Annotated in this window: 47 protein-coding genes, 1 tRNA gene and 1 pseudogene; 28 read left to right on the top strand and 21 right to left on the bottom strand. The window is 65.7% G+C overall.

The window, feature by feature from the left end; all coding sequences use genetic code 11:
- The 9 genes and pseudogenes from AC1DKD_RS07855 to AC1DKD_RS07815 all read left to right on the top strand — a co-directional run.
- Positions 1 to 405 (top strand): annotated as a pseudogene (locus tag AC1DKD_RS07855) (phosphatase); the annotation flags it as partial.
- Positions 406 to 516: 111 nt separating this feature from the next.
- Entirely contained in the window at positions 517 to 1,140 is a 624-nt protein-coding gene (locus AC1DKD_RS07850) for an L-threonylcarbamoyladenylate synthase (protein ID WP_276289521.1), read from the top strand.
- Positions 1,141 to 1,217: 77 nt separating this feature from the next.
- A complete protein-coding gene (locus tag AC1DKD_RS07845; RefSeq protein ID WP_441630060.1) occupies positions 1,218 to 1,883 on the top strand; it encodes a site-2 protease family protein in 666 nt (221 codons plus the stop codon).
- Between the two features lie 75 nt (positions 1,884 to 1,958).
- A complete protein-coding gene (locus AC1DKD_RS07840; RefSeq protein WP_477143163.1) occupies positions 1,959 to 3,161 on the top strand; it encodes a tryptophan--tRNA ligase in 1,203 nt (400 codons plus the stop codon).
- 14 nt (positions 3,162 to 3,175) lie between these two features.
- The gene (locus AC1DKD_RS07835) at positions 3,176 to 3,757 is read left to right on the top strand and encodes a class I SAM-dependent methyltransferase (protein ID WP_441630063.1); all 582 of its coding nucleotides are present in this window, start codon (positions 3,176 to 3,178) and stop codon (positions 3,755 to 3,757) included.
- Positions 3,758 to 3,907: 150 nt separating this feature from the next.
- A complete protein-coding gene (gene dapA, locus AC1DKD_RS07830) occupies positions 3,908 to 4,792 on the top strand; it encodes a 4-hydroxy-tetrahydrodipicolinate synthase (RefSeq protein ID WP_045238036.1) in 885 nt (294 codons plus the stop codon).
- A gap of 46 nt (positions 4,793 to 4,838) precedes the next feature.
- Complete coding sequence (gene bamC, locus AC1DKD_RS07825; RefSeq protein ID WP_441630065.1) at positions 4,839 to 6,056, top strand: outer membrane protein assembly factor BamC; 1,218 nt, start codon at positions 4,839 to 4,841, stop codon at positions 6,054 to 6,056.
- A gap of 79 nt (positions 6,057 to 6,135) precedes the next feature.
- Positions 6,136 to 6,924, top strand: coding sequence for an MBL fold metallo-hydrolase (locus tag AC1DKD_RS07820; protein ID WP_477111062.1), 789 nt, complete (start codon positions 6,136 to 6,138; stop codon positions 6,922 to 6,924).
- A 58-nt stretch (positions 6,925 to 6,982) separates the two neighbouring features.
- Positions 6,983 to 7,342 (top strand): hypothetical protein, encoded by a 360-nt coding sequence (locus AC1DKD_RS07815; RefSeq protein WP_441630068.1) that lies wholly within the window; start codon positions 6,983 to 6,985, stop codon positions 7,340 to 7,342.
- Positions 7,343 to 7,486: 144 nt separating this feature from the next.
- Here AC1DKD_RS07815 and AC1DKD_RS07810 read toward each other — a convergent pair whose 3' ends face one another.
- A complete protein-coding gene (locus AC1DKD_RS07810) occupies positions 7,487 to 8,695 on the bottom strand; it encodes a ribosomal protein uL16 3-hydroxylase (protein WP_477143162.1) in 1,209 nt (402 codons plus the stop codon).
- Positions 8,696 to 8,706: 11 nt separating this feature from the next.
- On the opposite strand from AC1DKD_RS07810, the gene AC1DKD_RS07805 reads away from it, so the two are divergent.
- Positions 8,707 to 9,240, top strand: coding sequence for an FKBP-type peptidyl-prolyl cis-trans isomerase (locus AC1DKD_RS07805; protein ID WP_477143161.1), 534 nt, complete (start codon positions 8,707 to 8,709; stop codon positions 9,238 to 9,240).
- A 109-nt stretch (positions 9,241 to 9,349) separates the two neighbouring features.
- Here AC1DKD_RS07805 and AC1DKD_RS07800 read toward each other — a convergent pair whose 3' ends face one another.
- A complete protein-coding gene (locus AC1DKD_RS07800; protein WP_477143165.1) occupies positions 9,350 to 10,327 on the bottom strand; it encodes a hypothetical protein in 978 nt (325 codons plus the stop codon).
- Between the two features lie 113 nt (positions 10,328 to 10,440).
- Complete coding sequence (gene mutS / locus AC1DKD_RS07795) at positions 10,441 to 13,134, bottom strand: DNA mismatch repair protein MutS (protein ID WP_441630071.1); 2,694 nt, start codon at positions 13,132 to 13,134, stop codon at positions 10,441 to 10,443.
- A gap of 347 nt (positions 13,135 to 13,481) precedes the next feature.
- On the opposite strand from mutS, the gene AC1DKD_RS07790 reads away from it, so the two are divergent.
- Entirely contained in the window at positions 13,482 to 13,907 is a 426-nt protein-coding gene (locus AC1DKD_RS07790; RefSeq protein WP_477111061.1) for a universal stress protein, read from the top strand.
- 9 nt (positions 13,908 to 13,916) lie between these two features.
- Here AC1DKD_RS07790 and AC1DKD_RS07785 read toward each other — a convergent pair whose 3' ends face one another.
- Both AC1DKD_RS07785 and pdxR read right to left on the bottom strand, forming a co-directional pair.
- A complete protein-coding gene (locus AC1DKD_RS07785; RefSeq protein ID WP_441630089.1) occupies positions 13,917 to 14,081 on the bottom strand; it encodes a hypothetical protein in 165 nt (54 codons plus the stop codon).
- A gap of 324 nt (positions 14,082 to 14,405) precedes the next feature.
- Positions 14,406 to 15,881: a MocR-like pyridoxine biosynthesis transcription factor PdxR gene (pdxR, locus tag AC1DKD_RS07780; RefSeq protein WP_477143164.1), complete on the bottom strand. Its 1,476-nt coding sequence runs from the start codon at positions 15,879 to 15,881 to the stop codon at positions 14,406 to 14,408.
- A 143-nt stretch (positions 15,882 to 16,024) separates the two neighbouring features.
- Between pdxR and AC1DKD_RS07775 the strand changes: the two genes are divergently transcribed.
- Positions 16,025 to 16,684 carry a pyridoxamine 5'-phosphate oxidase family protein gene (locus tag AC1DKD_RS07775; RefSeq protein ID WP_441630075.1) on the top strand — a complete coding sequence of 220 codons (660 nt, stop codon included), beginning with the start codon at positions 16,025 to 16,027 and terminating at the stop codon, positions 16,682 to 16,684.
- A 186-nt stretch (positions 16,685 to 16,870) separates the two neighbouring features.
- Here the strand turns inward: AC1DKD_RS07775 and AC1DKD_RS07770 are convergent, their stop codons facing one another.
- Positions 16,871 to 17,689 carry an inositol monophosphatase family protein gene (locus AC1DKD_RS07770; RefSeq protein ID WP_477143160.1) on the bottom strand — a complete coding sequence of 273 codons (819 nt, stop codon included), beginning with the start codon at positions 17,687 to 17,689 and terminating at the stop codon, positions 16,871 to 16,873.
- Between the two features lie 137 nt (positions 17,690 to 17,826).
- On the opposite strand from AC1DKD_RS07770, the gene AC1DKD_RS07765 reads away from it, so the two are divergent.
- From AC1DKD_RS07765 to cysE, 3 genes are all read left to right on the top strand, one after another.
- Positions 17,827 to 18,798, top strand: a complete 972-nt coding sequence (locus AC1DKD_RS07765) for an RNA methyltransferase (protein ID WP_441630078.1) — start codon at positions 17,827 to 17,829, stop codon at positions 18,796 to 18,798.
- A gap of 4 nt (positions 18,799 to 18,802) precedes the next feature.
- Positions 18,803 to 19,924 carry a PrpF domain-containing protein gene (locus tag AC1DKD_RS07760; protein WP_477143159.1) on the top strand — a complete coding sequence of 374 codons (1,122 nt, stop codon included), beginning with the start codon at positions 18,803 to 18,805 and terminating at the stop codon, positions 19,922 to 19,924.
- Positions 19,925 to 20,142: 218 nt separating this feature from the next.
- Positions 20,143 to 20,886, top strand: coding sequence for a serine O-acetyltransferase (cysE, locus tag AC1DKD_RS07755; protein WP_045238026.1), 744 nt, complete (start codon positions 20,143 to 20,145; stop codon positions 20,884 to 20,886).
- A 37-nt stretch (positions 20,887 to 20,923) separates the two neighbouring features.
- On the opposite strand, the gene AC1DKD_RS07750 is transcribed toward cysE, so the two are convergent.
- The 4 genes from AC1DKD_RS07750 to AC1DKD_RS07735 form a co-directional block, all read right to left on the bottom strand.
- The gene (locus tag AC1DKD_RS07750) at positions 20,924 to 21,715 is read right to left on the bottom strand and encodes a UDP-2,3-diacylglucosamine diphosphatase (protein WP_477111059.1); all 792 of its coding nucleotides are present in this window, start codon (positions 21,713 to 21,715) and stop codon (positions 20,924 to 20,926) included.
- Between the two features lie 89 nt (positions 21,716 to 21,804).
- Positions 21,805 to 22,305, bottom strand: coding sequence for a peptidylprolyl isomerase (locus AC1DKD_RS07745; RefSeq protein WP_428177898.1), 501 nt, complete (start codon positions 22,303 to 22,305; stop codon positions 21,805 to 21,807).
- A gap of 28 nt (positions 22,306 to 22,333) precedes the next feature.
- A complete protein-coding gene (locus AC1DKD_RS07740; protein ID WP_045238023.1) occupies positions 22,334 to 22,918 on the bottom strand; it encodes a peptidylprolyl isomerase in 585 nt (194 codons plus the stop codon).
- Positions 22,919 to 22,988: 70 nt separating this feature from the next.
- On the bottom strand, positions 22,989 to 23,687 hold the full coding sequence (locus AC1DKD_RS07735; RefSeq protein WP_441636820.1) for a tetratricopeptide repeat protein: 699 nt from the start codon (positions 23,685 to 23,687) through the stop codon (positions 22,989 to 22,991).
- A 460-nt stretch (positions 23,688 to 24,147) separates the two neighbouring features.
- Between AC1DKD_RS07735 and cysS the strand changes: the two genes are divergently transcribed.
- From cysS to AC1DKD_RS07705, 6 genes are all read left to right on the top strand, one after another.
- The gene (cysS, locus tag AC1DKD_RS07730; RefSeq protein WP_477102780.1) at positions 24,148 to 25,536 is read left to right on the top strand and encodes a cysteine--tRNA ligase; all 1,389 of its coding nucleotides are present in this window, start codon (positions 24,148 to 24,150) and stop codon (positions 25,534 to 25,536) included.
- The gene (locus AC1DKD_RS07725; RefSeq protein WP_441636824.1) at positions 25,533 to 26,459 is read left to right on the top strand and encodes a DNA-3-methyladenine glycosylase family protein; all 927 of its coding nucleotides are present in this window, start codon (positions 25,533 to 25,535) and stop codon (positions 26,457 to 26,459) included. Before cysS ends, AC1DKD_RS07725 begins: the two co-directional genes overlap by 4 nt.
- A 125-nt stretch (positions 26,460 to 26,584) precedes the next feature.
- On the top strand, positions 26,585 to 27,556 hold the full coding sequence (locus AC1DKD_RS07720) for an acetyl-CoA carboxylase carboxyltransferase subunit alpha (RefSeq protein WP_183030977.1): 972 nt from the start codon (positions 26,585 to 26,587) through the stop codon (positions 27,554 to 27,556).
- Positions 27,522 to 28,955: a tRNA lysidine(34) synthetase TilS gene (gene tilS / locus AC1DKD_RS07715; RefSeq protein ID WP_477143158.1), complete on the top strand. Its 1,434-nt coding sequence runs from the start codon at positions 27,522 to 27,524 to the stop codon at positions 28,953 to 28,955. Before AC1DKD_RS07720 ends, tilS begins: the two co-directional genes overlap by 35 nt.
- Positions 28,956 to 29,135: 180 nt before the next feature.
- Complete coding sequence (locus AC1DKD_RS07710) at positions 29,136 to 30,386, top strand: aspartate kinase (protein ID WP_477102779.1); 1,251 nt, start codon at positions 29,136 to 29,138, stop codon at positions 30,384 to 30,386.
- Between the two features lie 161 nt (positions 30,387 to 30,547).
- A tRNA-Ser gene (locus tag AC1DKD_RS07705) sits at positions 30,548 to 30,641 on the top strand.
- Between the two features lie 453 nt (positions 30,642 to 31,094).
- Here the strand turns inward: AC1DKD_RS07705 and AC1DKD_RS07700 are convergent.
- Both AC1DKD_RS07700 and AC1DKD_RS07695 read right to left on the bottom strand, forming a co-directional pair.
- A complete protein-coding gene (locus AC1DKD_RS07700; RefSeq protein WP_477111057.1) occupies positions 31,095 to 31,928 on the bottom strand; it encodes a thioesterase family protein in 834 nt (277 codons plus the stop codon).
- 182 nt (positions 31,929 to 32,110) lie between these two features.
- Positions 32,111 to 32,587 (bottom strand): PaaI family thioesterase, encoded by a 477-nt coding sequence (locus tag AC1DKD_RS07695; RefSeq protein WP_441636834.1) that lies wholly within the window; start codon positions 32,585 to 32,587, stop codon positions 32,111 to 32,113.
- 62 nt (positions 32,588 to 32,649) lie between these two features.
- On the opposite strand from AC1DKD_RS07695, the gene AC1DKD_RS07690 reads away from it, so the two are divergent.
- Complete coding sequence (locus AC1DKD_RS07690; protein ID WP_477111056.1) at positions 32,650 to 33,108, top strand: MarR family winged helix-turn-helix transcriptional regulator; 459 nt, start codon at positions 32,650 to 32,652, stop codon at positions 33,106 to 33,108.
- 95 nt (positions 33,109 to 33,203) lie between these two features.
- Here the strand turns inward: AC1DKD_RS07690 and AC1DKD_RS07685 are convergent, their stop codons facing one another.
- The 8 genes from AC1DKD_RS07685 to AC1DKD_RS07650 form a co-directional block, all read right to left on the bottom strand.
- The gene (locus AC1DKD_RS07685) at positions 33,204 to 33,458 is read right to left on the bottom strand and encodes an RNA-binding protein (RefSeq protein ID WP_477111055.1); all 255 of its coding nucleotides are present in this window, start codon (positions 33,456 to 33,458) and stop codon (positions 33,204 to 33,206) included.
- A gap of 36 nt (positions 33,459 to 33,494) precedes the next feature.
- A complete protein-coding gene (locus AC1DKD_RS07680; RefSeq protein ID WP_441627407.1) occupies positions 33,495 to 35,201 on the bottom strand; it encodes a SulP family inorganic anion transporter in 1,707 nt (568 codons plus the stop codon).
- A gap of 38 nt (positions 35,202 to 35,239) precedes the next feature.
- Positions 35,240 to 36,070: a polyphosphate kinase 2 gene (gene ppk2, locus AC1DKD_RS07675; protein WP_477143157.1), complete on the bottom strand. Its 831-nt coding sequence runs from the start codon at positions 36,068 to 36,070 to the stop codon at positions 35,240 to 35,242.
- 261 nt (positions 36,071 to 36,331) lie between these two features.
- On the bottom strand, positions 36,332 to 37,171 hold the full coding sequence (locus AC1DKD_RS07670) for a class II glutamine amidotransferase (RefSeq protein WP_441627403.1): 840 nt from the start codon (positions 37,169 to 37,171) through the stop codon (positions 36,332 to 36,334).
- A 305-nt stretch (positions 37,172 to 37,476) separates the two neighbouring features.
- Complete coding sequence (locus tag AC1DKD_RS07665; protein WP_477111054.1) at positions 37,477 to 38,970, bottom strand: MdtP family multidrug efflux transporter outer membrane subunit; 1,494 nt, start codon at positions 38,968 to 38,970, stop codon at positions 37,477 to 37,479.
- A complete protein-coding gene (locus AC1DKD_RS07660; RefSeq protein ID WP_477111053.1) occupies positions 38,957 to 41,065 on the bottom strand; it encodes an FUSC family protein in 2,109 nt (702 codons plus the stop codon). Before AC1DKD_RS07660 ends, AC1DKD_RS07665 begins: the two co-directional genes overlap by 14 nt.
- A 9-nt stretch (positions 41,066 to 41,074) precedes the next feature.
- Positions 41,075 to 42,124, bottom strand: coding sequence for a multidrug transporter subunit MdtN (gene mdtN / locus AC1DKD_RS07655; protein ID WP_441627397.1), 1,050 nt, complete (start codon positions 42,122 to 42,124; stop codon positions 41,075 to 41,077).
- Positions 42,125 to 42,143: 19 nt separating this feature from the next.
- Positions 42,144 to 42,401: a YtcA family lipoprotein gene (locus AC1DKD_RS07650; RefSeq protein ID WP_045239049.1), complete on the bottom strand. Its 258-nt coding sequence runs from the start codon at positions 42,399 to 42,401 to the stop codon at positions 42,144 to 42,146.
- Between the two features lie 410 nt (positions 42,402 to 42,811).
- Here AC1DKD_RS07650 and AC1DKD_RS07645 point away from each other — a divergent pair, with 410 nt between their 5' ends.
- From AC1DKD_RS07645 to AC1DKD_RS07620, 6 genes are all read left to right on the top strand, one after another.
- Entirely contained in the window at positions 42,812 to 44,464 is a 1,653-nt protein-coding gene (locus AC1DKD_RS07645; RefSeq protein ID WP_477111052.1) for a cbb3-type cytochrome c oxidase subunit I, read from the top strand.
- Entirely contained in the window at positions 44,461 to 45,069 is a 609-nt protein-coding gene (locus tag AC1DKD_RS07640) for a cbb3-type cytochrome c oxidase subunit II (protein WP_477111051.1), read from the top strand. The genes AC1DKD_RS07645 and AC1DKD_RS07640 overlap by 4 nt, the downstream gene beginning before the upstream one ends.
- A gap of 34 nt (positions 45,070 to 45,103) precedes the next feature.
- Positions 45,104 to 45,709, top strand: coding sequence for a c-type cytochrome (locus tag AC1DKD_RS07635; RefSeq protein ID WP_441627391.1), 606 nt, complete (start codon positions 45,104 to 45,106; stop codon positions 45,707 to 45,709).
- Between the two features lie 26 nt (positions 45,710 to 45,735).
- Positions 45,736 to 46,392, top strand: coding sequence for an SCO family protein (locus AC1DKD_RS07630; RefSeq protein ID WP_477143156.1), 657 nt, complete (start codon positions 45,736 to 45,738; stop codon positions 46,390 to 46,392).
- On the top strand, positions 46,389 to 47,036 hold the full coding sequence (locus AC1DKD_RS07625) for a hypothetical protein (RefSeq protein ID WP_477111050.1): 648 nt from the start codon (positions 46,389 to 46,391) through the stop codon (positions 47,034 to 47,036). Before AC1DKD_RS07630 ends, AC1DKD_RS07625 begins: the two co-directional genes overlap by 4 nt.
- A 231-nt stretch (positions 47,037 to 47,267) precedes the next feature.
- Positions 47,268 to 47,837 (top strand): BPSL1445 family SYLF domain-containing lipoprotein, encoded by a 570-nt coding sequence (locus AC1DKD_RS07620; RefSeq protein ID WP_441627385.1) that lies wholly within the window; start codon positions 47,268 to 47,270, stop codon positions 47,835 to 47,837.
- A gap of 88 nt (positions 47,838 to 47,925) precedes the next feature.
- Here AC1DKD_RS07620 and AC1DKD_RS07615 read toward each other — a convergent pair.
- The coding region (locus AC1DKD_RS07615) for a patatin-like phospholipase family protein (protein ID WP_477143155.1) at positions 47,926 to 49,840 on the bottom strand (1,915 nt) is incomplete at its 5' end.

The raw sequence follows: 49,840 nt of genomic DNA, 5'->3' as shown, positions 1-49,840 counted from the left end.
GAGCAGGGGCGGTGCAAGACCATCGGCGACGTGTTCAGCGATTACCTCGGCGAAGGCTGTCCGGGTTTTGTGGGGCACCGCTGGGCCAGGCTGGCCGATGCCGTGGGATGGATCCAGGCGGCAGGCGGCATTCCGGTGATGGCCCACCCGGGGCGCTACAACTACACGCAACTGCAGCATGATGCGCTGTTCGACGAGTTCAAGCAGCTCGGCGGGGCCGCGGTCGAGGTGGTCACTGGCAGCCATACGCCGGACCAGTACCGCCGCTACGTCGATGTCGCGCATCACTACGGCCTGCTGGCTTCCCGCGGCTCGGATTTCCATGGGCCGGGCGAAGGCCGGATCGAGCTGGGCTCGCTGCCGCCGCTGCCGTCCTCGGTCACGCCGGTCTGGCATGACTGGTAAGCCGCGCCGGCCCGTACCATGCGCCCCATTCGCTTCTCCCCATCGCAGAGCTGGCCCGGAGTGCGCGCGGTATTCGCCCCAGGCCCGCGACCGTTTTCCCCTGGCCCGCCTATGTCCCAATATTTTGAAATCCATCCGCTCAACCCGCAAGCCCGCCTGATCAAGCAGGCCGCGCAGATCATCGGGCAGGGCGGGCTGATTGCCTTGCCAACCGACTCCAGCTACGCGCTGGCCTGCCGGCTGGACGACAAGGCTGCGGTGGAGCGGCTGCGCCGCCTGCGCGGGATCGACGACAAACACCACCTGACGCTGATGTGCAGCGACTTGTCCGAACTGGGCAACTTCGCGCGCGTGGACAACCGGCAGTACCGCTGGCTCAAGGGCGCCACGCCCGGCCCCTATGTGTTTATCCTGGAAGCCACCAAGGAAGTGCCGCGCCGGCTCTCGCATCCCGCCCGCAAGACCATCGGCGTGCGCGTGCCCGAGCATGCCATCCCGCTGGCGCTGCTGGCCGAAGTGGGCGAACCACTGATCTCGGCCACCCTGCAACTGCCAGGCGACGAGGCCCCGCTCAATGAGCCGGAGGTGATTCGTGCCCGGCTGGAAAAGCTCCTGGAGCTGGTGATCTGCGGCGGCGCCGCACCGGCGCAGCCGACCACCGTGATCGACCTTACGGGCGGGGAGCCTGAACTGGTACGGCAGGGACGAGGCGACATCGAGCGTTTCGGCCTTTGATCCCGACTTGCCCTCGCCGCGCGGCGCCGCTTTGGCGGCGGGCGCACTTTCCCGCGTCCCCGGTACAATAGCGCCCCATGGATTCCTCCCTGATTCAGACCATTGCGGTCTATGCCCTGCCGGTCCTGTTCGCCATCACGTTGCACGAGGCCGCGCACGGCTATGTGGCCAAACTGTTCGGCGATAACACTGCCTATGCGATGGGCCGCGTCAGCATTAACCCGGCGCGCCATATCGATCCCATCGGTACCATCGCGGTGCCGCTGCTGCTCTATTTCATGACGAGCGGCCAATTTGTGTTCGGCTACGCCAAGCCGGTGCCGGTCGCCTTTGACCGCCTGCGCAACCCGCGCTGGCACGGCATGTGGGTGGCCCTGGCGGGTCCGGGCAGCAACGTGCTGCAGGCCTTCCTGTGGGCGCTGGTGGCGATCGGGCTGGTGCTGGGGCAGGTGCAGGAGCCGTTCTTCAGCCAGATGGCGCGGGCCGGCGTGCTGGTCAATCTGGTGATGGCGGCCTTCAACCTGTTCCCCGTGCCTCCGCTGGACGGCGGCCGCGTGCTGACCGCGCTGTTGCCGCGGCGGATTGCCCATGCCGTGTCGCGCATCGAGCCCTACGGCATCTTCGTGGTGCTGGCGCTGGTAGCCGCGGGCGTGATCACCAAGGTGTGGATGCAGCCGGTGATGGGGGCCCTGAGCGGGCTGGTGCAGCTGATGCTGCAGCCTGTCCTGGCACTGGTGCAGTAAGCCGGGCGGGCATCCGCGCCGGCGGCAAAACCGGATACGAGTACCAGTACCGATTCCCCATAAAAACAGACAGACATGTTCCCCGATCGCGTTCTTTCCGGCATGCGGCCCACCGGCGCGCTGCACCTGGGCCACTATCATGGCGTACTGAAAAACTGGGTCCAGCTGCAAGCCGAGTACCCCTGCTTTTTCTTTGTGGCAGACTGGCATGCGCTTACCACGCACTACGAGTCGCCCGAAGTGATTGGCGAATCGGCGTGGGAGATGCTGGTCGACTGGCTCGCCGCCGGGGTCGATCCCGAACGCGCCACGCTGTTTATCCAGAGCCGCGTGCCCGAGCATGCCGAGCTGTTCCTGCTGCTGTCGATGGGCACGCCGCTGGGCTGGCTGGAGCGGGTGCCAACCTACAAGGACCAGATCGAGAAGCTCAAGGAGAAGGATCTCTCCACCTACGGTTTCCTTGGCTATCCGCTGCTGCAGGCCGCCGATATCCTGATCTATCGCGCCGGCCGCGTGCCGGTGGGCGAAGACCAGGTGCCGCATGTGGAGATCACGCGCGAGATCGCGCGCCGCTTCAACTATCTCTATGGCCGCCAGCCGGGCTTCGAGGAGCGGGCGCAGGAAGCCGCCAGGAAGCTGGGCGGCAAGCGCGCCAAGGCCTTTCTCGAGCTGCGCCGTRCCTATCATGAACAAGGCAAGGAAGAGGCTCTGGCAGAAGGCGGCGCGCTGGTGGCCCAGTCCCAGAGCCTGTCCGCCGAGGATCGCGAATTGCTGCTGGGCTATCTGGGCGGTTCGCGCAAGACCATCCTGGTCGAGCCGCAGGCGCTGCTGACCGCGGCTTCGCGGATGCCGGGGCTGGACGGCCAGAAGATGTCGAAGTCCTACGGCAACACCATCCGCATGCGCGAGGACAAGGCTTCGGTGGAAAAAAAGGTGCGTACCATGCCGACCGATCCGGCCCGTGTGCGTCGCACCGATGCCGGCGAGCCGGCGCGTTGCCCGGTGTGGCAACTGCACCAGGTCTACTCGGATGTGCCCACGCGCGAGTGGGTGGAGCAGGGTTGCCGCAGCGCCGGCATCGGCTGTATCGAATGCAAGCAACCGGTGATCGAGGGCATCCTGCGCGAGCAGCAGCCCATGCTGGAACGGGCGCAAAAGTACATGGACGACCCCGCGCTGCTGCGTGATATCGTCGCGCACGGCTGCGACAAGGCCAGCCAGCTGGCGCGCGAGACCATGCGGGACGTGCGCTCGGCCATGGGCCTGGGGTACCGGTGAGCACGGCGGCGGGAGTGGCTTCACACGCGCCACTGGGCGTGCCGTCGCCGTGGGTGACGCGCTGGGCGCACCTGGTGCGCCCGGGCGGCCGGGTGCTCGACCTGGCCTGCGGCAGTGGTCGCCATGCCGTGTGGTTCGCCAACCGGGGTCATGCCGTGCTCGGCGTCGACCGCGATCCGGCCGTGCTGGCGGCGCTGGCCGCTTCCACGGGTGGAGTCGCCACCCGCATGGCCGACCTGGAGCAGGGCACCTGGCCGCTGGCCGATGCGGCGCCCTTTGACGCGATCGTGGTGACCAACTATCTGCACCGGCCGCTATGGCCCCATCTGCTCGATGCCCTGGCGCCGGGCGGCGTGCTGCTCTACGAAACCTTTGCCGCCGGCAACGAAACCGTGGGCAAGCCTTCCAACCCGGATTTCCTGCTGCGGCCGGGTGAATTGCTGGAGGCCGTGCGCGGCACGTTGCGCGTGGTCGGCTTCGAAGATGGTATCCTGCAAGTGCCTAAAACTGCCTTCGTGCAGCGGCTTTGCGCAGTCAGGGAGGATGGTGGAAATACGGGGGGCAATGCGCCGCCCCGTTATCCTTTGCCAGGCTGAAGTGCGGCCCGGGCTATTTGCCTGCCAGGTCGGCGAGACCTGGACTTCACGCGTTGAACTGCCTTGGGATTTGCCCGGTCGAAGGTGCGGTCGGAAGGCCTGAGGTATCCGGTACAATCGCGGTATTCGTTTCTCGAATTCTCAAACGTTATGACACAGATTAACGGCAGCATCGTCGCAATCGTGACGCCGATGCAGGAAGATGGCAGCCTGGATTTCCCGGCGCTGCGCGCCCTGGTCGACTGGCACGTCGCCGAGGGCACCGATGGCATTGTGATCGTCGGCACCACCGGCGAATCGCCCACGGTGAACGTGGATGAGCATTGCGAACTGATCCGCGTCGCCGTGGAGCAGGCCGACAAGCGCATCCCGATCATTGCAGGCACCGGCGGCAACTCGACCAAGGAAGCGATCGAGCTGACCGCGTTCGCCAAGCAGGTCGGCGCCGACGCGTCGCTGCAGGTCGTGCCCTACTACAACAAGCCGACGCAGGAAGGCATGTACCGCCATTTCCGCACCATCGCGGAAGCCGTGGACTTGCCTGTGGTGCTGTACAACGTGCCCGGCCGCACCGTGGCCGACATGCAGCATGACACCATCCTGCGCCTGGCGCAGGTGCCGGGCATCATCGGCGTGAAGGAAGCGACGGGCAATATCGACCGCGCCGCGCAACTGATCAAGGATGCGCCGGAAGGCTTCGCCATCTACAGTGGCGACGACCCCACCGCGATTGCCCTGATGCTGCTGGGTGGCCATGGCAATATTTCCGTCACGGCCAACGTGGCGCCGCGCAAGATGCATGAATTGTGCGTGGCAGCCCTGAAGGGCGATGCGATTACCGCGCGTCGCATCCATATGGAACTGGTTGAGCTGAACAAGGCGATGTTCGTCGAAGCCAACCCGATTCCCGTCAAGTGGGCGCTCCAGCAAATGGGCAGAATGCAGGGCGGTATCCGCCTCCCGCTCACGCCGCTGTCACCGGATTACCACGACGTGGTGCGCAAGGCGCTGTCGAATGCCGGCTTGCTCGGCTGATCGCACCGTGTTTTGCCGTCATCCCATCAACTAGGATTGCGTGTCAATGAAACTCAAGCTTAACCGCCACGGCGCAACGCAAGTTAGCCGTGCCGCCTTGGTCTTGCCCGTGCTGGTGGCGAGCGCGATGACCGGTTGCAGCAGCATCAACGATGCCATGGCGCCCGACAAGATCGACTACAAGTCCGCCGCCAAGCGCACTTCCACGCTGGACGTGCCCCCGGATCTGACCAAGATCGAAGGCGATCGCCGCTATTCGGTGCCGGACCAGAACGGCACCTCGACGCTCTCGACGTATAACCAGTCGAACAAGGTGGCGCAGCAGCAGTCAGGTACCGAAAACGTGCTGCCGTCGACGCAAGGCATCCGCATGGAGCGCGACGGCAACCAGCGCTGGCTGGTGATCAGCAATGGCATGCCGGCCGACAAGCTGTGGCAGTCCCTGCGTGAATTCTGGCAGGAGAGCGGTTTCCTGCTGGTGCAGGACTCGCCGGAGACCGGCATCATGGAAACCGACTGGGCCGAGAACCGCGCGAAGATCCCGCAGGATTTCATCCGCAATACCATCGGCAAGGTTTTCGATGGGCTGTACTCGACTTCCGAGCGCGACAAGTTCCGCACCCGCCTGGAGCGCGCGCAGAACGGCAATATGGAGGTCTTCATCAGCCACCGCGGCGCGCAGGAACAGCTGACCGGCATCGACAAGTCGAACACGATCTGGACGGCGCGTCCGTCCGATCCTGAGCTTGAAGCTGAATTCCTCTCGCGCTTCGCGCAGCGTCTGGGCGTGCAAAAAGAGCAGGCTGATCGCATGGCCAAGAGCGGTGCCGCCCCGGCGCCTGCCGCTGCTGCGGCCCCAGCCGCCGCCGCCGGTACCGCCAAGGCATCCAGCGCCAACGCCAACCTGACCCAGGTGAACGGCACCCAGGCGCTGCAGCTGGCCGAACCGTTCGACCGCGCCTGGCGCTCGGTCGGGCTGGCGCTGGACCGCGTCAATTTCACGGTGGAAGACCGTGACCGCGCCCAGGGCCTCTACTATGTGCGCTATGTCGACACGCGCGATACCGTGGACAACCGCGGCTTCTTCTCCAAGCTGTTCACCAAGACCGGCACCGAGGACAGCAAGAAGGCCAAGAAGTACCGCGTGGCGCTGAAGGGCGACGGCACCGGCACGACCGTGACGGTACAGAACGATGCGGGCCAGCCGGAAGGTACCGAAGTCGGCAAGCGCATTCTTACGCTGCTCGACGAGCAACTGCGCTGACCGGAGTGCAGGTCGCGCAAGACTACCCGCGGCGCCCGGCCGCGGGGTGGCCCCGCAAGTTGTCCGGGGAGGCTGGCGCATGATGCGCTTCGCCTTCCTCGGCAGCGGCAGCGAGGGCAATTCCCTGTTGATCGAATCGCAAGAGGGCACCACCACGACCCGGGTGTTGCTCGATTGCGGCTTTGGCATCCGCGAAACCGCGCGGCGGCTGGAGCGGCTCGGCGTCGCGCCGGACCAGCTCGATGCCGTGCTGGTCACCCACGAGCATGGCGATCATGTCGGCTCGGCGTATTCCTTCGCTGCGCGCCACGACGTGCCGGTGCACACGAGTCACGGCACCTGGCTGGCCACCTCGCATATGCGCGGGGCGGACAAGGCCGATGTACGCGTCTGCTGCGCCGACCATCCGCTGGTCGTCGGCGGCATCCACATCCTTCCGTACACGGTACCGCACGATGCGCGCGAGCCGCTGCAGTTCGTGCTGAGCGATGGCGATGCCCGGCTTGGCGTGCTGACCGATGCGGGCATGGAGACGCCCTATGTCACCGCCCGGCTGGCGGGCGTGCATGCGCTGGTGCTGGAGTGCAACCACGATCGCGAAATGTTGCGGAATTCGGCCTACCCGTATTCGCTCAAGCGCCGCATCGGTGGCGATTTCGGGCATCTGGCAAACGAAGTCGCTGCCAACATCCTGGCAAGCGTGGCACACCCGGGGCTGCAGCGCGTGGTCGCGGCGCACCTGAGCCAGCAAAACAATACAAGGGAGCTGGCCACCCAGGCGCTGGCAGCGGTGCTGGGCACATCCGCCGGCGAAATCCTGGTGGCGGACCAGCATGAAGGCCTTGATTGGCAACCGGTCAGGGCCTGAGGCGGGGTGGCGCGGATGGCCGGTCCGTCGTTGTGATGGCGACGCCCCTGGACGAAATATGGACGAAAAAAAGCCGACCCGAAGGTCGGCTTTTTTATCGGTGGAGACCGATTACTGCTTGGCAGCTGCGGCCGAAGCGTCAGCGGCTGCGCCGGAGGCTTCAGCGGCTGCGCCGGAGGCTTCAGCGGCTGCGCCGGTGGCTGCAGCAGCCGAGGTTGCTGCGCTGGAAGCAGCAGCCGTTGCGTCAGCAGCGGCAGCCGATGCTTCGGCAGCCGGTGCCGGAGCAGCGGCTTCTTCCTTCTTGCCGCAGGCGGCGAGAGCAACGGCGGCGAGCAGCGATGCGATCAGGAGAGACTTCTTCATTGTTCGTCCTTTAACTTTAATAACAGAAAAACAGGCGATGAATAATTACCGGTAATTATCGCTCTTGAACTGCAAAATAGAGGCTCTCCCGGGTGCCGACAAATGCAGTGGTACACAGTACTAGCCAGCCGACGATTATATCCGCGTTTTCCCGGCTTGTGTAGCGCTCTCTTTTGCTGTTTTTGCTTGTTACGGATTATTACAGGGCAGATGGTGCAAATTGCAGCCATCCTTCCAGCGTCCAGTGATGAAAAGTCTCCATCAGGTCCGGCAAATCCGCGCAGGCGGCCACTTCCGCGGCGCTCAGGCAGCGGTGGTCCGCCAGCTGCCGCAGCCAGCGCGCCAGCGCGCCGGGCGGTTCGTAGGCTTCCCCATTGATAAAGAAATGGGTGCGGTCATACAGGGCAATTGATCCCGGCGCAAGCACGATGCCGTGCGCCAGGGCGAGTTTGTTGTATTTCTTCAATGTGATTTCGGGTATTTCCGCAAACTCGACGCTCGGCTTGGGTTCGGAGAGATGCGCGCCCAGAAACTCCGAGACCATGCCACCCGACCAACGCAGGGCACTCAGCCGTTCGGTCACGGCACGCACCATCTGGGCCGGCAGTTGGGCTGGATGTGCCGTGGCCGCCTCACCCGGATCGGCATAGCGGCCGCCCAGATCCTCGTTGTCCTCGACCGTTTCCGACAGCCATGCCAGGAAGTGCCCTGCCAGCTCGCGGTAGGCRGGGGCSCGGAAGCCGATCGAGKMGGTCATGCACTCGCCCTCGGCGACGCCGTCGTGGGCATACTGSGGYGGCAGGTAMAGCATRTCGCCSGGYTCCAGCACCCATTCCTCTTCCGGGGTGAAGTCCGACAGGATCTTCAGGGGCAGGTCCGGGACGAGGTCGAGCTTGGCCTGGGACGAGATGCGCCAGCGGCGCCGGCCCGATACTTGCAGCAGGAATACGTCGTAGGAGTCGAAGTGCGGGCCCACGCCGCCGCCATCGGTGGCGTAGCTGATCATCAGATCGTCCAGGCGCGCATCGGGGGCGAAACGGAATTGTCCCAACAAAGCCGCGGCTGCACTATCGTGGAGGTTAACGCCCTGCACGAGCAAGGTCCATTGGCGGGCTTTGCGCGAGGGCAGGTTATCGGCGGCGAAGGGGCCTTGCTCAAGCTTCCAGCGGTTCCGGAAGTGCGATATCAGGCGCGACTCGACGTCGTCGCGGTCGGCTAGTTCGAAAAGCGACTCGCGCGATACCGGCGGCTCGATTCCCGGTACCGCTTGTCGGATCAGCAGGGGTTTGCGTTGCCAGATATCGCGCATGAAAGCGGCCGGCGTCATGCCTCCCAGCAAGGCGAGTGGCGCGTCGGGATCGACGGGGCCGGGGGGCAAGGCCTGCGCGTATAATGCGGAATCGTTCATGGAGTCAAGAATTGAAAATCGCTAAGAACACGGTGGTATCCGTGGTGTACAAGCTGTCGGATGCGCAGGGCAATCTGATCGAGGAGTCGGATGAGCCGATGGTTTACTTGCACGGCGGATATGATGGCACGTTCCCCAAGATCGAGGAAGCGCTGGAAGGCCATGAATCCGGCTTCGAAACCCAGTTGCAGCTCGAGCCCGAGGAAGCCTTCGGCGACTACGACGCCGACATGGTGAAGGTCGAGCCGCGCGACCGTTTCCCCGAGCCGCTGGAAATCGGCATGCAGTTCGAAGGCGTGCCGGAAGACGGCGATGACGAGGACTCGATCATCTACACGGTGACCGACGTCGCGGAAGACAAGGTGGTGCTGGACGGCAACCATCCGCTGGCGGGCATGGCACTGCGTTTCTGGCTGCAGGTGGCCGAAGTGCGCGAAGCTACGGCCGACGAAGTGCAGCACGGCCACGCGCATGGTGCCTCGGGCATCGAAGTCGTGGACGAGGATGAGGACGACGAAGGCGATARCAGCCGCACCCTGCACTGAGTGCGAGGCGCGCGCGAGACCTCGCGGCAGTACCCACGAATAAGCCGGCCTTGCCGGCTTTTTTGTTGGGCTCGCGGCATTGGATTTACCCGATGCGCCCGATGCGTCTTTACTCCGCTTCGGGGCCATCCTTGAGCGTGACTTCGAACAGAGACGGCGAACCAGGGGTGATCGCCAGTTCGGCGTACTGGCCGGGAGCGCCGCTGGGCAGGACCACGCGAGAGACGTTACGCAGTGTCTTGCCGCCGGCATCCTTGAGCGGCCTGTCGATGCCGAAGCCGCCGGCGCCGGTGTGCACCAGCAGGACCTGGCCCCGATAGCGGCCGGCCAGCTCCCGCAACTGCCGCTTGAACTCCAGGAAGCCGTCGCGCGCGCGGCGGCGCAGGAAGCCATCGAACAAGGAAGGGTTGCCGCGCTGTTCCCAGCCGTTGCCGAACTGCGGGTCGGCATGCGCCAGCACCACGATGCCGGGCAGGTTGCGCTGCTGCGCCAGCGAAAAAGCGCGCGCCAGCCACTGGCGGTTGGCCTCGCGGCGATCCTCGAACTCGCCGTTGCGACCGCCTTCCGAGCGGTAGTGATTATTGTCGCCAGGCAGGTTCAGGCCCACCAGCATCACATTGCCGGCGCTCCAGCGCACGTTTTCCCGATAGCTGCGGAAGGTGGCCTGGTCGGATTGCCGCGTCAGCGGCAGGACGCGCTGGCCAAGCGTGGTATCCGCCGGGTAGAACAGCTCACGCAGCCGGTTCAGCCGCTCCACGGCATCGAAGCGGCCGTTCGCGGCGCGTTGGCATTCCGCCCAGTCGGTTTCGCCGGGCAGGTAGACGAGCGGCAGGGGCGACTGGTCGAGCAAGCGCTGGCGAACGGTGAGCAAGGCATCGCCGCAGGATTCGGTGTCGCCCTTGATCCCGCCCAGATGGACGACGAAATCGAGACGGCGCGCGGCCACGAAATCAAGCAGGCGGGTGGTGCCCGTCTCGGCAGCCGGCCACTGCGGCTGATCGGCAATCAAGGCGAYGCGCACCATCTCGGCAGCCGGGCCGCGGGCGCGGTCAGCCAGCGCCTGGCTAGGCAGTGCCTGCAGCGCCATCAATATGCCCAGCGTGGCAATCCGCGCCGGGCCGCCAGGCGGCCGCGCATACGCAGCGGTTGGCCCGGATGTCCCCGATCGTTGCATGCGCTCGCGCACGAGCCGGATTGGCATCATGCGGTGGCTACTGCGCCCCTGGCGAGCGCCTGCAAGCGATAGAGCGCGTCGAGCGCGTCACGCGGGGTCAGGCTGTCCGGGTCCAGCTCGGCGACCGCGTCGAGCAGCGCAGCCTGCTGCGGCGAGATGGCGCTGGCCGGCGGCCCGCTGTCCCGCTCCGTGTAGTCGTCGTCATCGTCGTCCAGCGGCGACGGTGGTGCGGCAAACAGGTCGAGCTGGGGCGTGGGCGTGGCATCCGCCGATTGCTGCTCCAGCCACGCCAGATGCTTGCGCGCCGCGCGGATCACCGGCTGCGGCACACCTGCCAGCTGTGCGACCTGCAGGCCGTAGCTCTGGCTGGCAGGGCCATCCTGCACGGCGTGCAGGAACACGATGCCATCGCCATGCTCGACCGCCGACAAATGGACGTTGGCCGCCTGCGTGAATTCCTGCGGCAGTTGCGTCAGCTCGAAGTAATGCGTGGCGAACAGCGTATGGCTGCGGTTGTGCGCCAGCAGGTGGCGCGCGATCGCCCACGCCAGCGCGAGGCCGTCGAAGGTCGAAGTGCCGCGCCCGATCTCGTCCATCAGCACCAGGCTGGCCGGTGTGGCGTTGTGCAGGATGCCGGCGGCTTCGGTCATTTCCACCATGAAGGTGGAGCGCCCGCCCGCCAGGTCGTCGGCGGCGCCGATGCGCGTGAAGATGCGGTCGATCGGACCGATCACCGCGCGCCGTGCCGGCACGTAGGCGCCCACGCAGGCCAGCAGCACGATCAGCGCGGTCTGGCGCATGAAGGTCGACTTGCCGCCCATGTTCGGGCCGGTGATCAGCAGTAGTTTGCGCGCTTCGGTCAACTGGCAGTCGTTGGCGATGAACGGCACGGATTCCGCGGCGAGCTGGCCCTCCACCACCGGATGCCGGCCTTGCACGATGTCGATCACGTTTTCCTCGACGCGCTCGGGCTGGGTCCAGTCCAGCGTCTGCGCGCGCTCCGCCAGGGCGGCCAGCACGTCGAGCCGGGCCAGCGCGCCCGCCACGCGTTGCAACTCGCCGATATGAGGCAGCAACTGTTGCAGCAGCGCATCGTAGAGCAGCTTCTCCCGTGCCAGCGCGCGGTCCTGCGCCGACAGCGCCTTGTCTTCGAAGGCCTTGAGCTCGGGCGTGATGTAGCGCTCGGCGTTCTTCAGCGTCTGGCGGCGGCGATAGTCGTCGGGGACCTTGTCGGCCTGGCCGTTGGTCACTTCGATGTAGAAGCCATGCACGCGGTTGTACTCCACGCGCAGGTTGGCGATGCCGGTGCGGGTGCGCTCGCGCGCTTCCAGTTCCACCAGGAACTGGCCGCAGTTCTCGGAGATATCGCGCAGCTCGTCCAGCGTCGCATCGTAGCCGCGGGCGATCACGCCGCCATCGCGGATGACGGTGGCCGGTTCCGGCGCCACCGCGCTGACCAGCAGCGCATGGCATTCCCAGGGCACAGCCAGTTCGCTCACCGTCTGGTTCAGCAACGGCGCGGCATCGTCAGCGCGCAGGCAGGCCTGTACGTCGGGCAGCGCGGTCAGCGTATCGCGCAGCGAGGACAAATCGCGCGGACGCGCATTCATCAGGGCAAGGCGTGCGGTGATCCGTTCCACGTCGGACAGCCGGCGCAGCGCCGCGCGCAGCGCATCGGTGCCCTGGCCGAGCATGGCGCCGATAGCCTGCTGGCGTGCTTGCGGAATCGTGCTGTCGCGCAGCGGATGGTGCAGCCAGTGGCGCAGCAGGCGGCTGCCCATGGCGGTGGCGCAGGTGTCCAGCAGCGAGAACAGCGTCGGCGACTCGCCGCCGCGCAGCGTTTCGGTCAACTCCAGGTTACGCCGGGTGGCGGTGTCCAGTCCGACGAACTCCGACTCGCGCTCCACCGTCACGCCCTTCACGTGGCGCAGCGATTGCCCCTGGGTGGATGCGGCATAGTTGAGCAGCGCGCCAGCCGCGCCGAGCGCGGCGCCCAGCCCGGCGCAGCCGAACGGATCGAGGCTGGCCACGGCGAGTTGCTCGCGCAGGCGGCGGGTGCCGGCTTCCTGGTCGAAATGCCATTCGGGCAGCCGGGTCCGCGCGCAGGCCAGGGCCGGCAATTCCATGCCGTCGGCAAACAGCAGTTCGGCCGGGCGAATCCGCTCCAGCTCGCGGCCCAGTTGCGACACCTCGCACTCCATCAGGCGCAGCTCGCCGCTGGCGAGGTTGAGCCAGGCCAGGCCGGTCTTGCTGACGCCGCGGCGCGTGGTTTGCTGATGCACCGCCATCAGGTAGGTATCGGCCTTGTCCGGCAGGAGCGCCGCGTCGGTCAGCGTGCCCGGCGTGACGATGCGCACCACCTTGCGCTCCACCGGCCCCTTGCTGGTGGCCGGGTCGCCGATCTGTTCGCAGATCGCCACCGATTCGCCCAGCTTGACCAGCCGCGCGAGGTACTGGTCCACCGAATGGAAGGGGATGCCCGCCATGCGGATCGGCACGCCGTTGGATGAGCCGCGTGATGTCAGCGTGATATCGAGCAGGCGCGAGGCCTTCTCGGCATCGTCGTGGAAGAGCTCGTAGAAGTCGCCCATCCGGTAGAACAGCAAGGTGTCCGGATGGTCGGCTTTCAGGCCAAGGTACTGCGCCATCATGGGCGTGTGCTTTTCCGCGGCACCGGCCTTCGGCTCGGTCTTGGCGGACTGTCGGGGTTCTACGGACATGCAATCCTCTCGGGCGGCTTTGGCGAAACCGCCTGTTTTCGGGTACTCCGGCGGCCTGCGGCCCTGGCGCGGCGTGCGCGGCAGGCGCCGTGGATGGGGCAGGCGCGGATAAAACGGGCATTTTACTGCGAGCCGGGCGCGGAAGGGGCAGGAAGAGGCGAGAAGGGACCGGGATGGGGGCGGGGAGGCATCGCCGGGCAGTCGGAGGCAGTCCAAGGGTCTTTACAAAAAAAATACACCATCGCCAGTCTCTTTACAGAATATTTGCGCCGTCCGGCCTTATATGGATTCCAGATAGCAGGCCTGGACGACAGGCGAAACAATTGAGACAAGGGAAGGTGTTCGACATGCTGAGAGTTCTGGTGCCCGTCAACGGCTCTGCGCACGCGCTGGATGCGGTGCGCCATGCTGCCTTCATGTTCCGGGACCGCTGCGTGTCCGAGGTGGTCCTGCTCAATGTCCAGCCGCCGCTGGAATCCGGCCGGGCGTCGGCCTTTCACTCGCTGGCCGCCTTGCGTAAGCTCGAAGAAGCAAGTGGTGAGGCGGCGCTACGCGATGCACGGAGCATTCTGGACGATGCCGGGGCCAGGTATGTCGCGCAGATCAAGGTGGGCGATGTGGCGCAGACCATCGCGCAGGTTGCGGCGGCGAACGACTGCGATGCCATCGTGATGGGCACCGCCGGGCGCACGGCGGTGGGCGCGCTGCTGGCGGGGAGGCTGACCAACAAGCTGTTGCGCATGTCGTGCGTGCCGGTGACGCTGGTCAGGTAGAGCGCGCCGTCACGCCACATTCATCGGCAGCAGCACCATTTGCTTTCCTTGTTGGTGTAGCCGCGCCTGCAGTTCGCCGGGTAGCGGGATGATCTCGCCCGCCGTGAAGGCCAGCCAAGTCACCATGTAGAACCTTGTCCACTTGCCGTTCGGCACTCGCGGCTCGGCCAGCAAGCCAGGAAGGCCTCCTCGGGCCCATGGCACGAGGACGAAAGCTCGTCGGCGCCCAGAGCCCAATCCATGCCAGCAGCGGCACCACGGCAATGGCATGGCGGGTTCCCGGTGCGAGTGGATCGAGCGGCTTGTCAGCCAGGCGCCTCCACCATTTCGACCATGCCGCCATGTTCGCCACCCGGGTCGCTATTGCGGCGCAGCGCACGGAGCGCGGCGTCGGTGCTTGCATACTCGCCTGCCAGCACGCGGAACTTGGAAGTCCCGTGGGAGTGATGCAGGCGGCAAGCAGGCCGACTCCCAAGAGTGGTCTTCGACGCCGCGCTTTTACGATCCCTGCCGCGGCCGCAGTGCGTCGATTACCTGCGCCAGCCGCGCGATCAGCCCGTCGATGGCGCCGGGAGGCACGCCGGCGTAGCCGAACACGAAGCCGTTGTACTGCGCCAGCGGCGTGCCGGGCAAGCGGTAGGTGCTAAGCGGCCGCACGATCAGTCCTTGCTCGCGCGCCGCGCGGCTGACCACGGTGTCGGCAAGAGGCAGTTCCAGGCGTGCCGACAGGTGCATGCCGCCGGCGCTGGCCGAGACCGTCACGCTGCCGCGCAGGTGCCGATCCAGTGCCGCTTCCAGGGCATCGCGGCGTTGCCCGTAGCGCTGGCGCATGCGGCGCAGGTGACGGGCGAACTGGCCACTGTCGATGAAATCAGCCAGTGCAATCTGCTCGGCCACATGRCCGCGCCGGGCGATTTCCCCCAGCGTGCCGGCGATGGATGCGGCCAGGTAGCGCGGCACCACCATGAAGCCCAGGCGCAGGGCCGGGAACATTGTCTTGCTGAACGTGCCCAGGTAGATAACGGGCGCGTCTTCGCTGAGCCCCTGCACCGCCGAGAGCGGCACGCCGCCGCGGCGGAACTCGCTGTCGTAGTCGTCCTCCACGATCCAGGCGCCGGCGGCGCGGGCGTCTTCGATCAGCCTGAGGCGGCGTTCCAGGCTGAGGATGGAGCCCAGCGGGTACTGGTGCGACGGCGTGATGTAGATCAGCCGCGGCGGCGCGTCGTGCCACTGTTCGGGCCGGGGCGCCAGCCCGTCCGCGTCGACGGCCACGGGTTCCAGCCGGAGGCCGGCGGACTGGAAGGCGGCCCGCGCGCCGCCGTAGCCGGGGTTCTCGATCCAGGCGGTGTCGCCGGGGTCGGCCAGCATGCGCGCGCACAGGTCAAGGCTGGTCTGGGTGACGTCGGTGATGAAGACCTGGTCCATCTCGCAGCGCACCCCGCGTGATACCTTCAGGTATTCGGCGATGGCATGGCGCAGTGCGGGCTGCCCTTCGATCCTGCCATAGCCAAGGTGTTGGGGCGCGAGCTGGCGCCACGCGCGCTCGACGCAGCGCCGCCACGCCGCCAGCGGAAACGCTTCGAGGTCCGGCACGCCGGGCACGAACGGCAGCAGGTCGTGCATGCGATCGCCATCGCGCCGCAGGCCTCGCACGCGGCGCGATAGTTCGGCGACGCGTTTGACCGCCCCCGCGCCATGGCCGGCTCTTACCAGACCTACGCGCGCGACCGTAGTGCCATGCCGTGTCGATACCACGAAGCCCTCCGCGGCGAGGCTCTCGTAGGCGTAGATCACAGAGTTGCGCGCCATCCCGAGTTCCGCCGCCAGCGTGCGCGTGGCGATCAGCTGGCTGCCCTGCGCAATCCTGCCGTCGAGGATGGCGCCGCGCAGGCATTCGTACAGCAGCCGTTGCTGGGTGAGCTTGCGCCCGTCGAGCTGGCGCGTGAAGGTAGAGACCAGCAAGCCGTAGTCCATGGTGTCGTTGCAAAAAGCCGTGGTTCTAAAAATGAGACTGCTCATGGGTCTACCCATGGTGCCACGAAAACCCTATCTTGGCTGCAACGCCGGACGCGGCATGTCGCCGCCAGGCAAAACCCACCATAGCCCAGGGAGCCACCATGAACCAGAAACCGATGCCGCCGAGCGAACGTACCCGCGTGCGGCGCGTTGCCGATCGCGGCCGCTACGATCGCGCCATCCTTCATGCGATCCTCGATGACGCCTATCTTTGTCACGTGGCTTTCGCGGACGATCGGGGCACCCATTGCATTCCCACCGCGTGCTGGCGCGAAGCGGAGCACCTCTACATCCATGGCTCGAATGGCAGCCGCATGCTGAAGCTGGCGGCCACGGGCAGCCAGGTCTGCGTGTGCGTGACCCATCTGGATGGGCTGGTGATGGCGCGCTCGGCATTTCATCACTCGATGAACTATCGCTCGGCGGTGATCTACGGCAGCTTCGAAGTGGTTGACGGCGCCGCCAAGGCAGCGGCCATGGACGCCTTCCTGGAGCGCATCGCGCCGGGCCGCTCGGCGCAGGCCAGGCCGGGTGACGTCAATGAGCTGGCGGCGACCACGGTGTTGCGGATCGGTCTGGACGAGGCGGCAGCCAAGATTCGCAGCGGAGGTCCCAAGGATGACGAGTCAGATCTTGCGCTGCCAGTGTGGGCCGGCGTGTTGCCGATGGCTTTGCAGGGGTTGCAGCCGGTGCCGGACGGCGTGCAGGGGAGTCTGCCGGAGTATGTGGCGCGTTGGGGAGATCTCACTGCAACTGCCTGACGTCGAAGGCAGTTTCATCCTCTGCGGGGGGGGGGAGGGGCGACCTGCCTTCTTGTCTTGCCAGGAAGGGAAGCGAAGAAGGCGCCCCGCGCGGCCAAGCACACCCTCACCGCTCGCTTCGCATCGCGTGAAGGGGCCCGCCGGCGGGCAGCCCATGGATGTGGGGCGCTTTGTTGCGTTGTGCTTTTACCGGGCCGGCTTGGCGTTGTCCACGGAGAACGGGGACAGCAGGCGCACCATCTGTGCGAAGGCCTTGGGGTTGCCGGCCAGGACTTCGCCTTGTTCGAGCTGGCGCGCTTCGCCCGAATAGTTGCCTACCAGGCCGCCCGCTTCGGTCACCAGCAGCATGCCGGCGGCCATGTCCCAGGGATGCAGGCCTTGTTCGAAGAAGCCATCGGTGCGGCCGCAGGCCACGTAGGCGAGATCGAGCGCGGCCGAGYCCGGGCGGCGCAAGCCGGCGCAGCTCTGCGTCATCAGCGCGAACAGTTCCATGTACTGGTCCAGGCCTTCCATGTCGCGGTAGGGGAAGCCGGTGCCGATCAGGCAGTCGGCCAGCTTGTCGCGGCGCGATACGCGGATGCGGCGGTTGTTCAGGAACGCGCCCGCGCCTTTGCTGGCGGTGAAGAGTTCGTCACGCGAAGGGTCGTAGATCACCGCTTGCGCCGGCACGCCCTTGTGCAGCTGGGCGATGGAAACCGCGTACTGGGGGAAGCCGTGGATAAAGTTGGTGGTGCCGTCGAGCGGGTCGATCATCCAGACGTATTCGCTGGTGGGTTCGCCCTCGCCCCAGGACGGGCCGGACTCTTCCGCTAGAATGGCGTGATCCGGGTAGGCCGTGCGGATGATCTCGATGATCGCGGCCTCGGCGGCGCGGTCGACTTCGGTGACGAAATCGTTGTGCTGCTTGCGGGAGACCTGAACCCGGTCGACGTCCATCGACGCGCGGTTGATGACGGAACCTGCCTTGCGGGCCGCCTTGACGGCGATATTTAGCATCGGATGCATGAATCTCTCCAGGCCGGCCAAGGGTGCGCGCCTGGCGCAAAAGGCCGGCGCGCCGCCCCCCGGGGCGGCTGACAACACAACGGATTGTAGAAGAACGGGCGCGTCGCCATCGCATAAAAACGGGCGGCGCACCGAAGATGAAGCCTGAATTGTATATGAACCCGCAGAACCAGACGAGCGCGGCCGCCAACGGCGCCCCCGCCGCAGCCGCCGATCCCCAGACCGGCCCGGCCCCTATTCCGCCCCCGGGTGCTTCTCCCGGCACCGGCCCGGATGCGGCCGGCGGCGTCCCCGCCGCGTTTGCCGCGGTGCGCTTCGTGCTGGTGGAAACCAGTCATCCGGGCAATGTCGGTGCGGTTGCGCGGGCCATGAAGACCATGGGCTTTGGCGCCGCGCCGGGCAGCCTGGTGCTGGTTTCGCCACGCGAGCCGGCGGTGCGCGAGCACCCGGATGCCATTGCCATGGCCAGTGGCGCCGACGATGTGCTGGCCGGCGCGGTGATCGTAGAGAGCATCGAGGTCGCGCTGGCCGGCACCGCTTACGCGGTGGCGCTCACCGCCCGCCAGCGCGAGTTCGGGCCGCCGCGGCTGCTCCCGCGCGACGCGGTGGCGCAGGCCGGTGCCCGTATCGCCGCCCAGCATGCCGCCGCCCCGGCCGCCGCCGGCGCCCACATTGCCTTCGTGTTCGGCAATGAGCGCTTCGGCCTGCCCAACGAAGTGGTGGATCGCTGCTCGGCGGTGACCCATATTCCCGCCAATCCGGCCTATACCTCGCTCAATCTGGCCCAGGCCGTGCAACTGGTGGCCTACGAGATGCGGCTGGCGCTGCTGGAGGTGAGGGCTACGCCGCTCGCCGAGATCGGCTATGCTGGCGAACCGGCCACGGCCGAGCAGATCGAGGCCATGTTCGGCCATCTGCAGGCCGGCCTGGAAGCGATTGGTTTTCTCGATCCGGCCAGCCCCAAGAAGCTGATGCCGCGCTTGCGCCGGCTGCTCGCGCGCACCGGGCTGGAGCGAGAGGAAGTCAATATCCTGCGGGGCATTGCCAAGCACATGCTGATGGCCACGCAAGGCGCCGGCGCACGGGCGCCAGTGAAACAGGAGAAGTAAGCAAGTGGCGGAGATTCCGGCCTACTACATGCGCGGCGGCACCAGCAAAGGCGTGTTCTTGCTGGCAGACGACCTGCCGACCGACCCGGCCGAGCGCGATGCCGTGCTGCTGCGCGTGATCGGCTCGCCCGACCCGTATGGCACGCATGCCGACGGCATGGGCGGCGCCACTTGCAGCACCAGCAAGGTTGCGCTGCTGCGTCCCTCGCAGCGCCCGGACTGCGACGTCGATTGCCTGTTCGGCGCGGTGGCCATCGGCGAGCGGCGGATCGACTGGTCCGGCCATGGCGGAGACCTGTCGGCGGCGGTGGGCCCGTTCGCGATCTGGCGGGGCTTTGTCCCGGCGCGCGACAGCATCACCACGGTCCGCATCTGGCAGCAGGGCATTGGCCAGGTGTTCCACGCCCACGTGCCTTGCCGCAATGGCCATCCGTTCGAGGACGGTGATTTCCGCGAAGACGGGGTGCCGTTTCCCGCAGCCGAAATCGTGCTCGATTACCTTGAGCCGGCCACCGCGCAGTTGCCGTTGTGTCCCACCGGCAACGTGGTGGACACGCTCGATGTGCCAGGCATGGGCCGCATCGAGGCGACGCTGGTGACGGCCGGCACTCCCACCGTGTTCGTGCGCGCTGCCGACCTGGGACTGGATGRCACAGAACGGCCCGAACGGATCGACTCGGACACCGGGCTGCTGACCGGGCTCGAGGCTATCCGCGCGAAGGGCGCGGTGGCCATGGGACTGGCGCCGGATGCGCAAACCGCCACGCGCGAGCGTCCCGCCACGCCCAGGATCGCATGGGTGGCACCGCCCGCAGGCTATCGCGCCAGCACCGGGGCTTCGCTGGCCGCGGCCCATATCGATGTGTTGCGCCGCAGCGCCGACCCTGCCTTTACCGGGGCCGACGCGATCGCGCTGGCGGCGGCTGCCAACCTGCCGGACTCGGTGGTGCATCGGGCCGCCGTGCGCAGCGGCAGCCAGACCCGCATCGGCCATGCGTCGGGCGTCCTTGCCGTGGGCGCCGTCACGGCAAGGCGCGATGGGGCCTGGGTGATGGAGCGCGCCGTGATGAGCCACAGCGCTCGCCGCCTGATGACTGGCCTGGTCCACGTGCCCGAGCGATGTTGATGGCGGCCGCCGTCCACCTCCACGCACCGCGGCCGATACCGCGGTACGGCAAAGGCGGACCGCGTCATCGCAATCCATGTCCATGGCGGCAGCAGGGTAGCAAATCTCTTACACTCCCTGATCCCGTTCCCACCGGCCAATGACCATGCCGGCGACGCGCGTCAGTCCTGCTGACCCAGGACGCGCGGCGCACGGCGTGGCAACACGACACGACCAAGATGTTCTCTCGTCTGAAGGAAGATATCGACGCCATCATGCGGCGCGATCCCGCCGCGCGCAGCCGTCTGGAGGTGCTGACCTGCTACCCCGGCTTTCATGCCGTGATGTTTCACCGCTTCGCCCATGCTTGCTGGAACGCGGGGTTTCACTGGCTCGGCCGGTGGATTTCCCACTGGGCCCGTTTTTTCACCGGGATCGAGATACACCCCGGCGCCAAGGTAGGGCGCCGCGTGTTCATCGATCACGGCATGGGCGTGGTGGTAGGCGAGACCGCCGAGATCGGCGACGACTGCACCATTTACCAGGGCGTGACCCTGGGCGGCACATCGCTCTACAAGGGCGTGAAGCGCCATCCCACGCTGGGCGCCAATGTGGTGGTGAGTGCCGGCGCCAAGGTGCTTGGCGGTTACACCATCGGCGACGGCGCGCGCATCGGCTCCAATGCCGTGGTGCTCAAGCCGGTGCCGCCGGGCGCCACCGCGGTTGGYATCCCGGCGCGCATCATCCTGCCGGATGCACCCACCGGGCAGCAGGGTGCCAAGCAGGAGTTCTCCGCTTACGGCATCACGCCGAACGCGGACGATCCGGTGTCGCTGGCGCTCAAGAGCCTGATCGACAATGCGGCCCAGCAGCACGAGCGCCTCGAGACGGTGATGGCTGCGCTGGACCGGCTCGGCGAGCACCTTGAGAACACGCCGAACGACCGCTTCGACGCGAGTGAGTTGCGCAAGCTGATGAAGTAGGGAGGCCGGGGCCGCCTGGGGGACGCCGGCCCCGGCGTCAGTCCACTTGCGGCAGTACGTGGAAGCCGTCCGCGTCGAGTTGCAGCACGGCGGCGCGTGGCCGCTTGCCGTCGAGGTCCCAGTCGGTCAACACCCAGCGCACGCCCTCCGGACTTTCATGGCGGGCGGGGCGGTGCGTGTGGCCATGCACCAGAACCGGTGCATGGCTGTCGCGCAACAGCGCCGCCACGGCTTGCGGCGTGGTGTCGCCGTAGTCGGGCGGGGCATCGCGGCGCGCCTGGTCGGCGCGGCCCGCCTCGCTATCGGCGCGCAGCCGCCGCGCCACGCGCAGGCGCAGCGTCAGCGGCAGCGACAGGAATGCGCGCTGGACCCACCGTTTGCGGGTCCAGCGGCGGAATTTCATGTAGCGTTCATCGTCGGTGCACAGCATGTCGCCGTGGCTGAGCACCACGCGCTGGCCGGCGCATTCGATCACGGTCGGATCGGGCAGCAAGGCGGCGCCGGCGGCGCGCGCAAAGCGCTGTCCCAGCAGGAAGTCGCGGTTGCCATGCATCAGGTACACCTGGACGCCTCGGCTGGCGAGCTGGCGAAGCATGGCGGCCACTTGCGCCGCAAAGGGGCTGTCGGCTTCCTCGTCGCCTACCCAGAATTCGAAGAAATCACCCAGGATAAACAGCGCGCGCGAGCCTTGCGCCGCGCGTTCGAGCACGCGCTCGAAGGACGCCAGCGTGCGCGGCATCTCCGCCGTGAGATGCAGGTCGGAAATGAACCACGCCGGCGCTGGCACCGCAAGGGCGCCGGCAGCCGGCGTGGATTGGGTCACAGTCATGCGCTTGGAGAGAGAGTCTGGCCTGACTTCGTGCCGCGACCCCGCCAAGGCGCGCGGTAGAGCGTGTCCTGGCGGGGGGGGGCAGTGACTTATTCGACCACCACGGCCTTTTCGATGATCACGTCTTCGAGCGGCACGTCCTGGTGGAAGCCGGCGCTGCCGGTGCGCACGCCCTTGATCGTCTCGACCACGTCGGTACCGTCGATCACCTTGCCGAACACGGCGTAGCCGAAGCCCTGCGGGGTCGGCGAGGTGAAGTTGAGGAAGTCATTGTCGACCGCGTTGATGAAGAACTGCGCGGTGGCCGAATGCGGTGCGTTGGTACGCGCCATGGCAACCGTGTAGCGATCGTTCTTGAGGCCGTTGCCGGCTTCGTTCTCGATCGGGGCATCGGTGGCCTTTTGCTTCATGCCGGGTTCGAAACCGCCGCCCTGGATCATGAAGTTCTTGATCACACGGTGGAAGATGGTGTTGTCGTAGTGGCCCTTGCGCACATAGGACAGGAAGTTTTCAACCGACTTGGGCGCCTTTTCGGCGTCGAGTTCGATGGTGATGACACCTTGGCTGGTGTGGAGTTCTACCTTGGACATTTGCTTTCCTTTGTACGGTGGTACGGTGTTATTTGACGACAGAGGCCGACTCGATCACGATCGGCGTGGCCGGGACATTACGCATCGGGCCATACGAGGTGGTGGGCGTGTTCTTCATCTTTTCGACGGTATCCATGCCTTCCACCACCTTGCCGAACACAGCGTAGCCGTTACCGTCCGGCTGCGGATAGTCGAGACTGGAATTATCCACCACATTGATGAAGAACTGGGCGGTGGCCGAGTTGGGATCGCTGGTGCGTGCCATGGCGACCGTGCCAGCCTTGTTCTTCAACCCGTTCTGGGCCTCCAGCGGAATCGGCGCGCGCGTGGGCTTCTGCTTCATGTCGCGGTCGAAGCCACCGCCTTGCACCATGAAACCGTTGATGACGCGATGGAAGATGGTGCCGCTATAGAAGCCGCTCTTGACGTATTCCATGAAGTTCGCGACCGTCTTGGGCGCGGCGTCCGGATAGACCTCCAGCGTGAACTTGCCGGCGCTGGTGACGAATTGCACCCGCTCGGCTTTCTGCTGCTGTGCCTGCGAGGCCAGGGGCGAGAGCGCCAGGGCACCGGCGACCATGCCGGCAAGGACGAGGCGACGCGAAAAGATCATGCTTGACTCCGTGGATCTGGAAAACGATAAGACCGGGGCCTGGCTGCGGCCCCGCCTGCCGGGCAAGGCATTACCGGGCGGGTGCGGCCGCCGGCTCGCTGGCCGCGGCGCTTGCCTTGCGCGTGGTGCCCGCGGGAGGCTGGATGGCCGCCGCGGGTTGCGATAGCTTGAGGCCCGAGGCCGCAGCCGCGTCCTTGGGATTGCGGCGGAGTGCTTCCCGGTAGGCATTCTCGGCCAGGCGGCGGTAGACATCGCCCAGATTGGTGTAGCCCACCGCGAAATCGGGTTTGGCATCGAGAGCGAGCAGCAGTTCCGCCTCGGCGCGCTTGAGATCCCCGCGCTTGGCGTACAGCAGGGCCAGGTTGTTGTGCGGCTCGGGCAGTTCCGGGAAATCCTGTGCCATGGAAGACAACGCCGCGATGGCCTCGTCCTCGCGTCCGGCCTGGGCCAGGGCCCAGGCACGCTCGAAGCGCGCCTGCGCATTGCGCGGGTTGGTGGCCAGCACGCGGTCGAAGCGATCGATGGCCTCGCCATATTTCTTCTGCGCCGCCGCCTTCTCCGCCTCGGCCATGCCCGGATCGGCAGAGCGCACGCCGCCGGGCGGGACGGCCGGCACGGCAAGCGATACGGGCCCGGCCTGCGCGCGCACGGGGCCCGCCATGACAAGCATGCCTGCCAGGCTGGCCGCCAGGGTTAACGAGGCGGCCGCAATGCGCCGGCGCAGGGGCGGGGATGAAGCGGTTGCTATGGTGGGCAGGAACAGGCTCATGTATGGCGGTCCGTTATACTCCGCGGCATTCTAGCAAAAGCCCGGCCATGCCGGCCCGGGTATCGGGGCGTTCCCTTTGCCACGCGGGCTTGCCGTGGTGCGCCGCAAGGCGGGCGCGGGGCCACCCTGGTCGGTCGCTTCCGGTAAGATATGGGTCGCGCCTGGTTTTGCGCAGGCGCAAGTTGCCGGTCTCGCGAAGGCGCGACAATGGCGCATCTGGTGTCTTGCAAGTGCTGTCCCGCCGTATCGTTGCAGTGTTGTCCCGCTGTGCCGTTGTCCCTCTCGTCCCGCATCGTTGCGCGAGGATTGCCCGCAGTCGGTTATGGGCAACTTCGGGGCAACGCGGGGGCAGCCCCGGGGGCAGGGCAGCAGAATGCGGGCGRCCGGTTCAGTTCCAGCCAGTGCCAGTTTGTGCCCGGTCATGCCGCCGGCAGGATTCCTCATCCTTTCACCTCGTTTCATGCATCCTCTGAATATCTACAACACGCTCGCGCGTGAAAAACAGCCTTTCGTGCCAATCGAACCCGGCCGTGTACGCATGTATGTCTGCGGCATGACGGTGTACGACTATTGTCACGTTGGCCATGCGCGCGTGATGGTGGTATTCGACATGGTGCAGCGCTGGCTGCGCACGGCCGGCTACCAGGTGACCTACGTGCAGAACATCACCGACATCGATGACAAGATCATTCGCCGCGCCGCGGAGAATGGCGAGACCATTGGCGCGCTGACCGACCGCTTCATCCGCTACATGCACGAGGATGCCGACGCGCTCGGCATCCAGCGCCCGGACCATGAGCCGCGCGCGACCGACTACGTGCCGCAGATGCTCGATATCATCGGCAAGCTGGAGGCCCGCGGCCTGGCTTATCAGGCCAGCGATGGCGATGTGAACTATGCGGTGCGCAAATTCCCCAATTACGGGCGCCTGTCGGGCAAATCGCTGGAAGACCTGCGCGCCGGCGAGCGCGTGGCCACCAACGAAGCCAAGCACGATCCGCTCGACTTTGTGCTGTGGAAGCCCGCGAAGGAAAGCGAGCCCGCCGAAAGCAAGTGGGACTCGAAATGGGGCGCCGGCCGTCCGGGCTGGCACATCGAATGCTCGGCGATGAGTTGCGCGCTGCTGGGCGAGCATTTCGATATCCACGGCGGCGGCGCCGACCTGCAGTTCCCGCACCACGAGAACGAGATCGCGCAGTCCGAAGGGGCCAGCGGCAAGACCTTCGTCAACTTGTGGATGCACAACGGCTTCGTGCGAATCAATGACGAGAAGATGTCGAAATCGCTCGGCAACTTCTTCACCATCCGCGACGTACTCAAGGAGTACGACGCCGAGGTGGTGCGCTTCTTCATCTTGCGCGCGCATTACCGCAGCCCGCTGCACTACAGCAATGACCACCTGGAGGACGCTCGTCATTCCCTGACGCGCCTTTACACGGCACTCAAGGACGTGCAGCCCGATGACCAGCCCCTGGACTGGGAAGAGGCGCATGCGCGGCGTTTTATCGACGCGATGGGCGACGACTTCAACACGCCGATCGCCATGGCCGTGCTGTTCGACCTCGCCGGTGAAGTCAACCGCACCGGCTCGCGGGCGATGGCGCGCCAGCTCAAGGGCCTGGGTGCCACGCTGGGCTTGCTGGAGCGCGGCGCGCACGCGTTCCTGCAAGGCGGCAAGACAGCCGATGGCCTGCAGCCGGAGCAGATCGAAACCCTGATCGGTGCGCGCAAGCAAGCCAAGGCGGAGCGCAACTTCGCCGAAGCCGACCGCATCCGTGCCGAACTGCTGGCCGGCGGCGTGATCCTTGAAGACAAGCCGGGCGGTGCCACCGAGTGGAGGCGCGCTTGAACGCTGCCGTGCGCAAGACGGCGACGCCTGCGGCGCCGTCCAAGACTGCTGCGGCCAGCAAGGCCAGGCCTGCGGCGAAGCCGCCGGTGCCGCTCAAGTCGCCCAAGGCAAGCACGGTGGCGAAGGCCGCCAAGCCGCTGAAGAGCGGTGTCAAGGTGGCCAGCAAGGCCCCGGTCAAATCGTCCGGGCCGGTGGTCCGGGCGGACGGCAAGGCGGTGCTGAAGACCGCGGCACGCACGCCCAGGGCGCCCGTGCTGCCGGAAGCCGCGGCAATCCCACTGCCGGTCGAGACGGTGGTGGGCGCGGTGCGTCCCGCCTACTGGGACGAGGCCTGCGCCGACCTGATGAAGCGCGACCGCATCCTGCGCAAGATGATCCCCACCTACGGTCCGGCGCACCTGATCTCGCGCGGCGATCCCTTTATCACGCTGGCCCGCTCCGTCGTTGGGCAGCAGATCTCGGTGAAGGCCGCGCAAACGGTGTGGGAGCGTCTGGCGGCACTCTGTCCCAAGCTCACGCCGGCACAGATGCTAAAGGCCGGGCACGACAACCTGGCCGCTTGCGGCCTGTCGCGCCGCAAGGCTGAGTACATCGTCGACCTTGCCGAGCATTTCAAGGCGGGACGCGTGCATGTCGACAGCTGGACGGAGATGGACGACGAAGCCGTCATCGCCGAATTGACGCAGATCCGCGGCATCGGCCGCTGGACCGCCGAAATGTTCCTGATGTTCAACCTGATGCGGCCCAATGTACTGCCGCTTGACGACGTCGGCCTGATCAACGCCATTTCGGCGAACTATTTCAGCGGTGAACCCGTTACCCGCAGCGAAGCGCGCGAGGTGGCGGCCAATTGGGAGCCGTGGCGAACCGTCGCCACCTGGTACATGTGGCGCAGTCTTGACCCTCTGCCGGTGACGTATTAGCCTGACAGGCAGCAGAAAGACAGCAGAATTTGCATGGAAGTGCGCGAGGCTGCATCCGCAGACTTGCGGTTTAGTGGGTGAATTCCGGTAGAATGCGCCCCTTCACAGACAGGTACGCGAGTCTCATGAAAACCACCTTCCTGGATTTTGAGCAGCCAATTGCCGAACTCGAGGCAAAGATCGAAGAACTGCGGTTTGTGCAGGACGATTCGGCTGTCGATATCTCCGAAGAGATTTCGCGGCTGGCCGGCAAGAGCCAGCAGCTTACCAAGGACATYTACGCCAACCTGACCCCRTGGCAGGTKGCRCAGATCGCCCGSCATCCGCARCGTCCGTACACGCTGGACTAYGTGCGGGAGATCTTCACCGACTTCCACGAACTGCACGGCGACCGCAGCTTTGCCGACGATCTCTCCATCGTGGGCGGCCTGGCCCGCTTCAACGGGCAGGCGTGCATGGTGATCGGTCACCAGAAGGGGCGCGACACCAAAGAGCGCGCGATGCGCAACTTTGGCATGCCCAAGCCCGAGGGCTACCGCAAGGCCAAGCGCCTGATGGAGTTGGCCGACAAGTTCGGCCTGCCGATCTTCACCTTCGTTGACACGCCGGGTGCATTCCCCGGCATCGACGCGGAAGAGCGTGGCCAGTCCGAAGCCATCGGTCACAATCTCTACGTGATGGCCGGCCTCAAGGTGCCCCTGATCGCCACCATCATCGGCGAAGGCGGCTCCGGCGGCGCGCTGGCGATTGCCGTGGGTGACGTGGTGCAGATGCTGCAGTTTGCCACCTACGCCGTGATCTCGCCGGAAGGCTGCGCTTCCATCCTGTGGAAGACCGCCGAGAAGGCACCCGAAGCTGCCGAAGCCCTCGGCCTGACCGCGCACCGCCTCAAGGCGCTTAGCCTGATCGACAAGATCGTCAGCGAGCCGCTGGGCGGCGCGCACCGCGACGTCAAGGGCATGGCCGCCATGCTCAAGCGTTCGCTGGCGGATTCGCTGCGCCAGTTCCAGGGCATGAGCGTGAAGGAGTTGCAGGCGCGTCGCAACGAGCGTCTGCTGTCCTATGGCAAGTTCAAGGAAACCGGCGCACCGGGCTGACCCGTCCGCCGGCTTGACCGACAAGGTCGCACAGGCACTTCAGGCCGGTGCGGCCTTTGTTGTTTCTGGCCATGGCGCACGGGCAGGCACGGTGGCGGTGGCGCTCTCCGGCGGACGCGATTCGGTAGCGCYGCTGCACGCGTTGCGTGCGGCGGTGGCGTCGTCGTCGCTGCCGCTGCGCGTGGTGGGGCTGCATGTGCACCACGGGCTGCAGGCGCAGGCCGACGAGTGGGACGTTTTCTGCGCGTCGCTGTGCCGCGACTGGCAACTGCCGTTCTACAGCCGCCGCGTCGCGGTGAGCCAGCAGCACGGCGAAGGGCTCGAGGCGGCCGCGCGCCGCGCGCGCTACGCAGCGCTGGAGGCCATGTGCGATGAGGCCGGGGCGGAACTGCTGCTGTTCGCGCATCACCTGGATGACCAGGTCGAGACCGTGTTGTTGCGCCTGTTTCGCGGCAGCGGGCTGGCCGGGCTGGGCGGCATGCCGCGCCTGCGCCGGCTCGGGCCGCGGCAGCAGATTGTGCTGCTGCGGCCCTGGCTTGACGTGGCGCGTGACGACATCGATGCCTACTGTGCCGCCCATGCGCTCGCATGGATCGACGATCCCTCCAACGACGACCCCCGTTTCGCCCGCAACGCGCTGAGAGGGCAGATGCCCGCGCTGGTCGCGGCGTTTCCCGCCTTGCGCGCCAACGTGGCACAGGCCGCCGCCCACCTGGCGCAGGCCGGCGAATTGCTGGATGGGCTCGCCATGCAGCTGATGGCCGGGCTGGTGCGCCCGCCGCGCGATGCCGGCACCATCGCGGAACTCGATCTCGCGGGCCTGCGCGCGCTTTCGTCCGCGCAGGCCGACACTGTGCTGCGCCTGTGGTTGCGCGACCTCGGCACGCAGGCCCCTTCCACCGCGCGCTTGTCCGCCATGCGCGCGCAATTGATCGAGCACGAAGGCGGGGAGCCAGCCATCCATCACGAGGCGCTGGTGCTGCATCGTTTCCAGGGGCGCGTGCTGGCCCGGAACGCCGGGCCAGCGATCGCTTCGGGCGATCTCGCGCTAGCCTGGCAGGGCGAGGCAAGCCTGGCGGTGCCGGCCTGGCATGGCGAACTGCGCTTTACGCGCGACGACACCTATGGCTTGCCCGAAGCCGCGTTGCGGCAGCCCCTGCGGCTCGCGGCACGGCAGGGCGGCGAACGCATCGTGCTGCGCCCGGGCGGCCCGGCGCGCGCACTCAAGCAGGCCTATCAGGAGGCCGGCGTGCCGATGGCGCGGCGCGCGCGGCTCCCCCTGCTGTGGGCGGGTGGTCAACTCGTGTTCGCGGCCGGGCTGGGCATGCACCGGCGCTGGCCGGCTGCACCCGCATCGCCACGCTGGCGCATCGAATGGGTGGAGTGGACGAGGGCGTAACCGCGCCCTGAACAGGCGGTGCAAGCGGACGCCAGATCGCATCGATACCGCGCGCAAAATAGGCGCGCGAGCCGTGCGCGCCACTTCCGCCGGGCGCGTGTCATCATGCGATGCCTTGCTTCACGCCGCCTCTTCGTGTATTTTCAGAGGTTTTGCACAATCGCTGGCGTCGACAAATAGATGGCTCTCATCGTTCACAAATACGGCGGCACTTCGATGGGTTCTCCGGAACGCATCAAGAATGTCGCCAAGCGCGTTGCCAAATGGCATCGTGCTGGTCACCGCGTAGTCGTGGTGCCTTCGGCCATGTCCGGCGAAACCAATCGCCTGCTTGGTCTTGCCAAGGAAATTTCGGCGCAGCCGAGCCCGCGTGAGCTGGATATGCTGGCCGCGACCGGCGAGCAGGCCAGTTCGGCCTTGCTGGCCATCGCGCTGCAAGGCGAGGGCGTCGGCGCGATCAGCTACACCGGCTGGCAAGTGCCGGTGAAGACCGACTCGTCCCACACCAAGGCCCGCATCGAATCGATCGACGACGAGCGCATCCTGGCCGATCTCGACGCCGGGCGCGTGGTCGTCATCACGGGTTTCCAGGGCATCGATGGGTACGGCAATATCACCACGCTCGGCCGTGGTGGTTCGGATACCTCGGCAGTGGCCATCGCCGCCGCCATCGAGGCTGACGAATGCCTGATCTACACCGACGTGGACGGCGTCTACACCACCGATCCGCGCGTGGTCGAGGACGCCCGCCGCCTGGACCAGATCACCTTCGAGGAAATGCTGGAAATGGCCAGCCTGGGTTCCAAGGTGCTGCAGATCCGTTCGGTGGAGTTCGCCGGCAAGTACCGCGTGAAGACCCGCGTGCTGTCGTCGCTGACCGACCCCCTGATGCCCCTCGAGCAAGAAATGCACTCGGGCACGCTGATCACTTTTGAGGAAGAGTCTGAAATGGAAGCAGCCGTCATCTCCGGCATTGCCTTTGCCCGTGACGAGGCGAAGATCACCGTCCTGGGCGTGCCCGACAAGCCCGGCATCGCGTACCAGATCCTGGGCCCCGTGGCCGACGCCAACATCGACGTCGACATGATCATCCAGAACCAGTCCGTCGACGGCAAGACCGACTTCACCTTCACCGTGCCGCGCGGCGAATACCAGCGCGCGCTGGCTATCCTGAACGATGGCGTGAAGGCGCATATCGGCGCTGCCAGCGTCTCCGGCGACCCCAAGGTGTCGAAGGTCTCGGTGGTCGGCGTGGGCATGCGCTCGCACGTTGGCATCGCCAGCAAGATGTTCCGCACGCTGTCGGAAGAAGGCATCAACATCCAGATGATCTCCACTTCGGAAATCAAGATCTCGGTGCTGATCGACGAGAAGTACATGGAGCTCGCGGTGCGCGCGCTGCATAAGGTGTTCGAGCTGGATCAGGCGTGATTCATGTTGGACAGGCCGCGTGCGGCTTGTCCAACCGCAGGTCCAACTATCGGTTCTGAGATTTTTTTGAATTAGTTATCGAGTCATCGTTGACCAATTGAAATCTGACCGATAGAATACGCGCTTCGTTGTGTGGCCTCCCTCACACAACGGCAGGTTTGGGAGACGTGGCCGAGAGGTCGAAGGCACTCCCCTGCTAAGGGAGCATCCGGGCCAAAACCTGGATCGAGGGTTCGAATCCCTCCGTCTCCGCCAGCAATGGCGGCAGAACCCCGGAAGATCGCGGTCTTCCGGGGTTTTGTTTTTTGTGGCCCCGATTTCACTGCTGTCCCCGCGTGTGTACCTGACACAGACAGAGCGGGAACCAGCATGTACCTCACCCCGCCGAGACGGCATCTGCTACCTGCGCAAGCGCGTGCCGATGGACCTCGTTGCCGTCCATGGCAAGCGAGAGATTCTGCGCAGCCTCAGCGTCAGATCCTCGCCGCGATCGCGCAGTGCCGGGGCACCGAGCCGGTCAAGTATCGGGTTCCCCGGCTGGGACGGTTCACGGGCGCACGTTGAATAGGTTGTGCCAGCCTCGCGCGTTCGACATCGTCGTTCCTGACAGCATCTGCGGTCTCCTGCTGGCCGATCGGATCTCGCCGTTCGTTGCAACGAACGCGCTGAGCGTGTGCGGCACGCCGACATGCCCAGGTCCGTCCGGACCTACTTCGTCGCCCGTTCGCGTAGCAGCAGCGTCTGGATCGCGATGCCGATCGTCCCCATCTCGTCATAGAGGCGTGACATCGTGACACCAGTTCCGCTGCCATGCACCTCTGTACCGGACAAAAGCCCGATCCATTCCCCGACGGGCTCACGATGCAGATGCAGGCTAAGGTCAGCATTGGCGAACAGATAGCGACTCGCCGGAAGCACCCAGCTCAGCCCATTGCCGAAATCGGACGCGGCGGCAGCACGCATGGCGGGAGATGTCGGCGCTCCCTGCACGATCGGCACCGTGAGCCTGAACCAGGCAGCGCTGGGGCCGGCTTGCGAAGGGTCGCCTTGTGCGACGCGTGTCTCCATGGCCGATTGATAGAAGGACGTTCCGTCGGGCAAGCCTGGGATGCGCACGCTGTCATTGCAGTTTGCCGGCAACGGTTCAAGCCGCGTGGGCGACCAGCCGGCAGGCAGGTCACCAGGCAGCGTCAATTGCGCGCCACGCAGCATCAGGGCATGTCCGCGGGCAACCAGAAGGTCTCCGGCAAGCAGGTCGATAGTGATACGCGATGTGGCTCGCGACGACTGGAGGTTACATCTCGTTGTCAGCGGGGTAATCGGAACTGGCTTGATCAGTTCGACACTCAAGCGCGCGAGGCGCCAGCCAGGCTCCGTAACTGCGCTTTCGGCCGCATGCGCCAACAACGCGCATGGCGCCCCGCCGTGCTGGGAACGCGCGTCCCATGGACCGCGTGAGAGCTCTGTCGGCAACCATGTATCGCCTTGTCGTTCGTAGACAGCCGATGAACTGTCACTGAATGCCGGGATCGCTTGCGTCATGGTGTGCTCCAAATCGAATCGTGGGCGGCCGTGGCTGCCCAGCTGTAAATTGGATGGCCCGGCGCACGCCGAGGCCGGTCTTTTCGTAGAGAATCCTGGCGCCGTTTCCCGTCTTGAAGGCTATCAAGGGCGGGGAGATCATTCAGCGTGCAAAGTCGTTCCGCGTGAGTTGGTAGTCGCCATTAGCGAGCCGGAGGCACGATCAGGAGCGTTGAAGTTCCGTGTGCCAGGACGCGGCCATCGGTGGCCAGGACCCGCGCCTCGGAGGTGACGATTTGGCGCCCCTGGCTGACAACCTTCGCTTCGGCGCGAACACGGCCGGTATCTGGCCTGATCGGCCGCGAGAAGTTGCCCTTGGTTTCGACGGTGGTGTAGCTGGTCCCCGCAGGCAGCAAGGAATGGGCAGCGCAGGCGGCCACACTGTCGATCAGGGTCAGCGCCCAGCCGCCATGCACCGTGCCCATCGGATTCAGCAAGTGCGGCGCGGGTTCGCCCTCGAAAGCAGCAAAGCCGTCGCCGACTTCAACGAGCCAGAAGTCCAGCGCCTGCGAGATCGGCGCCTGCGGCAGTTGGCCGTCAATGATTGCCTGAAGCAACACTCTGCCACTCATTCCGGCGATGTCTTCCAGGTCGGCCACGCCAAAGCGATAGTTTTTCATGTCTCTGTTTGTTATTGAAATTATATGTAGATGCAATAAATGCAGATGCATATAATAGAAACATGAACAGGAAAACACAAGCACCAAGAACATTGCGCGCGGACGCCGCCGATGCGCTGGAGTCGGATCTTGGCTGGCTCTCGCGCTTGGTGGCGCGGCGCATTACTAGCAAGCTGGATGCAGCATTGCTGCCATCTGGCTTGTCCAATACCCAATTTGGGCTGATGTGCCTGATCGCATCCGCGCCGGATGACACGCTGGGGGCGCTTGCGCTGCACGCCGGACTGAATCAATCCACCATGTCCCGAAACGTGGATCAACTCGCCGGGGCCGGCTTGGTGGAAGTCGTGAGCGCAGAGAGTGACCGCCGGCGACGCGCAGTCTGGCTGACCGAGGAGGGGGCTTTTCGCCTCCAGCGGGCCCTTGCGTTTTGGTCGCTGGCGAACCGCGAACTGTCTGCGAGTCTGGGGCCGGACCTGCTTGGCCTGCTCGGCAAGGCGGCAGACAAGCTAGGCGAGTAGGTCGCGCTGGCAAGATGGGGGCGCACAGGCGATCGCCGAAGCCGGCGATCGCCTGATCGAGCAGATATTCCTCCGGGCGGCCACAAGATAGCGGCTCAAGTAAAGCGGTCGCTCAGCACCTGTGCCGTCAGTTCCCGGCCTTTCCAGAACATGTGATGGATGCGCTCGGCGTACTTGTGCAGCGTATCCGGGTCAACGTCATCGAAGGTCATTACCACGGATGGCCGCGTCCCATCGCCAGGCACCTGCTCTATGACATCGCAGGGTGGTAGACCGTACTTTTCGAGAAGCGCGCGGACTTCGTCGTCAGCGGTGCCGGGTTCGATATTCGTCAGCAGTAGACGTGACATGATTACCTCTTGCTTCGATACAACGGGCAATGTCCACTATGTGCCGTTGGCTGGGTTAGCCTGATATCTGGCAACTGCCAAATCCAGGGTGATGAACATCCGGTCACGGCCGAGCGTCTCTCCYAGCGGGGAGCGTCGAACCATCGCCAGCACGTCGGGATTCATGCCGACCAGCCAGAGCAGGACACCGTCTTCCTCACGCAGTTCTTTCTCCGCATCGATCAGCATATGGAGCGCGGTGTACTCGAGGTCCGAAACGCCTGCCAGGTCCAGGGCCAAAATCTTCGGCCTGACCTTGGCAACCAGAGGCCTCAACTTATGCCCGATGCGCCGCGCATTCGCAAAGTAGACTCTTCCTTCCGGCCTCAGCATCAGCAAGCCGGGGATGGCCTCGTCTTGCGGATGTTCATCCGACCGCGGGCGGATCACATTGGTGTCGGGCTTGCGGACGAGCACGTAGACGGGTGGGTCTGATGTCTGGTACGCCAGGGCTAGCAGCGACACGATGATGGCGATGACGATCCCCTGCAGCGTGCCAAGAGCAACAACGCCGGCCATCGCAATCAGCGCCCAACTGAACTCGGTGCGCCGTATGCTCAGAATCGCGCGAAATTCGGCGGGCTTGATCAGGGTCACGGAGTACACGATGACCACTGCGGCCAGTGTGGCCTCCGGCATCAGTCCCACTACTGGTGCGAGCACCAGCATGGTCCCGAGCGACGCCAGGGCGGTCACCAGTCCGGCCAGTTGCGAGCGTGCGCCAGAAATGCGGTTGACGGCGGTTTGCGTGGTGCCCCCGCCGGCTGCCATGGCACCGAGGAAGGCGCCGCCCAGGTTTGCGAGTCCCGTGGCCAGCAGTTCGCGATTTGCCGCTGGCGGCGGCTCCCCGCTTTGCGCGAATGCGCGCCCGGCGGCAATGCTCTCGGTAAAACTCATCAGCGCGACGCCAAGCGCCCCAGGCCATAGCCGCTGCATCATATCCACATCGGGCAGGGTCACGGGCGGAAGGCCGGTCGGGACTTTGCCGACGATGGCCACGCCGTAGTCCGGGAGGTTCAGCAGCGTCACGCCGGCGATGCCTGCGGCCACGGCAATCAAAGGCGCGGGCAAGCGCGGCAGCCAATGCTCCATGGACAACAGGATGCCGACCATGGCGATACCCACAGCCGCAGTCGCCAACGACGCGTGCGGRATGCCTTGCGCGATGGCCAGGAGATTATGGAAGATCGATCCCTTCTGAATATGCATGCCGAGCAGCTTCGGAATCTGGTCCACCATGATGACGAGGCCGATCCCCGCCTTGAAGCCAACGAGCACGGGTTCGGAGATGAAGTCGGCGACAAAGCCCAGGCGGAGCAGCCAGGCGGCGAGGAGCATGGCGCCGACCAGGAACGTTAGCGTTGCCGAAGCCGTGATCAGGGTTGCCGGGTCGGGGTGCGGGCCCAGGCTGCCGAATGCCGCCGCAACCAGGATCGCGAGCGTTGTCGTCGTGCTGACGCTGAGCGTGCGCGAACTGCCGAGCAGGGCGTAGATCAGCATGGGCGCGAAGGCGGTATAGAGCCCCACCTGAACGGGCAGGCCGGCAATGGTGGCATAGGCGAGCGCCTTGGGGATGACTACCGCCGCAACCGTGAGTCCGGCAATCATGTCCGGTGCAACCCACTCCTTCCGATAGCCTTGCAGCGACCAGCGCATATGGCTGACGTGGATGTCGCGGCGCCCGTCTGGCGCTTCCTGCTGCATGGCTGCCTCCCTCCCGGTTTCGGTTCTGATGAGGGAACCTAGAATTTCTCGGGAACGCGCTTGTACGGGTAGTCCGGCTCCACGTAGCCTTCCGGCTTTTGCCGCGCGGGCAGCGACACCTCCTTGCGCGGCATGGCTTCATAGGGAATCTTGTGGAGTATGTCGCTGATGATGTTGAGGCGGGCGCGCTCCTTGACATCGGAATTGGCCAGGTACCATGGGGCGATTGCGGTGTCGGTAGCCCGGAACATGGCGTCACGGGCGCGAGAGTAGTCATACCAGCGGCTGTAGGACTTCAGGTCCATGTCGGACAGCTTCCACAGCTTGCGTCCGTCGTGGATGCGCGCTTCCAGCCTGCGAGTCTGTTCCTCCTGGCTGACTTCCAGCCAGTACTTGAACAACATCACTCCAGAGTGGACGATGGCCTGCTCGACCAACGGAACGGCCCTGAAAAAGCTCTCCACCTGTTCCTCGGTACAGAACCCCATGACGCGCTCCACGCCCGCCCGGTTGTACCAGCTACGATCGAAGATCACCACTTCTCCCGCGGCCGGCAGGTGGGGCAGGTAGCGTTGCACGTACATCYGACTCTTCTCGCGTTCCGTGGGTGCCGGTAATGCCACCACGCGGAACACGCGCGGGCTCACACGCTCGGTCAGGGCCTTGATGGTTCCCCCTTTGCCAGCGCCGTCGCGGCCTTCAAAAATGATGCAGATCTTGGCGCCCGACTGAACCACCCATTCCTGGAGCCTGACCAGCTCTACATGCAAGGGGAGCAGGGCCTTTCTGTATTTCTTATATGACAAAGGCTCTCTCTGATCACCGTGCTCAGGCTTTTCGCGCCTGGTTTTTTCCTTCTCCTTTGGCATGGTCGTCTCCTTCCGGTGTGTGCGGATCCTTGCATGAGGAGCCATTTACAGTTTCGTCGTCCATGCGGAGAGAGTCAAATCACCGGCCATTACATGGACGACGCAGTGCACCCATGGAGCAAACCATGGCAAGGCAAACCGGCGGACGGCTTGAAGCGTGAGCAGGCTCCCAAAATGCACCGCGAATAGCCCCGGGCTGCCTTGCCGCTACCGCGCATCCACGGCCGTCGTCCTTGAAATCACACGCTGCGCTGCCGTGCGTCAGCACTCGGGCATGCGGGGGATGAAACGTTCACGTTCGACGACGCCGCCTCTGGCAAGAATGGCCGTACCCTCCGGGATCTCCTCCCATGCGCCAGCGAGGTCGACCACGGGTTCCGAAAGCACCAGGATGGCATCGTCGCCCGCTTCGGCAATGTGCGAATTCTCAGGATAGAGTTCGCGTAAATGACGAACGCATGTACTGTGGAAGAGCGAGCGCGAATCCGCTTCGCTGGAGTAGCGCGCTGCGACGATCTGTTCTCCGTCGCTCGCACAGACCGTCATGTTCAGCGGGTACTCGACGCCATGGCGGTGGCCAACGTTCTCGATCAGGCCCACCATCTGTTCCAGCGCCGCGCGCGGATCGCGTTCAAGCCCGAACGTGAGGGCGAGAAAGAACATGACTTCCGAGTCGGTGGAACCTTCGATCCAGCGGAACAACTCAGGCGCAATGGCCATCATCAGCTCCCGCCTGACCGTCGGATAGTCCCGTATCAGTCCATTGTGGGCAAACAGCCAGCGACCATAGCGAAAGGGGTGGCAGTTGGTTTCCTGCGCCGGCGTGTCGGTCGCCGCACGGATATGCGCAACAAACAACGAGGCCCGGATAGCGCGGGCCGCCTCGCGCAGGTTTGTGTCATTCCACGCGGGATGCACGCAGCGATAGCGGAACGGAACTTCCGAGTGGTGGCCATACCAGCCCATCCCGAACCCGTCCCCGTTAGTCGTGGTGTGCCCGAGCCGTGAGCGCAGGCTCTGGTCGATCAAGGAATGCTCGGCCCGGAACAGCACGGTCTCGAGTTGGATCGGATTGCCCGAGTACGCCAGCCACCGACACATGATGCCTCTCCTCAACGCGTTTCCATGCGGAAGCACTTCTGCCAGGCGGCCGATCGCTCGTCCTGCGCCCGCCAGATCGCTATTTGAAGTTTTAGGACAGTGCGGCGTCTCAGGCAATGAGGCAAGCGGCAATTCCCGAAACCGCGGCGTCGCGAGAGGATATATGGCGTGCAACGCGCATCGGCGCTCTGCATTGAAGTGGCGCATGTGCCATTTGCGCCAATCTTTCCAGGTGGCCGGGATCAAAGCCATGCTGGCGGGACGCCAACGCGTTCACATCGCAATGCGCAGGCGCCGGCCATCGCTCAGCGCGGCCTGAGTTCAACCGGCGCATCGGCGAGGTAGCCGCCGCCAAGTGCCTTGGCCAGGGCAATCTCCTGGCTGATCTTCTGGCCGTTGACGTTGAGCAGCGCAATCTGCTCGGCAATCAGCGGCTGGCGCGCCTCCATGGCCAGGAACCGGCTGCCGAGTCCGCGCTGGTAGCGGGCCTCGGCGCTGTCCCGGACGAAGGAAACCGACTGGACCTTCCGCCGCTGCAGCTCCGCTTCGGTGTCGAGGTCCTGCAGGCGGGTGCCGGTGATGGCGATATCCCGCACCGCATTGAGCACCGCCTGGTTGTATTGTGCGATGAGCGTGTTGCTCGCCGTGCGCGTGCCGCCCAGGTTTGCGTTGAGCCGCCCGCCGTCGAAGATCGGCAGGTACAGGCCGGGAATCAGGTTGATCTGCTGGCTGGCGTGGGTGAACAGATCCGCCAGGTGCAGGGCATTGAAGCCGAAGAAGGCGCGGATGTCGAAGCTCGGATAGAACGCCGCCCTGGCCGCGTCGATCCGGTCGAACGACGCTTGCACGTACCAGCGCAGGGCCTGCAGGTCGGGGCGCCGCGCCAGCAGTTCATACGACAGCGTGGCCGGTACGCCGGACGTGGACTGGGGCAGGGGAACCGGGCGGATCTCCGGCAAGTCATCCGGTCCCGCGCCGATCAGGGCCCGCAACGATTCGCGCAATTGCCTGACCGTGCCCCGCGCCGCGACAAGCTGCCGTTCCAGGGCCAGTTGCTGCGCTTGCGCTTGCTCGACGAATGTGCGCGATTCCAGGCCGCGCGCGGCACGTGCCTGGTGTGTCTGCACCGAGAAGGCGGCGACCTGCCGCGATTGTTCCAGCAGTTCGATCAACTGGTGGCTGGTCTGGATGCCGTAGTACAACTGCGCCACATCGGCCGACAGTTCAAGCTCCACCGCATACGCTTCGGCCAGGCGGGCATTGTTGACGCCCATCGAAGCCGCCACCTGCGCCCGGTGCAAGCCCCAGAGATCGATGTTCAGGCTGGCACCCACGCCGACGATGCCCTCGGTGTACCAGGGACCGTCGAGCCCCAGGGCCGGCACGTTCATCGCGAACGGCCCTAGGAAGCCGTTCGCCGAAACGTGCTCGCGATCGATCGCCCCGAACGCCACGGCCTGCAGGCGCGAACCGGACTTGACCAGTTCGACGTCGGTTCTGGCCTGGGCCACGCGCCTGCGTGCCACCACCATGGTGGGGGCGTCCGCCAGGGCCCGTTCGATCAGCGCGTCGAGCTGCGTGTCGCCGTAGCGCGTCCACCAGCGCGTTTCGGGCCAGCCATCGCGGGCCAGGTGCGTGTCGTCCGCCAGACGGATCTGCTCAAGGGGAATTTCCGGTGAGGGAACCCCGTTTTCGTGGATCAGGGCGCAGCCGCCCAGCGCATACAGGAGCGCGGCGGCCAGCCAAGCTGCGGGGCGGCGCGGCCAGGCGCGGGGTGGCTTGCGTTCAGCCGGCATCATGGGACTCGCGACGCATCGCCGGGGACTGCGCCGCCGCAGCCTGCCAGTCCGGAAGGACGCAGAGCTGGCGCACCAGGTGCCGCATGGCCGCGACGACAGGCGCCGCAAGGGTTGCGTCGCCAAGCGCCGGGATCTCGACGGGCGGCGGTGTACTGGCGGAGGGTGGGTTGGCAACCAGCGCGTCCGCATAGTGGCCGAGCCGCGCGGCGGTTTGCGCCTGAAAGGCGCGCGCCGCGTCGTAGGCCGTACTGCCCAGGTGGCCATCGGTGGCCTCCAGTGCATTATGAAGTGCATTGCCGGCCAGCATGATCTCACGCCCCTGCGCCAGGACTTCCTGGGCGCGCAGCGTGAGCGGCGCCTGCTCTCCTTCCTGCCAGCCCGGCTCGAGCGCAACGCGCGCCAGCGTATCCTCGCAATCGGACAGCACGGCCCAGGTCTGCAGCTGTAGCTGCGCGTAGGCCAGGTGCCCGGGAGGCGTTGCGGTGCCGGTTGCTGCCTGCGCCAGCAGCTTGCCAACCGAATGCAGCATGGTGGCGAGCTTTTGCCGCAGGGCTTCCCCTTCCGCCTCCGGCCACAGCGACATCTGGATAAAGGTGGAAATGCCAACCCCGAGCAGGATGCCGACCACGCGGTCCCGGATTTCCGTGAGATTCGTGGTGGGGCCGAACTGCTCAAGCAGTGCAAGCGAAAAGGTGAAGAGGATCTGGGTCCCGGCGTAGCCGATGCGCTCCGATCCGGCCGCGATCCATGCGGCGAGCGCGACCACCGGCAGCGTCATCAGCAGCAGGCCGGCGATGCTGTCGAGATGGGGGATGACGAACACCACCATGAACAAGGCCAGCGCGCTGCCGCCCAGTGCGCCACCGACGCGCAGCAGCGCGCGCTGCATCGACGCGCCAAGGCTGGGCAGGGCAATGATTACGCAGGTCAGCATGATGGTGTGGATGCCTTGCCAGTCGGCCGCGGTGTAGAAGACGTAGCAGATCAGCACGGCGAGCAGGGTCTTGAGYGCGAACCGTACGTACGCCGGATTGGTCAGGGCGTCCGGCACCACCATCGGCGGCTCTTCCGGCGCCTTGCCGGGCGCGCCGGCGGCCGTGTCCGCATCGGCGAACGCCACCAGCGCCCGCTGCATTTCTTGCGCGGCGGCGGGCAGCGGCGCGGCCCCGCCTTGGCCGGGCGTGGCAAGTGGGGCGGGCCGGTATGGCTGGTCCGCGATGACCGATGCGTCCAGCGCCTGGCAGTCGGCGCGTAGCTGCCGCAGCGCTCCGAGCTGCGCCGCCGAAGCGTTCGGCAGATCGTCCGGCAGTTCGCCCGCTGCACGATACAGCCGCGACACGGTAGCGATGCAGGCTAACTGATGCGCCTTGTCTTGCCGATAGTGCGCATCGCGCATGGTGGCGAACTTGAGCAGTTTCTGCAGCGTCAATGCACCTTGCTGAATCGCCATTGGCGTGATTGGTTCCGCCATTGGCGTGCCGTCGGTCAGCCGCACCAGATGCGCGTCGACAGCACCCAGTTGCCGGTGGACTTCCGCCTTCAATTGCCGCTGCGGCTCCGCGGGCAGCAACAGCGTATTGATCAGCAGCGTCAGCGCGATCGGATAGTTCACGGCGACCCACACCCACAGCACGGCGCGGATCAGCAATTCTGCCTCGCCGGTGCGGTCGACGAAGGTCTGCACGTAGATCACCACGATCGCGACGATGAAGAAAACGATGCCGATCTTCAGCACGCGCATGAGGTACACGCTGGCGAAGAACAGCAGGCTGGCGACCACGATGCGCAGCAAGGGAAAGTCGAAGGTCAGCTTGAGCAGCAGTATCGAAACGCCGATGGCGAGTGTGGATCCTGCGATGAACATCACACCCACCAGCCGGGTGACCACCACGTTCGCTTGCGTGACGTAGAACACGACGAGCAGCGAGAGCGCGAGCGAGGGCACCTGGAGCGCCATCGAGACGACGATGACAATGGCGCTGGTCAGCATGCAGCGCAGCAAGATGTTGACGCGTCCCGGATACGGCGCGAGCTGGGCGCGCAGGAACGCCGCCGCCTGCAGCAGGCTGTCCGGTACGAGCGTGCCCGGGCTCATGGCGGTGCCTCAGCGACGCCCGTCGGGGTTGCCTGCCTCGGGGTGCAGGATGGCCACCGCTGAAGTGCCGACCCGGAACAGATCCGGATTGGGATTTTCGACGCGGATCTTGACCGGGAAGCGCTGGGCCACGTGCACCCAGTTAAGGCTGCGCTGGATGCGCGGCAGCCCGCCGGGCAGGGCCAGGCCGCCTTCGTCCGGCGCCACGCCATAGCTGATCGAATCGACTGTGCCGCGAAAATGCTGGCCGGTGTCGCTCATCAGGTAGACGGTGGCCGGCGTGCCGGCCCGCATGCCTTTCAGCTCCGTTTCCCGGAAGTTCGCCACCACGTACCAGTGGCGCGTATCGATCAGCGTGAACACCGGCTTGAGCGCGGAAGCGAACTGGCCGGTCGATGTCTTCAGCGCCGCCACCCGGCCGTCGAATGGTGCCCGCACGGTGGCAAATTCCAGATGCAATTCGGCCAGCGAGATTTCCGCCAGGACCACCGCGCGTTGCGCAACCAGCGCGTCCACGCCGCTGACCGCCGCCGCCGCCTGCTGCGCCTGCAGTTGCACCGCATTGAGCTCGGCCTGGGTGGCGCGCTGCGCGGTGCGGGCGCGGTCGACGTCTTCCGCCGACACATAGCCTTGCGGCAAAAGCGGCTCGGTGCGGCGCAGGGTATCGGTTGCCTGGGTGGCCGCTGCCCGGGCGCGTTCGACCGCCGCCCGTACGGATTGCGCATTGTACTGCTGTGCATTGACCGTGCGCTGCGTCAGCATKATCTGCTGGTCAAGCGCGGCCAGCGAAGCCTTGGCCCGGGTCAGCGCATCCTGGTAGGGGCGTGGATCGATCTGTAGCAGCAGGTCGCCTTGTTTCACCGCCTGGTTGTCGCGCACGGCGAGCTGGACGATGCGCCCGTTGACTTCCGGCACCACGTCGATCGCGTCGGCGTAGACATAGGCATCGTCGGTGCGCGGCGAGCGGTCCAGCATCCAGATCACCAGAATCAGCAGCGCCAGCGTGATCAGGACCAGTACGAGGGCCGGCCACGCCTTCTTGTTGTTCGTTGTCGTCATGTTCATGCGCCCGGGCGGGTCAAGGTTGGAACAGGATCAGCCAGGCAACGAGGGAAAACAGGGTGACGAGTGTTGGATAGGCCAGGGCCGGAGGGCCGAGCCAGTATCCGGACCGGCTGCGCTCCAGCAGCAGGTAACAGGCGATGGCAAGCGCAACGCCAGCGATGATGCAGAACATCCAGTCGGGAAAATACGCGCCGAGCACGCTGAGGGAGGGCGATCTTGCACATCCCCCAAGCGCGGGGGCGACAACGGCAGCAACACCGATCACTCTCATGGAGTCTCCCATTATTCAGCGCTGCGTGTGTCTGCCGGCAGGCGTCGACACGTTGTGCAGATCGCCTTTATGCGCCGACTCCGGCTGCCCATTTTGCACGATCCGCATAGCCAATGGAAGAATTTGCTCCGGGACTGGCCCTGTCTGCGCGGCCGGCCGGCAAATTTGGCAAGCGGTCTTCGATGGTCTACATTGCATGCATTTCCATGCGCTGGTTCCCGTTCCTGGCGCGGTCGCGTTCATGCCAAAGGCCCGGTCCGTGCGCTGAAGCTGCGCACCATGGGCGCATATCATGAAGTTGCGAATAAGTGACTTGATGAGCCTGTATCGGGCGGGGCGCGACGCCAGCGGAAGATCGAGCCGGGCGGCGCGCCGGCCACCACATGATGCCAAAGCCCCGGGAGGGTTTCATGAGCACGGTCTCCATACTCCTCTCGGCTTTTATCCTTTCCGTGGTCGGCCTGCTCGTGTTTATCCTGAGCGTACGGTACGGCTTGCTTGACGGTTCCCCGAGCGCGGCAGCGGTGATTTTCGCGCCCGGGGAAATCGGCAGGGCGGAGGAGCCCTCGGTCACCGGGCAGCAGCGCACGGCATTGCAGGAGGTCGCAACCCGCACCGGGTTGCCGGCGCCGTCTCCGACGCTGGCCGCGGAACTGACGGCCAGGGCGGAAGCGGATCGCTCGTCTTCCATGGTGGTCTTCGTTTTCCTGTGTTGCGCCATGGCCTGGCTGCTGGTGGCGTCGCTGGCCGGGCTGACGGCTTCGCTCAAGCTGCACCTGCCGGATGCGCTCGCCTCGCAGGCCTGGCTGTCCTTCGGGCGCATCCGCACCGTCCACCTGAATGCCGTGGCGTATGGCTGGGCGCCGATGGCCGGGCTGGGCATTGCGCTCTTTGTCTTGCCGCGCGTGCTGAGGACCCGCCTGGTTGGCGCCAACTACGCGCTGCTGGGCGCCATGATGTGGAACGCCGGCGTGGTTGCCGGCCTGGGCAGCATTGCCGTCGGTCTGTCCGACGGCCTCGAATGGCTGGAGATCCCCTGGCAGATCGGCATCGTGTTCGCCGTGGGCGGCGCCTTGATCGGCATGCCGCTGGTACTCACGTTGTTGGCCAGCCGCGTCAGCCATTTGTATGTCTCGGTCTGGTACATGGGATGCGCGCTGTTCTGGTTCCCGGTCCTGTACCTGGTGGCCAAGGTGCCCTACATGCATTTCGGCGTCGAGCAGGCAACCATGAACTGGTGGTTCGGGCACAGCGTGCTGGGCTTGTTCTATACGCCGCTTGCCCTGGCATCGATCTATTATTTCCTCCCCAAGATCATTGGCCGGCCGATCCAGTCGTACGGCCTGTCGCTGCTCGGTTTCTGGACGCTGGCGTTCTTCTATGGGCAGGTCGGCGGCCACCATCTGGTGGGCGGCCCGGTTCCCGGCTGGATGGTCACGCTGTCCATCGTGCAGAGCATGATGATGCTGATCCCGGTCGTGGCGTTCTCTGTGAACCTGCACCAGACCATGCGCGGCCACTTCAAGGCGCTGCTGTATTCGCCCACGCTGCGCTTCGTGACCCTCGGCGGCATGATGTACACGCTGAGTTCGTTCCAGGGCTCCTTCGAAGCCCTGCGCAGCATCAACGTCATCACGCATTTCACGCACTACACGGTTGCCCATGCCCACCTGGGGCTCTACGCGTTCGTGAGCTTCGTATTCTTTGGCTCGATCTATTTCATCGTGCCGCGTGTCACGCAGCGAGAGTGGCCGTACCCGAGCCTGATCGCGGCGCATTTCTGGTGCGCCGCAGTTGGTATCGCGATTTACTTCATCGCCCTGACCATCGCAGGCACCCTGCAGGGGCTGGCCATGCTGGATGCCTCGCGGCCGTTCATGGATTCGGTCACGCTGACGGTGCCTTACCTGCAGGCCCGCTCGCTGGGGGGCGGCCTGATGGTGCTGGGGCACCTCTGTTTTATCGCCAACTTCGTCTGTGTCATCCTGGGGTTGGGGCCGAACCGAGACAAGCCCGCCATGTTCCCGCTTGCCGACCTGAACAAGACAGGAGCCAGTTCATGAGGAACGTCACCCTGATGATCGGTGCCGGCATGGTCATGCTGGCGGTGGCCACCAGCGCGCTGGTGGTGGTGCCGTACCTGCAACTGCAGTACGTCAAGCCTGCTCCCGGCCTGAAACCTTATACGTCGGCGGAACTTCGGGGCCGGCAGGTCTATATCGGCAATGGCTGCGTCTACTGCCATTCGCAGCAGCCGCGGGATCCGTCGTTCGCGCCCGACGTGAAGCGCGGGTGGGGCAGGGCATCGGTGGCGGCGGACTATTACTACGATCACCCGCACTTGCTTGGCACGATGCGCACCGGGCCCGACCTGTTCAATATCGGCGCGCGCCAGCCCAGCGCGGACTGGCATCTCGGGCACCTCTACCAGCCGCGCGCCTACGTTGCGCAGAGCATCATGCCGAGCTATCCCTACCTGTTCGATGTCAAGGCAGCTGCCGATCCGGGCGAACACGTGGTGACGCTGCCGGCGGGGGCCGCACCGGTTGGCAAGGTGGTGGTGGCAACGCCCGAGGCGCTCGACCTGGTTGCCTACCTGAAGGCGCTCGACCACACGTATGCTGCCTTGCCCGCGCCGGACGATGCGGCCTCCAAGGCAGGCAAATAGCCGTTTCACGCGCCGCTTGACGGAACCCGATGCCATGCCAGACAACCAGCCACCCTCCCAGCCCTCGCCGCAGGAGCAGCGGGAGTACGCCGACCCCGGCGAAGGGCAGACGCCGATTCCGCGCAGCATCGTGGTGCTGGTGGCGGCGCTGATCCTGTGGGGCATCTACTACATCTCCAGGGCACCGATCAATATCCCCTCCGAGCTCGGCGACGGCCGCACCGTCGGCGCGCTGCAAGGCCAGAAGGCGGCCAGCGGCGGCGCGGCGGACGGCGCTGCAGTGTTTGCTTCGCGCTGCGCCGCCTGCCATCAGGCTACCGGCCAGGGCCTGCCCGGGGTGTTCCCGCCGCTGGCCGCTTCCGAGTGGGTGCAGGGCAAGGCCGAGACCGCGGTGGCGATCGTGCTGCATGGCATCACCGGGCAATTGACGGTCAAGGGCAGCGCGTTCAACGGCGCCATGCCGCCCTTCGGCACGCAGCTCAGCGACGCRGAAATCGCCGCCGTGCTGAGCTACGCAAGAAGCCAATGGGGCAACGCCGCGCCCTCTGTGACGGCGGACCTGGTCGCCCAGGTTCGCATCGCCACCAAGGACAGGGCGGCCCCCTTCGATGGCGACAAGGAACTCGCTCCGCTGAAGTAGTGACAGGGAAGGTAGTCAAGGCAGTGATGGCCACGGACTCTCGAACTTCGCGCCGCCCGCCCAGCCTGTGGGCCGCGGGCCTGGGTTGCCTGGCGTTGTGCCTTGGCTTCGCGGCGGCGCTCGCCTGGCTCACGTGGGGCATGCGGGTGTGGACGCTGGATGACCGGCGCAGCGCCATGGCCATGGCGGGAAAACTGGTGGCGCCGCCGCTGGCGATGCGCGACGCGCGTGGCGACCGGTTCACGCCCTGGACGCCGGCATCCCGCTCCGGCCAGGTGTACCTGGTGGATTTCATCTATACCCGCTGTGCCACCGTGTGCGCCGCGCTCGGGCCGGCATTCTTCCGGCTTCAGCAGGATATTMAGGCACAGGGGCTGGCAGACCGGGTCGGGCTTTTGTCCATCTCCATCGACCCCGCCCATGATGAGACGCGGCGCCTGGCTGCCTATGGCGCGCAGCAACGCGCCGACCCCGGCATCTGGCGGATCGGCGCGCCCGTGGCGCCTGCCGCGCAAGCGGCCCTGTTGCGCTCGCTCGATGTGGTGGTGATACCGGACGGACTGGGCGGATATATCCACAACGCCGAAATCCATCTGATTGACGGGCGCGGCGTGGTGCTCGGCCTGTACGACTACCAGTCGTTCGACCAGGCGCTGGTCGCGGCGCGGCAGGCGGCGCGATGAAGCCGGCTGCCGGTGTCGCGGCCCTGCCCGCGCCGCGCCCGCGACGCGAGTGGGCGTTGTGGTGCCTGCTCTGCCTGCCCGGTGTTCTGTTGCTGGCGCCGGTCCGCCAGGCCATCGAAGCCAGCATGGCACTGCAGATGCTGGCGGAGTTTCCCGTTCTCCTGGCATTGGGCTTCGTCGCTTCCGTCCTCGCCGCTCGCCGGCATGACGGTATTCGCGCAGTCGAAGCCCTGATGCGCATGGGCCTGGCGCCGTTGCTGTGCTTCTCGCTCTGCCTGATGTTCTGGATGGTGCCGCTGGCGCTGGACCTGGCGCGGCTCGATGCAGGCGTCAACGCAGCCAAGTACATATCGCTGCTTTTCGCCGGAGCCGCGCTACAGCACGGGCTGAGGCGGGCGCCAGCGGCAGTGCTGTTGTTTTTCGCCGGCAATCTTGTATGGATGCTGGCCACGGTGGGCATGCTGTTCCATGACACCCGGAGCCGACTCTGTGCCAACTACCTGCTGGCGGATCAATGGCTCGCGGGGAATGGGCTCATTGCCTATGCCGTCGCGGTTGCCGTCGGGCTGGTTTTGCACCTGCGGCGACTGCCCGGCTTTGGCTTTTCTCCGCGCGGCGGCTCACACGAGGGGGAGGAGCAATAGGCCGCCGGTGCGCGGAGGTGGTTTTTTTAAGGCCCTGACGACGCCTTGTCGGGGAGGGCGGCTATGCCGCCGGGAACGTGGCGACCGCCTTGGTAGCCAGCACGTCCTTCAGGATGCTGATCTAGCGCAAAGCGAAGCACACCGGCTGCCCTAACCTTTAACTGCAGGGTTGTATCAGTGCGTTGCGACTTACCGAGTGCCTGTGGCCACAGTCCCCCAAGGAGGAAAAAAATGAAACGTCGTACTTTTTGTTCCCTGACCGCCGTTGCGCTAGCCGCCTCCGTTACGGCGTGTTCCACCACGTCAGGCTCTGCCACGGACACTGCGAGCAAGCGGCGGGAGATCGACGCCAGCGTCGATGGGGCGCTGAACAAGCTCTTTGCCACGGCGGACGGATCCAGGGAACTTTCCGCCAAGGCGGAGGGCATCCTGGTATTTCCGAGCGTGATTGCCGCGGGCTTTATCGTCGGCGCCGAGTATGGCGAGGGCGCGTTACGCGTGGCAGGGGGGTCGGTGGGCTACTACAGGACCACGACCGCGTCATTCGGCTGGCTGGCGGGGGCACAGTCCAAGGCRCTCATCCTGATGTTCATGACCCCGGACTCGCTGGCGTCGTTCCGTGCCAGCAACGGCTGGACCGCGGGTGTCGATGGGTCCGTGGCGCTGGCGACGATTGGCGCCAACGGCAAAATCGATACCAATACCGCCCGCGCGCCGATCATCGGCTTCGTAGTGACCAACGCTGGCCTGATGGCGAACCTGTCGCTCTCAGGGACGAAGATCGGGAAGCTGGACATTTAGCCCGCGATTCGCAAGGCGGCCGGCCCTGGTTCCCGCTCAGGAGCCAGGGCGGGCGGCCTTGCCCGAGCTGTCGCGCGGGATTGCAGGGCTAAGGCTTGCCAAGGAACAGGTAGTAGGCATAGTGGCCGCCAGCGGCGCGGCCATAGGCAAGGTAGAGTGGCCCGATCGGCGAATCGATGGCGACGAACAGCGAGCCGGACTTGAGCACGCCGGTAGGACTTCCCTGCACCAGCGGCGCGCCCATGCGGCCGGCCTCCAGCGAAAAGCCGCCATACACGCCTTCCAGCAGCGATTGCCTGGCCAGCTTGTTGTAATAGACCGCCCGGAGATACTGGRGGTTGCCACCCAGCAACTCCCCGGTGCTGTATCCCGATTGCTTCAGGAAACCGCCCCACTGGAACAAGTCGTAGCGTGGCAGCGGGTTGCCACCGATATTGCTGCCGGCCTTGAATCCGAAATTCAAGGTGTGCCGGCCTGAGGACCAGGCGTAGGTGCCGTCGGCATCCGCCTTGACATAGGATTGGTCGGCGCCGAGTCCCGGCTCGGAGGCGTAGACGTGCATGCTGCCGGCATAGCCGGTACGCGGGAAGCTCGCGCTGTCGAGTTGGTCCACCAGCAGCCGGCCGGTGATGGCGCCGCGCTTGTTGTTCTCCTGGCCGGGCGACAGCGCGGCCGGACCGGTGCTTAGCGTGACGTGTTCGCTGCCGGTAAGCACGCCGATCCTGGCTTCGCCATATTTCGTGAACTGGCTGCCTACATCCAGTGCCAGGTCGAAACGGCGCAGGTCGTAGGTGGCGATGCGGTCCGTGTCCCGGAACACGTTAACCGAGCGGCGTTCCAGTTCCACCCGAGGCGCGATGAAGAAGGTATGGCGCGTGTCCAGGGGCTGGTAGAACTCGCTGGTCAGGTTGGTTGTCTGTCCGAGCTGGGCATCGGTGCGCCATTCGGCGCCGAGTGAATTGATCCAGGTGCGCCGATGGCTGGCCAGCAGGTTGAAGAACGCATCGCCACGAAAGTCGGTGCTCAGCCCGAGACCGAAGCGCAGGTAGTTGGGGCCATAGGACTTCTCGACGGCATCGACCGACAGGATCCGTTGGCCTGGTTCATCGAGCACGCGATAGTTGACGTGCTCGAAGTCGCCGGTGCCGAACAGCCGGCTCATGTCCTTATCCAGCTGCTCCGGCCGGATCGGTTCGCCAGACTTGGTTTCCATGGTGCCGGCGGCGAAATCGGGGTTGACGCGCTGCAGCGGTGCAAAGCGTATCTCGTCGACCGGGCGACGGTCTTGCGGCGCGGCGGCCTGCTGGCGCTGGCGCAGTGCGGCATACTCCTGCTGTGGCAAGGCCAGTGGGGCCAGCCGGTCGGCAACCTTGCGTGCCGCGGCCTCGCCGATCGGGATCGTCTTTTCCAGGTTATCGAAGTCGCCTGCCGAAAAATCCCCGAGCTCCGGCAGGATCAGGATGTCCTCTGGCCGGAGTTGTGCCAGCGACGCACGTACGTTTTGCTCGGTCAGGATATTCAGCATCTGGCCGGTCACGCTGATCACCGATCCCAGTTCGTCGCGCCGCATCAGCGGCGTGCCGAGGTTCACCGCAATGACAATATCCGCGCCCATGGCGCGCGCCACGTCCACGGGAAGGTTGTTGGTCAGTCCGCCGTCGACCAGCAGCTTCCCTTCGTAGTCGACGGGGGCCACCACGCCCGGCACGGACATGCTGGCGCGCATGACCATGGCCAGCTCGCCCTGGGTGAACACCACGGGCGTGCCTGTCACGAGGTCGGTGGCCACTGCGCGGTACGGAATCGGCAGGGCATTGAAATCGCGATAGCCTGGCGCGCGCGCCAGCCCACGCAGTACCTTCTCGAGCTGCACGCCCGTGACGGCGCCTTTGGGCAATTCCAGCTGGCCGCCCTTGACGCCGATTTCCGGCGTAAACAGATTGCTGCGATCTTCCTGCTTGCGCCTGATGCTCAGATCCTGCCGCGGCGGCCGTTCCTTGAAT

Source organism: Cupriavidus sp. 05T313 (assembly GCF_056396665.1).
Note: the sequence above shows the minus strand (reverse complement) of the source record. Positions and strands in the feature narration are given on the sequence as shown.

What these genes read in the sequence shown, in the direction of transcription:
- mutS (WP_441630071.1), bottom strand. Translation starts at nt 13,134, where the DNA reads ATGTCCGTAGAACCCCGACAGTCCGCCAAGACCGAGCCGAAGGCCGGT.
- AC1DKD_RS07745 (WP_428177898.1), bottom strand. Translation starts at nt 22,305, where the DNA reads ATGTCCAAGGTAGAACTCCACACCAGCCAAGGTGTCATCACCATCGAA.
- AC1DKD_RS07665 (WP_477111054.1), bottom strand. Translation starts at nt 38,970, where the DNA reads ATGATGCCGGCTGAACGCAAGCCACCCCGCGCCTGGCCGCGCCGCCCC.
- bamC (WP_441630065.1), top strand. Translation starts at nt 4,839, where the DNA reads ATGAAACTCAAGCTTAACCGCCACGGCGCAACGCAAGTTAGCCGTGCC.
- cysS (WP_477102780.1), top strand. Translation starts at nt 24,148, where the DNA reads ATGCATCCTCTGAATATCTACAACACGCTCGCGCGTGAAAAACAGCCT.
- AC1DKD_RS07815 (WP_441630068.1), top strand. Translation starts at nt 6,983, where the DNA reads ATGGACGAAAAAAAGCCGACCCGAAGGTCGGCTTTTTTATCGGTGGAG.
- AC1DKD_RS07640 (WP_477111051.1), top strand. Translation starts at nt 44,461, where the DNA reads ATGAGGAACGTCACCCTGATGATCGGTGCCGGCATGGTCATGCTGGCG.
- AC1DKD_RS07775 (WP_441630075.1), top strand. Translation starts at nt 16,025, where the DNA reads ATGAACCAGAAACCGATGCCGCCGAGCGAACGTACCCGCGTGCGGCGC.
- AC1DKD_RS07845 (WP_441630060.1), top strand. Translation starts at nt 1,218, where the DNA reads ATGGATTCCTCCCTGATTCAGACCATTGCGGTCTATGCCCTGCCGGTC.
- AC1DKD_RS07625 (WP_477111050.1), top strand. Translation starts at nt 46,389, where the DNA reads ATGAAGCCGGCTGCCGGTGTCGCGGCCCTGCCCGCGCCGCGCCCGCGA.
- AC1DKD_RS07790 (WP_477111061.1), top strand. Translation starts at nt 13,482, where the DNA reads ATGCTGAGAGTTCTGGTGCCCGTCAACGGCTCTGCGCACGCGCTGGAT.
- AC1DKD_RS07710 (WP_477102779.1), top strand. Translation starts at nt 29,136, where the DNA reads ATGGCTCTCATCGTTCACAAATACGGCGGCACTTCGATGGGTTCTCCG.
- AC1DKD_RS07690 (WP_477111056.1), top strand. Translation starts at nt 32,650, where the DNA reads ATGAACAGGAAAACACAAGCACCAAGAACATTGCGCGCGGACGCCGCC.
- dapA (WP_045238036.1), top strand. Translation starts at nt 3,908, where the DNA reads ATGACACAGATTAACGGCAGCATCGTCGCAATCGTGACGCCGATGCAG.
- AC1DKD_RS07650 (WP_045239049.1), bottom strand. Translation starts at nt 42,401, where the DNA reads ATGAGAGTGATCGGTGTTGCTGCCGTTGTCGCCCCCGCGCTTGGGGGA.
- AC1DKD_RS07700 (WP_477111057.1), bottom strand. Translation starts at nt 31,928, where the DNA reads ATGACGCAAGCGATCCCGGCATTCAGTGACAGTTCATCGGCTGTCTAC.
- AC1DKD_RS07695 (WP_441636834.1), bottom strand. Translation starts at nt 32,587, where the DNA reads ATGAAAAACTATCGCTTTGGCGTGGCCGACCTGGAAGACATCGCCGGA.
- AC1DKD_RS07750 (WP_477111059.1), bottom strand. Translation starts at nt 21,715, where the DNA reads ATGACTGTGACCCAATCCACGCCGGCTGCCGGCGCCCTTGCGGTGCCA.
- AC1DKD_RS07820 (WP_477111062.1), top strand. Translation starts at nt 6,136, where the DNA reads ATGATGCGCTTCGCCTTCCTCGGCAGCGGCAGCGAGGGCAATTCCCTG.
- AC1DKD_RS07740 (WP_045238023.1), bottom strand. Translation starts at nt 22,918, where the DNA reads ATGATCTTTTCGCGTCGCCTCGTCCTTGCCGGCATGGTCGCCGGTGCC.
- AC1DKD_RS07850 (WP_276289521.1), top strand. Translation starts at nt 517, where the DNA reads ATGTCCCAATATTTTGAAATCCATCCGCTCAACCCGCAAGCCCGCCTG.
- AC1DKD_RS07735 (WP_441636820.1), bottom strand. Translation starts at nt 23,687, where the DNA reads ATGAGCCTGTTCCTGCCCACCATAGCAACCGCTTCATCCCCGCCCCTG.
- AC1DKD_RS07685 (WP_477111055.1), bottom strand. Translation starts at nt 33,458, where the DNA reads ATGTCACGTCTACTGCTGACGAATATCGAACCCGGCACCGCTGACGAC.
- AC1DKD_RS07765 (WP_441630078.1), top strand. Translation starts at nt 17,827, where the DNA reads ATGAAGCCTGAATTGTATATGAACCCGCAGAACCAGACGAGCGCGGCC.
- AC1DKD_RS07670 (WP_441627403.1), bottom strand. Translation starts at nt 37,171, where the DNA reads ATGTGTCGGTGGCTGGCGTACTCGGGCAATCCGATCCAACTCGAGACC.
- AC1DKD_RS07645 (WP_477111052.1), top strand. Translation starts at nt 42,812, where the DNA reads ATGAGCACGGTCTCCATACTCCTCTCGGCTTTTATCCTTTCCGTGGTC.